The 57,671-nt window shown below is 63.4% G+C and carries 38 protein-coding genes and 2 pseudogenes (1 of these 40 running past the window's edge); 21 read left to right on the forward strand and 19 right to left on the reverse strand.

Annotated features, from left to right (window positions below; genetic code table 11):
• Positions 1–239: 239 nt before the first annotated feature.
• The gene (locus GX444_13710) at positions 240–2,252 is read right to left on the reverse strand and encodes a hypothetical protein (GenBank protein NLH49639.1); all 2,013 of its coding nucleotides are present in this window, start codon (positions 2,250–2,252) and stop codon (positions 240–242) included.
• 1,970 nt (positions 2,253–4,222) lie between these two features.
• Positions 4,223–4,315, reverse strand: a pseudogene (locus GX444_13715) (RNA polymerase subunit sigma).
• 287 nt (positions 4,316–4,602) lie between these two features.
• Between GX444_13715 and GX444_13720 the strand changes: the two are divergent.
• Positions 4,603–5,193, forward strand: a complete 591-nt coding sequence (locus GX444_13720; protein ID NLH49640.1) for a hypothetical protein — start codon at positions 4,603–4,605, stop codon at positions 5,191–5,193.
• A gap of 22 nt (positions 5,194–5,215) precedes the next feature.
• Here GX444_13720 and GX444_13725 read toward each other — a convergent pair whose 3' ends face one another.
• The 6 genes from GX444_13725 to GX444_13750 form a co-directional block, all read right to left on the reverse strand.
• Positions 5,216–6,733, reverse strand: coding sequence for a DUF2723 domain-containing protein (locus GX444_13725; GenBank protein ID NLH49641.1), 1,518 nt, complete (start codon positions 6,731–6,733; stop codon positions 5,216–5,218).
• 98 nt (positions 6,734–6,831) lie between these two features.
• A complete protein-coding gene (locus GX444_13730; protein ID NLH49642.1) occupies positions 6,832–9,492 on the reverse strand; it encodes a CehA/McbA family metallohydrolase in 2,661 nt (886 codons plus the stop codon).
• A 116-nt stretch (positions 9,493–9,608) separates the two neighbouring features.
• Complete coding sequence (locus tag GX444_13735) at positions 9,609–11,417, reverse strand: long-chain fatty acid--CoA ligase (protein NLH49643.1); 1,809 nt, start codon at positions 11,415–11,417, stop codon at positions 9,609–9,611.
• 160 nt (positions 11,418–11,577) lie between these two features.
• A complete protein-coding gene (locus GX444_13740; protein NLH49644.1) occupies positions 11,578–14,670 on the reverse strand; it encodes an efflux RND transporter permease subunit in 3,093 nt (1,030 codons plus the stop codon).
• On the reverse strand, positions 14,667–15,716 hold the full coding sequence (locus GX444_13745; GenBank protein NLH49645.1) for an efflux RND transporter periplasmic adaptor subunit: 1,050 nt from the start codon (positions 15,714–15,716) through the stop codon (positions 14,667–14,669). The genes GX444_13740 and GX444_13745 overlap by 4 nt, the downstream gene beginning before the upstream one ends.
• A gap of 77 nt (positions 15,717–15,793) precedes the next feature.
• The gene (locus GX444_13750) at positions 15,794–16,219 is read right to left on the reverse strand and encodes a MarR family transcriptional regulator (protein ID NLH49646.1); all 426 of its coding nucleotides are present in this window, start codon (positions 16,217–16,219) and stop codon (positions 15,794–15,796) included.
• A 328-nt stretch (positions 16,220–16,547) separates the two neighbouring features.
• Here GX444_13750 and GX444_13755 point away from each other — a divergent pair, with 328 nt between their 5' ends.
• The 3 genes from GX444_13755 (at position 16,548) to GX444_13765 (ending at position 19,203) form a co-directional block, all read left to right on the forward strand.
• On the forward strand, positions 16,548–17,627 hold the full coding sequence (locus tag GX444_13755) for a hypothetical protein (GenBank protein NLH49647.1): 1,080 nt from the start codon (positions 16,548–16,550) through the stop codon (positions 17,625–17,627).
• Positions 17,617–18,102 carry a YaiI/YqxD family protein gene (locus GX444_13760; protein ID NLH49648.1) on the forward strand — a complete coding sequence of 162 codons (486 nt, stop codon included), beginning with the start codon at positions 17,617–17,619 and terminating at the stop codon, positions 18,100–18,102. Before GX444_13755 ends, GX444_13760 begins: the two co-directional genes overlap by 11 nt.
• A gap of 87 nt (positions 18,103–18,189) precedes the next feature.
• Positions 18,190–19,203, forward strand: coding sequence for a Gfo/Idh/MocA family oxidoreductase (locus GX444_13765; protein NLH49649.1), 1,014 nt, complete (start codon positions 18,190–18,192; stop codon positions 19,201–19,203).
• A 10-nt stretch (positions 19,204–19,213) separates the two neighbouring features.
• Here GX444_13765 and GX444_13770 read toward each other — a convergent pair whose 3' ends face one another.
• Together GX444_13770 and GX444_13775 are read right to left on the reverse strand one after the other, a co-directional pair.
• On the reverse strand, positions 19,214–21,340 hold the full coding sequence (locus tag GX444_13770) for an acetate--CoA ligase family protein (protein NLH49650.1): 2,127 nt from the start codon (positions 21,338–21,340) through the stop codon (positions 19,214–19,216).
• A gap of 71 nt (positions 21,341–21,411) precedes the next feature.
• Positions 21,412–21,837, reverse strand: coding sequence for a DUF2177 family protein (locus GX444_13775; GenBank protein NLH49651.1), 426 nt, complete (start codon positions 21,835–21,837; stop codon positions 21,412–21,414).
• 175 nt (positions 21,838–22,012) lie between these two features.
• Here GX444_13775 and GX444_13780 point away from each other — a divergent pair, with 175 nt between their 5' ends.
• From GX444_13780 to GX444_13790, 3 genes are all read left to right on the forward strand, one after another.
• A complete protein-coding gene (locus tag GX444_13780) occupies positions 22,013–23,068 on the forward strand; it encodes a DUF2804 domain-containing protein (protein ID NLH49652.1) in 1,056 nt (351 codons plus the stop codon).
• A gap of 327 nt (positions 23,069–23,395) precedes the next feature.
• Positions 23,396–27,943, forward strand: a complete 4,548-nt coding sequence (gltB, locus tag GX444_13785) for a glutamate synthase large subunit (GenBank protein NLH49653.1) — start codon at positions 23,396–23,398, stop codon at positions 27,941–27,943.
• Positions 27,936–29,357 (forward strand): glutamate synthase subunit beta, encoded by a 1,422-nt coding sequence (locus tag GX444_13790; GenBank protein NLH49654.1) that lies wholly within the window; start codon positions 27,936–27,938, stop codon positions 29,355–29,357. The genes gltB and GX444_13790 overlap by 8 nt, the downstream gene beginning before the upstream one ends.
• Before the next feature lie 62 nt (positions 29,358–29,419).
• Here GX444_13790 and GX444_13795 read toward each other — a convergent pair whose 3' ends face one another.
• The gene (locus GX444_13795) at positions 29,420–29,812 is read right to left on the reverse strand and encodes a DUF4537 domain-containing protein (GenBank protein ID NLH49655.1); all 393 of its coding nucleotides are present in this window, start codon (positions 29,810–29,812) and stop codon (positions 29,420–29,422) included.
• Positions 29,813–30,030: 218 nt separating this feature from the next.
• Between GX444_13795 and GX444_13800 the strand changes: the two genes are divergently transcribed.
• The 5 genes and pseudogenes from GX444_13800 (at position 30,031) to GX444_13820 (ending at position 35,133) form a co-directional block, all read left to right on the forward strand.
• On the forward strand, positions 30,031–30,486 hold the full coding sequence (locus tag GX444_13800) for a MarR family transcriptional regulator (GenBank protein NLH49656.1): 456 nt from the start codon (positions 30,031–30,033) through the stop codon (positions 30,484–30,486).
• Complete coding sequence (locus tag GX444_13805) at positions 30,483–31,541, forward strand: 2-hydroxyacyl-CoA dehydratase (protein NLH49657.1); 1,059 nt, start codon at positions 30,483–30,485, stop codon at positions 31,539–31,541. Before GX444_13800 ends, GX444_13805 begins: the two co-directional genes overlap by 4 nt.
• 4 nt (positions 31,542–31,545) lie before the next feature.
• Positions 31,546–32,823, forward strand: coding sequence for a 2-hydroxyacyl-CoA dehydratase (locus GX444_13810; protein NLH49658.1), 1,278 nt, complete (start codon positions 31,546–31,548; stop codon positions 32,821–32,823).
• Positions 32,824–32,899: 76 nt separating this feature from the next.
• Positions 32,900–34,939: a hypothetical protein gene (locus GX444_13815; protein ID NLH49659.1), complete on the forward strand. Its 2,040-nt coding sequence runs from the start codon at positions 32,900–32,902 to the stop codon at positions 34,937–34,939.
• 29 nt (positions 34,940–34,968) lie between these two features.
• Positions 34,969–35,133, forward strand: a pseudogene (locus GX444_13820) (DNA primase).
• A 1,830-nt stretch (positions 35,134–36,963) separates the two neighbouring features.
• On the opposite strand, the gene GX444_13825 reads toward GX444_13820, so the two are convergent.
• The 8 genes from GX444_13825 to GX444_13860 form a co-directional block, all read right to left on the reverse strand.
• Entirely contained in the window at positions 36,964–37,620 is a 657-nt protein-coding gene (locus tag GX444_13825; protein NLH49660.1) for a SagB/ThcOx family dehydrogenase, read from the reverse strand.
• 52 nt (positions 37,621–37,672) lie between these two features.
• Positions 37,673–38,890, reverse strand: a complete 1,218-nt coding sequence (locus tag GX444_13830) for an amino acid deaminase/aldolase (GenBank protein NLH49661.1) — start codon at positions 38,888–38,890, stop codon at positions 37,673–37,675.
• Between the two features lie 23 nt (positions 38,891–38,913).
• Positions 38,914–39,516 carry a dual specificity protein phosphatase family protein gene (locus tag GX444_13835; protein ID NLH49662.1) on the reverse strand — a complete coding sequence of 201 codons (603 nt, stop codon included), beginning with the start codon at positions 39,514–39,516 and terminating at the stop codon, positions 38,914–38,916.
• Positions 39,517–39,534: 18 nt separating this feature from the next.
• Positions 39,535–43,599, reverse strand: coding sequence for a hypothetical protein (locus GX444_13840; protein ID NLH49663.1), 4,065 nt, complete (start codon positions 43,597–43,599; stop codon positions 39,535–39,537).
• Between the two features lie 117 nt (positions 43,600–43,716).
• A complete protein-coding gene (locus GX444_13845; protein ID NLH49664.1) occupies positions 43,717–45,522 on the reverse strand; it encodes a M3 family oligoendopeptidase in 1,806 nt (601 codons plus the stop codon).
• A gap of 98 nt (positions 45,523–45,620) precedes the next feature.
• Complete coding sequence (locus GX444_13850; protein ID NLH49665.1) at positions 45,621–47,303, reverse strand: lysophospholipase; 1,683 nt, start codon at positions 47,301–47,303, stop codon at positions 45,621–45,623.
• Between the two features lie 46 nt (positions 47,304–47,349).
• Positions 47,350–47,715, reverse strand: coding sequence for a GTP cyclohydrolase II RibA (gene ribA, locus GX444_13855; GenBank protein ID NLH49666.1), 366 nt, complete (start codon positions 47,713–47,715; stop codon positions 47,350–47,352).
• Between the two features lie 3 nt (positions 47,716–47,718).
• Positions 47,719–48,048 (reverse strand): hypothetical protein, encoded by a 330-nt coding sequence (locus GX444_13860; protein NLH49667.1) that lies wholly within the window; start codon positions 48,046–48,048, stop codon positions 47,719–47,721.
• A gap of 183 nt (positions 48,049–48,231) precedes the next feature.
• Between GX444_13860 and GX444_13865 the strand changes: the two genes are divergently transcribed.
• The 9 genes from GX444_13865 to GX444_13905 form a co-directional block, all read left to right on the forward strand.
• Entirely contained in the window at positions 48,232–49,296 is a 1,065-nt protein-coding gene (locus GX444_13865; GenBank protein ID NLH49668.1) for a hypothetical protein, read from the forward strand.
• Complete coding sequence (gene argC, locus GX444_13870; protein NLH49669.1) at positions 49,293–50,330, forward strand: N-acetyl-gamma-glutamyl-phosphate reductase; 1,038 nt, start codon at positions 49,293–49,295, stop codon at positions 50,328–50,330. The genes GX444_13865 and argC overlap by 4 nt, the downstream gene beginning before the upstream one ends.
• Complete coding sequence (locus GX444_13875) at positions 50,324–51,487, forward strand: aspartate aminotransferase family protein (GenBank protein NLH49670.1); 1,164 nt, start codon at positions 50,324–50,326, stop codon at positions 51,485–51,487. The genes argC and GX444_13875 overlap by 7 nt, the downstream gene beginning before the upstream one ends.
• Complete coding sequence (argB, locus tag GX444_13880; GenBank protein ID NLH49671.1) at positions 51,484–52,410, forward strand: acetylglutamate kinase; 927 nt, start codon at positions 51,484–51,486, stop codon at positions 52,408–52,410. Before GX444_13875 ends, argB begins: the two co-directional genes overlap by 4 nt.
• Entirely contained in the window at positions 52,403–53,497 is a 1,095-nt protein-coding gene (locus GX444_13885; protein ID NLH49672.1) for a M20 family metallo-hydrolase, read from the forward strand. Before argB ends, GX444_13885 begins: the two co-directional genes overlap by 8 nt.
• Positions 53,484–53,957 carry an arginine repressor gene (locus GX444_13890; protein NLH49673.1) on the forward strand — a complete coding sequence of 158 codons (474 nt, stop codon included), beginning with the start codon at positions 53,484–53,486 and terminating at the stop codon, positions 53,955–53,957. The genes GX444_13885 and GX444_13890 overlap by 14 nt, the downstream gene beginning before the upstream one ends.
• Complete coding sequence (locus GX444_13895) at positions 53,954–55,222, forward strand: argininosuccinate synthase (protein NLH49674.1); 1,269 nt, start codon at positions 53,954–53,956, stop codon at positions 55,220–55,222. The genes GX444_13890 and GX444_13895 overlap by 4 nt, the downstream gene beginning before the upstream one ends.
• Entirely contained in the window at positions 55,223–56,620 is a 1,398-nt protein-coding gene (gene argH, locus GX444_13900; GenBank protein NLH49675.1) for an argininosuccinate lyase, read from the forward strand.
• A gap of 210 nt (positions 56,621–56,830) precedes the next feature.
• Positions 56,831–57,671: the 5' portion of a hypothetical protein gene (locus GX444_13905; GenBank protein ID NLH49676.1), read on the forward strand. It continues 743 nt past the right edge of the window; the window shows 841 of its 1,584 coding nt (coding positions 1–841); its start codon is at positions 56,831–56,833; the stop codon falls past the right edge of the window.

The following is a 57,671-nucleotide window of genomic DNA, read 5'->3' on the forward strand; positions in this document are numbered from 1 at the left end:
AAAGCCCGATGCAAAACGGAAAATCGAAAGGGAACAACCAACTGGACGTGGGTCTATCAGGCCTCGGCTCCGAACTCTACGTAACCAAGGGGACATTTTTGCTGCACAGTTGAGGGGACATATTGCCTAAGTATAAACAGGTCAAGAGAGAAGCAACCCGGCGGCGGAATTTTCTTGCCGCGACGGCCGGGTGGACCCCGATCGGTCTTTCACCGGCGTTCCAAAGGATCGCCGACAGCTTATCTGGTCAACCTGGCAATCGCGGTTCCATCCGTCCCGATGGTGAAGTTGCGCGGCCCGATGATTCTTCCCGCGCGAGCATCGAAGGCGCGCAGCGTGACGACCTCACCCGGTTGCCCGGCCAGGGTAATCTCCAAAGCGTCGGGCTCGGTTTTAATTTCAGTGAAACGTTTGTCGGCCAGCGGCACGAATTTGTCGGTTTCGCCCAAGAGCGCCATTCCGTTCTCCAGGATGGGCGCAAGGAGAAAATGGTTGAAGTCATAGAGCCTTCGGATCGGCGGCATTTGGAACGGGCCGGACACGATTTCGGCCCGCCGGGTTTTCCAGTCGTAAAGCACCGCCGGACCGGCGATCGCCAGATCGCGCCGCGGATCGACCCGCCAGTCGTCCACCTCGTCGGGGAAATAAAAGAAAAGCGACGGATCGCTGAAGTCGTAGGAGACGTAAGGCCAGATCCGGTCGGCGGGCCGGCGGTCGGGGTGGTAACGCTCGATGAGGAATGCGCTGAGGTAGACCCAGCGGCCTTGCGCGCCGCGATCGGAATAGGTCGCGACCGTAAACGGCCGGCGATGCGGCAGAAACATCGCGTCGATGGGCGTCGCCGGTTTGTCGGGCTTGAGCAGCAGGCCGTCGGTCCGGCAGGTCCGCGCCAGAATATCGGTGTTGGTTTTACCCAGAAAATCGCTCGGGCCGACCGGGCCGCCGCTGAGGCTGCTGATCAGCGCCTCCGCCCAGCCGTGTTTTTCGGCGGTCTGGAAGGTGTCTTTGTAGGGCCAGATGCCGATCGCCCAGACGACCATGTTGTTGATGTGGAATTGCGGCCAGTACGATTCCTTCGAAATGCCGGGGAAATAGTCGATCGAGCTGCGGACGGTGGTGATGTTGGGGTGGTCGACCGCCGCCATGACGTGCGCCGTCCCCGACATGCAGATTTGCATCGTCAGCCCCCGGTCGGCCATCGCACCGGCCAGATTGGCCAGGTAGCGTTCGGCGTGATCCACCCCGTCGCGCAACCAGGCGTTGCCCCAGAACTGGTTGATCAGCCAATCCTGCTCGTAGGTCACGACACCCCACTTTTTCGCGTTGGCGGCGAATTCGTCGAACACGCAGCGGTCGGTCGGCAGCGCCATGCGCCGGTCATCGACGAAGGCGCATCGGTCACGGTAGGCGTTTTCCTTGGCGAACCAGCGGTTGTGGGTGATGAGCGGCAAGCCGGTCAGGCGATGCAGGCCGTCCAGCCCCCGCGGAAACACTTCCGGCCGCGGTTCCCAACGTTGCATGCCGCCGGGCAGCGGCCAACTGGCGGCCTTGTAATAAAACCACGAATCGATCTGAAGGTAGCCGTAGGGAATTTTCAAATCATCGGCTTCGCGCTTGACCGCCAGCAGCGTTTCCTCGGGCGTCATTCCCGGTTCGGTATTGTAGTAATAGGCGGCGCCGTTATCGGTCCAATAGCCGAGATGCGACAGGCTCAGATCGGCGTAACGGTCGCGGCGTGCGACGCCCCGGTCGCGGCGGATCGCCTCGCCCCAGGCTTCGATCGTCGCGTTGATCCCCTTGCCTTCCACCAGCAGAAAACGGTGGGTGAAGCCGGCGGGGATTGCCGCGATTTCGCCCTCGATGCCGTAACGGATCCGGCCGTTTTCGAACGAAACCAGGCTGATGAAAAAGTGATCGAGCGGCGAAAAAACCAGGCAGTCCAGGTCGTCGCTGTACAGAATGAGCGGGCCGAACGACGGGACGGCGACGCGCCGGGGCGGAAACATCGGGGTCATTTGAAAACTGAGCGCGTGTTTGTATTTCGGATCGACGGCGATTTCCGGATAGGCGACGGCCGGCCGGAAATAATCGCCGGTCGCGACCGCGGGGACCGCCGCGATGAAGCGGTGCCGAAACACGGTCTGGCCCACGCCAAGCGCGATTGTATCCGAAGAAACCGGCACGGCGGCGCCCGCCTGCCCGGCGATGGCAATCAACCCCAAGATGAAGAAAACGGCCCGCCAGACGCGCATCAGTCAACCTCCTCGCGTTGAATACACATTCAAATCTATCGGCTTCGACCGGCGGCGGTCAACCCGAAAGGATTTTCCGACGCGAGCGGACTGACGAACGCTCACTGCGCATACGGCAAATCGGTGGCGGTGAAATCCACCACGCCGTCGGCGAGCAGTTCCTGATAGCGGGCCTCCAGCGCGGCGCCCAGTTCGGCGCGATTGGCGGCGGCCGCCGTCATCGCCATCAACGGCAGACGCAGGTCTTCCACTTTGCATTGCGGCTCGACGTACACCAGCCCGTTTTCGTAATGCCAGGCGATCTGATCGAGCGTTGGCGGCTCGATCTCCTCGGCCAGCATCGCTTCGATGTCGGCCTGATAGACGTCGTTGCCGAACTGGCCGTACTTGTTGAAAAACAGCGCGATCACCCGCCGCCACATGGTTTCGCGCTCCGGATGTTCGACCAGCACCTCGGCCGGATAGATGAACTGCCATTGCTCGGGGGTGAGGTTCGACAGGTAGAGCGACACCATGTACTGGTTGAGCCCGGTCAGCCCGCTTTGCGCCGGCTCGAACAACGCCTGCGACAATTCCACCCCGCCCAACGCCGCCCCCAGATCGAGCAAGGCCTTGATCAGTTGGTTGCCGAGGCCGAACAGCGCCGAAAAATCATGGCCGGTCATTTCCTCGTATCCGGGGTAGGCCCAGAAATTCATGAACGTCAGATTGGGCGGGTTGGCCAGCGCGCCCTCGAACAGCGCGTACAGGTTGTAATCGAGCCCGTACTCGGGCTTGAGGCGGCCCGTGAACAGGTAATCGAGCATCAAGCTCATGTGCGCCACGACAGCGCAATAAAGCGCGGTTTCCTCGGCGGTGCGATCGGCCAGCGCGCCAAGATTTTTAAAAACGCCGTAATAGCCCAGAATGGTGCCGTAGTATTGGTCGCGCGAGACGTTCTTGCGTTCGCGGCCCGTCAGGTGATCCTCGAACGAACCGCGGTAGTCGTATTCGAACGGCCACCAGCTCGTGATGTCGAACATCACCGCCTCGTCCTCGGGGTAGAAATTCTTGGTCGTCGGCCCGCGCTGAATGCGGCCGTCGGCGGCCTCCTGATCGAGCGGGTGGTCGCCGTCGAGCCGGTAGCGATCGAAAAGCTGATACGCGCGATAAATGGCCTGCATCTGGCTCAGGGTGCGCGGTTCACGGGTGAACGGATATTCGAACGCCAGCGACGCCAGCAGGTTGCCGGTGAAGAGCGGCAAATCCTCGTCCTTCCACGCCGGTTGCAGCTTCCAGTAATCCGGCACCCATTCCTGATTGCTCCAATCCGGATCGTCGAACATGGTGAACTTGGACCACATCAGGCGTTGGTTTTCGGTCTTGTCCGGATCGGTCCAATCCGTTTCCAAGACGCGCCAGTAGTCCGGCAGCATCTGAATGCCGGTCTCGCCGATTTCCTCGGCGATGATGCTTTCCCGGTCGGCCCAGGCAAAGACATCGCGGTAGTCGGAATCGTCGTAATAGCTGCCCAGGATTTCCGTCCAATGATAGAAGCGCCAATACCGGTCCATGGTCGCCTCGGCGATCGTCATGACGTACTCGTCCTTCCCGGCGGGGCGGGTCACGACGCGCGCCGCGGGAAGGTAAGCAGTTCGCAGCCGCCACTCGAGCGTGGCGAGCAGGTAGTCGACGACCGCGCCGACGCCCGCCGGCAGTCCATTCCCATCCGCTTTGGCCGTCAGCGCCCGTAACGACCGGCGCAGCGCCGGGCCGCGTTCCGCGACGTTTTTTTTCATGGCGCGCAGCTTGTCCGCGTAGGCCGTCTCCGGCCGGCCCATCTCGCGACGCAAATCCGCGACGAACGGCGAGAGTAAAGCGGCGGCTTTTCGCTCGGCCGCGTTATCGGCGCGCGGCAGGGGTATTTTCGCGTCCGGCCAATCGGGGCAGACGGCGGAGACCGGCGGCCCGGGCAGGACCGGCGAGGAATCGTCGTCGGCCGCCGAGTCGTCATCCGCGGCGTCGTCATCCGGCGACGAATCGTCATCGGCGACGTCGTCATCGGCGGAGTCGTTGTCGTCGTCATCGTCAGCATTGTGAGCCTGTCCCGGATTGGATCCAGAGTCGTCGTCGGACCCGCAACCGGCCAGCGTGAGTACCGGCAGCGCCGCCAGCAGCGCGAAAAGGAAGAGCCGCCAAGAGGGCCGCGCGAGCGTGCGTTTGATGTCGCCAAACATTCGCGGGTGCTCCTTGAATAATTATTTTTTATGCTATGCTGTTCGCGCTTTTTTTCGCAAGGGCGGCCGAACTATTGAGCCGGCCGTCCATTCGGTTAAAATAAGCTGGCGTTAACGGCAAAAGGACAAAGCGAATGGCACTAAAGAGCGGTATTTTCTGCCTGGAGGGAAATTGGGATCGGGATCTGCGCGATCGGTCCTCGGTCGAACCTGGCCTGGAAATGATCCATCGCTGGAAACGCGTGCCGTTTATCCAGCGCCGCGTCGCTACGCTGCCCGAATTCAAATATTACCTGCAAAAATGGGTTTTGCCGAAATATCTCCGGTATCCGATCCTGTACCTCGCGTTCCACGGCGAAAAAGGCTGCATCGTCACCGAGGAGCGCGGCGAAAAAAAGCGCATCACCCTCGATAACCTGGGCCTTTTTCTCAAAGACAAATGCGAAGGCCGGATCGTCTATTTCGGATCGTGCAAAACGCTTGATATCGACCGGCGGCGAATCAATTTGTTCTTGAAACGGACCAAGGCGCTGGCCGTCTGCGGATTTAAAAGTTACGTGGATTGGCTGCCTTCGACGGTCTTCGATCTGATGGTTTTCGATTTGATGCAGGGCCGCGCCTTCGATCTGCGCGGTTTCAACAATTTCGATCGTCTCATCCGCGAGCGGGTCGGTTCCATTCACAAAAAGCTCGACTTCCGGCTGATCCTACGCGACCCGCACTGACGCGCCCGGCGGCCGGTCGGAATCAATACGGCTTATCCACCAAAAACACCGGCTCCACCTGATCGACCCGGCTGGCAAGACGCAGCACGTTTTCGCCCGCGTACAACTTGTGATAAGGCCAGAGCGCGATGTAGATCGGCGTCGCGTGGCCGAGTCCCTTCAATTGATCGTCCAGGTAGGGTTCTTCCGTGAAGCCCAGGAATTCGAGACGGATGCCTTTCCCCATGCCCCGGGTCATCTGGAAATACAACAGCACCTGATAGGACGCGTAATCGCCCATCACGATCGATCCCGGCGGCACCAGGGAAAAAACCCGCTCGGCGTAGGTGATCGAGTGCTGATAACCGTGCAGGCTCGGATTGAAGAAAATCTCGTTGTACTCCGCCGCATCGGCGACCCGGAACGGATTCATCTTCAGCCCGTTGAGCACCTTCGGCGTCACCCAATAAGTGAAGCAGGGGACCGCGATCACCAGGGCGATCAGCGCCGCCAGCACGGCGGCGCGCCGCGCGGCCAGGCGCTCCAGCAGCCAATCGGCGCCGATGCCGACCCAGACGGCGAAAGCCAGATACATCGGGATGAAGAAGATCCACTTCTCGCCGATGTTGTAGTCGAAGCTGAAGGCGAAGCCCATCGCCATGAATCCCGCGATCAGCCAGGCTTCCCGGCGCGCCTGGCGGAACGAGCGGACCGCGCCGACGACGCCCAGCAGGATCGCCAGGCCGATGAAGTTGTAACCGAAGAAGGCCAACAGGTAGAAAGCATCCTCGCCGAAGCGGCTCCAATCCACGCCGGTGATCGGCGCTTCCCAATCCTTGCCGCCGGAAAAGAGGTAGACGTGGATCAGTTCGCCCAGCGGGTGGCCGTCCGCCAGATAGGAAACCGACAAAATCAGAATCGGCAGCAGGCCGATGACGAACCAGAACAAACCCCACTGGATATTGCGTTTAGTGATTTCCGCCCGCCGCAGCAACAGGTAGAACAGAAACGGCGGAATCGTCAGGACATGAAACCGATGTTGGAAGAAGCCGAAGCCGAAGAGGAACAGCGCACCGTAAAAATAGCCCGGTTTCTCGGGCTTCCACAGCAGCACGCACAGCAACATCGCCAGAATCAACGCCGTGCTCAAGGAATATACTTCGGTGAACACGGTTTGTTGCCAGACGGTATGCGCCACCATGTAGGATAACGCGCCCACGGCGGCCGCGCCTCGCGAGGCCTTCAGCGTCAGCGCCACGCGATAGATCAACACGACCGTGACGCAGCCGAAAAAGGCGTTGAGTGCGTTCATCCAAAGCGCCAGGTCCGACAGCGGCGCAAACGGATGCACGAGAATTCGGGCGAGCACGGTGAACAGGGGATAGTGTCGGGCGTCCGGCGACATTTCCCATTCCATCAAGGAGCGGGTCTGCAATTGCGCCGGGTCGCTCCAGAAAGTGGTCGGCGCCAGGGTGAACCCGTACAAAACGGCGGTGGCCAGAAAGAGCAGCGTATCCGGCCGCAGTAGAAGGGAACGCGGCTGTGCGGACTGGTTTTCCACAGCGATTCCTCCCCGTTCGGGATGTTGGCGCTAACTGTACTTCAGGGAATGGACGCAATCCAGACGGGCGAGCTTTTTTTAACCGCCAAAACAACGGCTCAAGGCAAACCCGGCGGATCGAACTCGCCGTTGCCGTCGACATCCACCCAGATCGGGTTGGTAATCGCGAACACGGGCGCGCCCGGATTGAAAGGCCCGAGCCGCGCGCTGGTGTGGCCGGCTTTGACGACGTAATAAACGTCGCCGTCGGCTTCCAGATCGATGTCGCCGTCATAACGGACCACCTCGCCGGTCGGGGTCAACGCTTCCTCATACACCAGTTCGCCGTGGTTGGAATACACTTCGAGATAATCGACCGGAATCCATAACGGCGCCTGCACGCGGACACTCAACGTCACGGTGGAAGCCGCCTCACCCGTGACCAGACCGCCGATCGACTGATCGCCGATCGAGAAATCGATGAGCGGACCGCTGGATATCTGCGCGCGGTGCGCCCGATCGGCGGCCAGGAAATCGTCGATCTCCGCCGTGGCCGGCTCGTCGCCGCCCGCCGGCATGGCGATCAGATTGCGGGGATTGCCGATGACGCCGTCGTAATTGTGGCTGTCGGAATTGCCGTGCATCGTGTAGTTCAAACCCTGGTCCAAGAAACTGAACCAGAACTCGATCGTGCCGTTGGTCGGCCCGTTCCAGACTTCGATCGCCTCGAAGTCAGTGCCGAAGCGCTGCGGGTCCGCGCCGTCGACACCGACCGCCGGGTCGTAGCCCGCGTAAGCGTACCAGTCGCGCGGGTGATTGAGCTGGATGAACTGCGCGCCGTAATCGTCGCGCGCGAATTCCCACATTTCCGGAAATTCGTAATGGCGAATGATCTCGCGTTCGTCGTCGTACAACATGTACGGCAGGCCGTAGAACTCGGACCGCTCCGGATTGACGACGACCGGCCAGGCGTTGAAATGGCCGATGCCCGGGCTGACTTCCATGCCGGTGATCGGCTTGACCCACGACGCGACCCCGGCTTCGACGACAAAATCGTCCTGGGGAACGATCACGTCGTGTTCGGTGATCACCGGCATTTCCACCCCCTCCGCCGCGATCTGCCGCATCCGTTCGACCGGGTCGGTGAACGAATCGGTCGAGTAGGCCGAATGAATGTGAAAATCGGTGACGATCCAGCCGTCGCTGTCCACCGCATGCGCGATTTCACCGGCGAAAAGGTAGGCGTTTTCCTCTCCGGCCTCGATCGTTACGTTCTCGGCGTGAAGTTCATACTCGTAGCCGCGCGAGGCCGTGATGGTGTATTCACCGGGCGGCAAGCGGAAGGATTCGCTGCCGGACACCGAGAAGAACCGCTGGAAGACCGCACCGTTCGGGTCGGCGTCGAAGCTGCTTTGCACGGTGATTTTACACGGGACGGAATCGCCGTTTTCATCCTGAATCAGGATCTGCAGATAGCCGGGAGCCGCCAGCTCGGTGTCGACGGATACCGGTTCGCCCGGGTCGATCGTGAACGGCACCGGCGCGGCGTCGACTCGCCCGTCGCCCTGCGCCGCCAGTGTGTACTGGCCGGGGTCCAGTTCGATGGAGTAATTTCCGTCGGCATCGGGCACCAGCATGGCAACGTAGTTTTCGCCCGCGTCGCGGTCGTCCAGCACGAAGAGCCGGGTTCGCGTATAATCGTTCCCGTCCGCCAAGGTCAGGTGACCGCTCATCGTGCCGAAATCGGTATTGCCGTCGTACTCGTGGATCGCCGCCGAAATGAGCCGCGCATCGCCGTCGCCGACGATCAACAGGCGCTGATGGGAATTCTGGCCGTGGGCCTGGATCGGCAGCAAGGTTTCCACCGCCGGAATCACGTTGCCGTAAATGTAAGGGATATAGAGCCGGGTGTTTTCTCCCGTCGTCGCCAGGGCGTACGAAATCGGCCCATCGTATCGGTTCAAACCGCCGACCCAGCGCACCATCGCCTCCAGGTCCAGATCGCCGACGTCAAAGCCGGTCCGCGGCAGGAAGGTGTCGGTATCGAAACCCCAGAACGGCATGTCGGCGATCGCGATCATCCGGTCGTAGTCGGCGTCGTTGAACACCGTGGTGCGAACCGTGATGTACTGCTTGTCCGCCTCCAAAATGTAATCGTTGACGATGTGGACCTGATAATCCTGCTTGTAGATCGGAGTGTTCGCGCTGATCAACGAATCGGTAAACGGGATGCCGCCGTCCTGACCGGTAACCCGGATGACGCCGATGCCGTCATTGCCGTCCTTCACCACTTCGATGGTGTGAGGCCAGAAGCCGCGCACGATGCAGACCACGTGCTCGAGGCTTTGCAGATTGTCCTCGCCGGATACTCCCGGCGCCCGCGCCAGGTCGGCGTCGATGATGTTGCCGGAATACGTGGTGAATCCGACGGCCGGCTTCTCCGGCGAACGGACAATGAATTCCACCTGCGAATTGTAAATTTTATAATCGCCGATTTCGCCCTTGGCGCGCGGGCCGCCGATCAATTCGTTCGCGGCGGTGATTTGGCCCGCCCGGACCTCGCCCTCGCCCAGCGGATCGGACAGGTTGAAATCGTCGTCGTTGTCGTCGTCATTGTCGTTGTCGTCGTCGTTATCGTCGTCATCGTCGTCGGGTTGTCCGGAATCGTCGTCCGTCCCGCCGTTGTCATCATCGTCATCGTCGCCGGCGCAGGCGAAAAGAAAGGCGCTGACGAATGACAAAGCCAGCAAAAGAGACAGCAAGGATCGGATGGCAGCCATCGGGTCCTCCAGAGACTCTTGGGTTAGAGAGGCGTTACACCGGATCGGAATGAAAGAAGCTTTAATGGATTTCTAACAATCGTCAAGCGTCGGCGTGTTTTCGCCGTGTCGGCGGCCTAGCGGTCGCCGGACGAATACAGGCTGTCGATCAATTGATCGTAAGCGCTCATCACGTTTTTACGCTTCACCTTCATGGTCGGCGTCAGCAGGTTGTTTTCGACGGTAAAGGGTTCGAACAGCAACTCGAATTTCTTGATGGTTTCGTACTTCGCCAGTTTGGCGTTCGCCGCGTCGATCCGGCGTTGGAACTCCGCGCGGACTTCCGGGTGGTGCAAGTAGGCGATCGGCGCCCCCGGCAAGTTCTTCGCCCGGCCGAACTCGGTCAGCCATTCGCGGTTGGGAACGATCAACGCCACCAGGTAGTTGCGCCGGTCGCCGATGACCGCGACCTGCTCGATGGCCAGGTCGAGCTTCAGCAGGTTTTCGATGTTCTGCGGCGCGATGTTCTTGCCGCCGGCGGTGATGATCAGGTCTTTCTTGCGGTCGGTGATGTAGAGGTAGCCGTCCTCGTCGATCTTGCCGATGTCGCCCGTATGGAACCAACCGTTTTCCAGCGCTTCCGCCGTGGCGGCCGGATTGTTCCAATAGCCGAGCATGACCTGCGGGCCGTGCACCAGAATTTCGCCGTCCGCGGCGATGCGTACTTCCGTGTCGGCGACCGGTTTGCCGACCGAACCCAGCCGGAAATCGTTCATGCTGTTGCCGGTCAGGCCGGGCGAGGTTTCCGTCAGGCCGTAAGCCTCGAGGCAGAAAATGCCCATCGCCGCGAAGAAGTATTGGATTTCCAAGGCCAGGGGCGCCGCGGCATAGCCCAGCACGCGGATGCGGCCGCCGAGCGCTTCCTTTACCTTGGAAAAAACCAGCGCTTCGGCGATTTTGAATTGCAGGCGCAGCGAAAGCGGACTCGCTTTCTTCTCTACCTTGTTCTTCGTGATTTGTTTGCCGACCGCCATCGCCCAATGGAACAGCTTCGCCTTGGCTTTCGGCGCCGTTTCCAGCCCTTTGATGATTTTTTCGTGGATCTTCTCCAACAATCGCGGCACCGTCACGAAAATCAACGGCCGGATTTCGCGCAGATTGTCGGGGATTTTTTCCACCGATTCGGCGAAGTTGATGGTGCCGCGATGCATCATGAAGACGTAGACCTCCATGCGGCCGAAGGCGTGGCACATCGGCAAAAACTGCAAATCCGTGTCGCCGGGATTCATGGTCAGGAATTCCTGCACGGCGTAAACATTGGACGTCAGGTTGCGGTGGCACAACATGACGCCCTTGGGATTGCCGGTGGTCCCGGAGGTGTAGATCAGCGTGGCAACCTCTTCCGGATCGATGGCTTTCAGCCGCCGGTCGATCGCGGCGCGGTCCATTTTTTCGCGGCCGAGTTGCCAGACCGCGTCCAGGTCGGTCACCAGATCACCGTCCGCCGCGTGAGGCTCGATCACGATCAGCTTGCGCAAGGCCGGCAACCGATCGCGCACCGACAGCACCTTTTCGAGTTGTTTTTGGTTTTCGACGACCACGCATTCGGCGCCGGAATCCTGCAAAATAAACGCCACCTGCTCGGCGGTATTGGTCGGGTAAATCGGCACGTTGATGATGTCGACGGCCAGCGTGCCCAGATCGACGATCGCCCATTCCGGCCGGTTTTGCGACAAAATGGCGACCCGGGTGCGCGCCGCGATGCCCATGGCCAACATCCCCGAGGCGACGGCCAGCACCTTTTCCTCGACCTCGCGCCAGGTCAGATCCAGCCAGCGGCCTTCTTTTTTATGGCGAAAAACGACGTGGTCGGCCCACTTGCCGGAACGCTCGAAAAACAATTCGGGGATGGATCGGGAATACTTCGGCCACGGGCTACTTTTCATCGGTTGCCTCGTCTGGTTGTCTTACTACCGGTTGCGCGAACATCCGGCGTCGAAAGAATCGATCGCTAACAATGTATTGATTGACGGAGAAATGCGCAAGGAATCCGCCGGCCGCTCGGATTCGAATGTTATTCAATAAAGCGAAAACGCGCGGCGGCGATCACCCGTTCGGCGCGGTCTCGTGCGCGGCTTTTTCCTTGGTCTTGATGCCGGCGCGCGCCTTGACGCCCTCGAACAGCGAAAAGGCGACCGGAACGATGGCCAGGGTGATGACCAGCGACATGGCCTGCCCGCCGATGATGACCTTCGCCATCGAGGCGCGCGCCGCCGCGCCGGGCCCCTGCCCGAGCGCGATCGGCGTCATGCCGGCGATCAGGGTGATCGTCGTCATCAGGATCGGCCGCAAGCGGGCGTGGTTCGCTTCCATGATCGCCTCGCGCAGCGCCTTGCCGCGGGCCAGCAGCGTGTTGGTGTAGTCGATCTGCAAAATGCCGTTCTTCTTGACGATGCCGAAGAGCATGAACACACCCAGGAGGCTGTACATGTTGATCGACTCGCGCAGGAAGAACAGCGACAGCAGGGCGAACGGCACCGTCAGCGGCAGGGCGAGCAGGATCGTCACCGGGTGCAGGAAGCTTTCGAATTGGGCGGCGAGCACGATGTACATGAAGATGAACGCCAGCACGAAGGCGAGCATCATGTTGGTGATCGTTTCGCCCATCATCTTCGACTGCCCCGTGAAGGCGCCGGTATAGGCGACGGGCAATTTCAGCTCGGCGATCACTTTCTGCAATTCGTTCGAGGCCGAACCCAGGTCGAGATGATCCAGGTTGGAGTAGATCTGCACGACGCGCTGGCGGTTGTAGCGGTCGATCTCGGTGGGTCCGAGGCCTTCCGATAGATTGGCCACCTGACTGAGCGGCACGATGCCCGCCTTGCTCGAAGCCAGCGGCAGCCGCGCGATGATTTCCGCGTCGTTGCGATCCTTTTTGTCGAGGCGCAGCCAGACGTCGTACTGCTCGACGCCCTCGCGGAACTTGGTCACCTTGTCGCCGCCGACCATGGTCCGCATCGTGTTGGCGATGTCCGCGGCTGTCAGGCCCAGATCGGCCGCCTTCTGCCGATTCAATTCCAGCCGCACTTCCGGCTGGCGCGAGGCCAACGACGTGTCGACGTCGACGAAACCCTTGATGCCCCGCAGCCGGGCGGCGATCTGGTCGGAATATTTCATCAACGCGGCGAGATCCGGCCCCATGAGGTTGTAGGAAAACGTAAAGTTCCGGCCGCCGCCGAAGCCGCCGATGTAGCTGACGCTCGAACGGATTTCCGGGTATTGCGCCAGAATGGCCCGCACTTCCTTCATCTTGTCGAATTGCGTGTATTTGCGGTCGGCGATGTCGACGATGGAAACATAGATCGAGCCCTTGGTCACGTCCTCGGCGCCCGTGGTGCTGCCGATCTGCGTCATGGTCAACAGCACGCCGTCCACCCGCTGGATCCGTTCCTCGATCCGGCCAAAGATCTGGTCGACCGTGGACAGGCTCGAACCGGCGGGGACGATCAAATTGACCTGGAATTCGCTCCGGTCGTCCTGGGGCATGAAATCCTTGCCGAGGATTTTCGCCAGCAGACCGGTCGAAAGCACGATCAGCACGGCGATGGCGATGGTGATCCAGCGGTGATTCAACACCCAGACCAGCATGGCGTTGTAAGCGCGGCCGGCCCAGCCCAGCGTATCCTGGTGGGCCTTTTCCGGTTTGATTTTCAGGAAGCGCGACGACAGCATCGGCGTCAGGGTGAAGGAGATGATCAGGGAAACGCCGATCGCGAAGGCGACGGTCAGGCCGAATTCGTAGAAGAAGCGACCGGCCATGCCCTGCATGAAGGCCACGGGCAGAAAGATGACGATCAGGGAGGTGGTCGTCGCCATGACCGCCAGGCCGATTTCCAGGAGGCCGTCCATGGCCGCGCGGATCGGATTTTTACCCAATTCGTCCAGGTGGCGGAAAATATTCTCCAGCACGACGATCGAGTCGTCGATCACGATGCCGACCGCAAGCGTCAGGCCGAGGAGCGACATGTTGTTGAGCGTAAAACCCAAGGCGCGCATGAAGGTGAAAGTCGAAACCAGCGACGCCGGAATGGCTACCGCGGCGATGATCGTCGAGCGCAGGTTCCGCATGAAAAAAAGCACCGCCAACGACGCCAGAATGGCGCCGAGCACCAGGTGCAGATTCAATTCGTGGATCGACCGCAGAATGAAAACCGATTGATCCGAAACGATGTTGATCTGGATGTCGGGCGGCAGCGTCGCCTTGACCTGCTCCAACCGTTGCTTGACCTTCTTGATCACCTCGACCGTGTTGGTCCCCGACTGCCGCACGACGTTGAGCGTGACCGCCGGCTGGCCCTTGTTTTGATCGCCCTTGTGCCAGATGCGCGCCAGGGTGCGCGGCTCCTCGATCGAATCCTCGGCCCGGCCGATGTCGCCGATGGTGATCTGCCGGCCGTTGCGCGTCGCGACGACGATTTTCAGAAAGTCCTCGACCCGTTCGACGCGCGCCAGCGTCCGCAACACCTGCTCGCTGGAATCGCGGTCGATCCGGCCGGAAGGAATCTCCACGTTTTGCGCCGCGAGCGCCCCTTTGACCTGGGCGATCGGGATTCCGTAAGCCTGGAGCCGGTCGAGGTCGAGGAAGACGTTGATCGCCCGGTTCCAACTGCCGACCGGCGTGACCGAGCCGACGCCGTCGACGTTTTCAATGGCTTCCTTGACGCGCAGGCGGGTGATTTCCGACAGCTCTTTCATGTCGCGCGGGCCGGAAATCGCCAGGCTCATGACCGGCTGGGAATCGATGTCGAACTTGGAAACGACCGGCGGTTCGACTTCGGGCGGCAGGAGATATTGCGCGGCTGCCACCTTGTCGCGCACGTCCTGCACGGCGTCCGCCAACGGTCGTTCCAGCACGAATTTCACCACGACGGTCGAGAGGCCCTCGACGCTGTACGACGACAGCTCGTCGATGCCCGTCACCGTGTTGACGGCTTCCTCGATCGGCTTGGTCACCTGCGATTCGACTTCCTCGGGCGAGGCGCCGCGCAGCATGGTCCGGATGATGACGACGGGAATGTCGACCTTGGGCATCAGGTCGACGCCGAGCATCCGATAAGAAAATACGCCCAGCACCAGCAAGAGGATAGTGATCATCGAGGCGAGCACGGGCCGCCGAATGAAAATGGTCAATGCGTTCATTGGGCGTTATCCTCGCGAATCGCGATGGCGCGGCCGTCGGTGAGCAATTCAACGCCCGACGAAACCACCCGGTCGCCGGCGACGAGGCCTTTCGCCACCAGCACGCGGTCTTTGTATTTGCCCGCGGTTTCGATCGCCCGGTCGCGCGCCTTGTTCTGCTCCACGACGAAAACATGGGGGTTGCCGGCGAACGAAAACACCGCGCTTTCGGGAATCGTCAGCGCCTGGTCGATCTTTTGCGTCAGGATGGAGACGCGGGCGAAGGTGCCGGGTTTGACGGCTTCGTCCGGGTTGTCGATTTCCGCCTCGACGGAAAACGAGCGCGTGTCGGCGGCTACGGCCGGGGCGATGCGCACGATTTTACCCGTCAGCGGCGCGTCGGACGAGGATTCGAGATAGGCTTGCACATCGTCGCCGACGTGCAAATCGCCGGCATAGCGTTCCGGCACGTCGCCCTTGAACTTCAACGGAGTGATCCGCACGACTTGAAAAGCCTGGTTGCCGACGCGGACGTACTCCCCGGCGTTGATCATCCGTTTCGCGACGATGCCGTCGAACGGCGCGCGCAACATCGTGTCGTTCAATTTTTTCTGCGCTAGGTTGGCGGCCGCGCGGGCGACGTCCAGCATCCGTTTCTGATCGTCCACCTGTTGCTGCGAGGCCATCTCGTGCGCCGCCAGGTCGGCGATGCGCCGGTAATTGGCTTCGGCCGACACCAGGTCCGCCTTGGTCTGCGCCACTTTCAGGGCGTATTCCTCATCGGCCAGCACCGCCAGGGAAGCGCCTTTCTTGACGTGGTCGCCCAGGTCCGCCTTGATCGTCAGCGCCCGGCCGTCCACCTCGCTGGACACGACCGCCTCATCCCAGGCGGCCAGGGTGCCGGTGATCTCCACCCGCCGTTCGATGTTCTGGCTCGCCACCGTGGCGGCGGTCACCGCCAGCGGCGCGTCGGCGGCGGAAACCACGTTCCCGGAGGAACTGGACGAACAGCCGGCCAGAAAAACCAGACCCAAGCCCAACAAGACGATGATGGAACGAACTTTCACCGATGACATTTTTCCCCTCGCAAATCAAATCGGAAAAACCGGTCAGCGTCCGGCCTGCAGCGGCCGGCGCGATTGTTTTACTCCGCCAATGGGCGACCCTCCGGACGGTCGCCATTCAAATGAACGATCAGCCGATCCAACAGATCGACGAATTGATGCTGCAATTCCGGCGACAACACCGACACCAGCGAGGAAAGCCGCCGCAGCCGCGATTGGTCGAGCGCTTCCACAAGCGACATGCCGCGTTCGGTGAGCGTGACGAGCTTGTGGCGGCGGTCGTGAGTCGATTTTTCCCGGACGACGAACCGTTTCTTCACCAGCCGGTCCACCAGGTGACTGGTGGCGGCCCGGGATAGATTGATCCGGCCGGCGACCTCGCTGATCGACCGCGGCCCGTCGTTGCGCAGCATGAACAGGGTGACGATCTGCGGAAAAGTGAGCCAGTGCTTTTGCATCAGCGAGAGGCCCTCGCCGACGTACTGCGCATTCAACAGACGGGTCACTTGCCGGAATCTGTCCCGAACCAGCTCGGCGGCAGGTATTTCAGGTTTTTTTCCCGTCGATCCGCGCGCCGCCATCCGCCCTCCGAAATAGTATCAAGGTTGGAACTATATGAATTTTTTTAATGTTGTCAAAGGATTCCGCGATTTTTTCTTGCTAAACTGTAACCGATTGTTTCCATGGCATTATTTCAAATGCAATTAAGAGGTTTTCGGTGGCGGCGTTCCGGCGAGGCGATTTTTCACTTTTTTCTTCAAATGCCATGCGCCTTTCGCGGCCAGGTCTTATTATTGAACGATAGGGAAAAGGGGACTTAAAGGACCGTCTTTGATGCAAGCCGAACCAGAACGCCGACACCGCCTCGATTCCGCCGATTCCCGCCGGCGCGAGCGAATCCAACATTCGCCCAATTTTCGCGCCGGCATCTGCCAGAACCCCGTTCCGACCACGATGATGGTGCCCGGCAAAACCGCCGAGGTGGCGCGAGACTGGCTGGCCAACGGCAAGCTGCGGGTTCCCCCCGCCCCCCTGCCGGCCGTCTCGCTGACCGGCGAGTCATTCGCGGCGCCGGCGGCGGACGATCCGCGACTGGTCTGGTTCGGGCATTCGACCGTCTTACTGGAGATGGAAGGCCAGCGCCTGCTGTTCGACCCGATCTGGGCCAACCGCAGCTCGCCGGCCCAGTGGGTCGGCCCAGCGCGGTTTCAACCGCCGCCGTTGCCGTTGGAACAATTGCCCGAATTGACGGCCGTCGTGATCTCGCACGACCATTACGACCACCTCGACAAGGACACGATCCGCAATCTGGCCGAGATGCAGCCGCGGGTTCCTTTCCACCTGCCGCTCGGCGTCGGCGCGCATCTCGAAAAATGGGGCATCGACCCGGAACGCGTCCGGGAATCGGATTGGTGGGAAGAAACCGCGACGGCGGACGGCGCATTGCGTCTCATCGCCGCGCCGGCGCGCCATTTTTCGGGCCGGAGCCTGTTCGACCGCAACCGGACCCAATGGGCGTCCTGGATCGTCGCCGGCCGGTCGCATCGCGTCTATTTCGGCGGCGACGGCGGCTATCACCCGGGTTTCGCCGACATCGGCGACCGCTTCGGGCCGTTCGATCTGGCGATGTTGGAAATCGGCGCCCATCATCCCAACTGGGGGCAAATCCACCTGGGACCGGAAAAAGCGCTGCTTGCCCAGCGGGAGTTGCGCAGCCGCTACCTGCTGCCGATTCATTGGGGCACGTTCTGCCTGGCCCTGCATCCCTGGGACGAACCGATCACCCAACTGGTCGCTGGCGCCCGGCAAAACGGCGGCGAACTGCTGACGCCGCGCCTCGGCCAAATCATCGCCTTGAACGAACTGCCCGCGTTCGCCGATTGGTGGACGGAGGTCGACGGCCATGGCGAATGAACCCACCGGCGCGGCTTCGACCTCGCCGGCGATCTACGTCGACGCCGACGGTTGCCCCGTCAAGAATGAAATCTACCGCGCTACGGGCAAGTATCGTCTGACCGTTTACGTGGTCTGCAACTCCTATCTGAACGTGCCCGCCGAAGAGCGGATTCGGCGCGTGGTCGTCGGCCGCGGCGCGGACGTCGCCGACGACTGGATCGCCGAACGGGTCGCCGCCGGCGATATCGTGGTGACGACCGACATCCCGCTCGCCGATCGCTGCATTAAAAAAGGCGCACGGGTGCTCGACGCGCGCGGCCGCGAATTCACGCCCGACTCCATCGGCGCCGCGCTCGCCACTCGCGACCTGATGGAACACCTGCGCTGGATGGGTCTGACCTCGGGCGGGCCGCCGCCGGCCGGAAAAAAAGATCGTTCGCAATTTCTCGCCAAACTGCACGAGGTCATCCAGGCCCAATTGCGCCGGGCGTGATCCGTTTTCCGGACGGCATGATTTGACCGCGCCGGTCGCCCCGCCTATTCTGCCGCAATCCTTTCCATTCGAACCGGGGAGACGGAGATGACACAGGCGCCTGGAGTGAAAAAACCCGCCGGACGGTTCTGGCGTTGGGGGATTCTCGGCACCGCGCAGATTTCGACGGAGATCATCCGGGCGCTGCGCCGTTCCCGCAACGGTATCCTGCGCGCGGTCGCCAGCCGCAACGAATCCAAAGCGCGCGAATGGGCGCGGCGCTACGGCATCCCCCTGGCCTTCGCTTCCTACGACGAAATGCTGCAATCGGGCGAAGTGGATCTGATCTACAACCCGCTGCCCACCAGCCTGCACGCCGAATGGACGATGCGGGCGCTCGAGGCCGGCCTGCCCGTGCTGTGCGAAAAGCCGTTCGCCGCGAACGCCGTCGAAGCGCGCGCGGTCGCCGCCCGCGCCGCCGAGCGGGGTTTGCCGGTGGCCGAGGCATTCATGTACCGCCACCATCCGCAATGGGCGCGCGTCGCCGAACTGGTGGCGAGCGGCGTCATCGGCGAGGTGTCGGCGCTACACGGCCAGTTCACGTTTTTGCTCGACGACCGGACGCAAAACCCGGCCTCGGCCGAAATGGCCGGCGGCGCGTTGCGGGACGTCGGCTGCTACTGCGTGCATTTTTCGCGACTGATCGCGGGGTGCGAGCCGTCGTGGGTCAGCGCCTTCGAAAAACGTTCGTGCGTCGACGATCTGCTGCTGGGTTTGCTGGAGTTTCCGAACGGCGTGTTGTCGCACTTTGAAACCAGCATCGCCAATTTCGAACGGCACCGCGCGGAAATCGCCGGCACCGCGGGCGCCCTGCAACTGCTCAACCCCTGGGTTCCCGGCGATGCCCCGGCCGTGATCCGGCTGTTGCGGCCGGAAGCGAAATCCGAGGAGATCGTGGTGCCCCCGGCGGATTCCTACCGGCTGGAATTGGACGATTTCGCGGCGGTCTGCGCCGGCGAGATCGCGCCGCGCTGGCCGGCGGCCGACGCCGTGGCCAACATGGCGGTGCTCGACGCCCTGTTCGCGTCTGCCCGCGAGCGGCGGGCCGTTTCCCTTCCTTAACCGATTATTCCTATCCGGCGACGATCAGGGCGTCCACGGCGATGGGTCTGCCGTCGACGACGATCAGCGGATTGATGTCGATTTCGGCGATTTCCGGATGCTCGAGCGCCAACCGTCCGACGCCGAGCAGAATGTCGGCCAGAATTTCCCGGTCGACCGCCGGCCGGCCCCGCAACGCGCCGTAAACGTGCCGTAGCTTCAAATCGTCGAGCATGGCCACGGCTTCCGCCCGGTCGAACGGAGCGACGCGGAACGTCACGTCGCGGATCGCCTCGGTGAAAATTCCCCCGGCGCCGAGCATGACGCAGGGGCCGAACCCGGGGAACCGCGTCAGGCCGACGACCAATTCGCGGCCGCCGCACAGCATCTCGGAAACCAGCAGGGGCGCGGCGGGAAATTGCTCGCGGATTTTTTCGGCGGCGTTTTGCACCTCGGCCGCCGACCGCAGATCGAGCCACACCAGGCCCGCCTCGGTTTTGTGCGCGACACCGGGCGGCAATCCCTTGACGGCCACCGGGTAGCCCAACCGATCGGCGATCCGCACGGCGTCGGCAACCTCCGCCGCCAGTTCCTCGCGCGGCAGCGGCACCCCGTATTCCGCGAGCAAGCGCTTCGCCTCGTATTCATTACGCGGAGCGACGGATGCCCGCTCTGTGACCGCCGGCGTCTCGGTCGCGGCCCGGTCCGCGCGCCGCCGCGCGCGGATTTGCGCGGAATCGGCCAGGGCCGCCATCGCGGCGACGGCCCGTTCGGGCGAACTGAACAGCGGCACCCCGTGCTCGCGGAACGTTTCGGCCGCATGGTCGACGCGCAAAAAAGTGGAAGCGACCAGCGGCTTGCCCGTTTGCGCGGGCAAGACCAGCAGGCGATCAAGGTCGAACTCGAGCATCTTCAAAAATTCGGGCGGCGCGCCGCCGGCCAGCGATCCCATGTTGTCGATGATCATTTTCGCGAAGCCGGTGTCCATCATGCCGTGCACCAGAATGCCGTCGATTTCCTCGGCGCCGAAGAGGATTTCCGGCAGGTGTTTGACGAAGCTCTCGCTCTCGATGATGAACGTCAGGTCGACCGGATTCTTCACCGAGGCCGTCGCGACGACGTGCGGCCGCAGCTTCTCCTGCAATTCCGCGCTGAATTCCGTCACCGTCAACCCGGCCTTGTCGCAGGCATCGGCCATCGAGGCGGCGGGACCGCCGGAGTGCGTCAGGATCGCCATCCGCCGGCCGCGCGGCGGCGGCATGTTGGCCAGCGCATGGCCCCAGTCGAACATTTCCTGCACCGACCGCGCCCGCAGAACGCCGGCCTGCGCGAAAATGCCGTCGAACAGGGCGTCGGGGCCGCCGAGCGAGGCGGTGTGAGAGCGCACCGAACGCCGCCCGGCCTCGCTGCCGCCGGCGTAAAGCGCGACGATCGGCTTTTCGCGGGCCACGCGGCGCGCGGTTTCGACGAACTCCCGGCCGCGGTTGATGCCCTCGAGGTACAGCGCGATCGCCTTCGTGTGCGGATCGGCCCCGAGATGATCCAGGCCGTCCACCACGTCGATGTCCAGCGAGTTGCCGACGCTGATCGCCTGGCTGTAACGGATGCCGCGCTCGCGCAGGTAGGCCATCGTTTGCGCGACGTAGGTGCCGCTCTGGCTGATCAACCCCAGGTGACCCGGCTGGTCCAGGTAGGGCGCCACCGTCATGTTCATTTTGGCGTGCGTATTGAGGATGCCGATGCAATTCGGGCCGACGAACCGGATCCCGTGCCGCCGGGTGATTTCCAGCAGCTCTTTTTGCAGCGCCTCGCCGTCCGCGCCGACTTCCGCGAAACCGGCGGTGACGATGACCGCGTAACGCACGCCCCGCTCGCCCAAGGCGTCGAGCAAGGGCAGCGTGATCCGGGACGGCGTCACCAACAGCGCCACCTCCGGCGCCTCGGGCAGGGCTTCCGGACTCGGGTAGGTCGGCCGGCCGAGCACCTGTTTTTCGGTCGGATGCAACAGATAGACCGGTCCGGCGAAGCCGGAGTTGAGCAGACTGAGGGCTTGAATGGCGCCCATCTTGACGATGCTGTTGCTGGCGCCCGCGACGACGACCGACTGCGGATTCATGATCGTCGTCAACGGATTGATTCGCTGTTCCGTCTGATGCACGTTGTACTCCCGCGTTGTCCAACCGCTAAATCATTAATCGCTCGGCATTAACGCAGCAACTGGAACGAGATTCAAGCAGGTTTCCGGGCCAGGTGATTTTGCACCTTCAGGCCGACGAAGGCGGTCAACAGGCAAACCGTCCCGCCCAGCAGCGTATCGATCGGCACCAACCGCCAGGGCCAGAAGCGCAGGAGGGAATAATTGGTCAGGTCATAGGCCCCGTAAACGATCACCCCGTAGAGAATCGCTTTGGCGAGGATTGGTCGGGGTTCGGCCTTTTCGCCGAATCGCGGCAGGACGAAAACCTGAATCCCCAAAGGGATCAGCGCGGCAACCAGGAAAAACGTCCAGCCGATCAAGGCCACCCCATAGGCGTCGCGGCGCGTCAACGTACCGAGCGCCTCGAGGTAAAAATCGCGCATGAACAAGACGAGCCAGAGTATCTCGATCGACAAATAGGTGAGCACGAGAAACAGATACAATTTGATCGCGCGCACGGCATTCCTCCCACGGCTTGATCGATTCGCTGTCTCCCGCGCCTACTATATACTCGGAAAGCGCCTCGCGTCATCCGCCCTCCCCAACCATCCCTCCGATTGCAGGGACCAGGTGCTTCCGCCGTATCGCCGTGTTATGCTTGGGTGTTCATTGCATCCATTGCGAGGAGAAACGATGTCTCGTCCCATGAAAGATACCCCGGCGCGGATGGTGGAAAACGGACGGATGGTCGAGTTCGGACATTTCCGGACGCCGTTTCGGACCCTCAATATCCTGGAAGCCGACATTTTCGGCATCGGCGGGCTGGCCTCCAAGCTGGTCAACCCGTTCCGTCTGAAGGAATGGCAGCATTTCGCCGTGTTCGGCCCCGACCTGCTGCTGACGTTCGTCGTGCTCAACACCCACTACCTGAGCAATTCGTTCTGCTATTTCGTCGACCGGCCTAGCGGCCAAATGACCGAATACCATCGCGACGCGCCGCCCTTCACCGCGCGACTGGCGCGCGAACTGTGGAACGACGAATGCCGTTTTAAGCAGTCGGGATACCGGATCGACGTCCGCAACCGGCTCGAACAGGGACGGCACGAGGCGTCGATCGACATCCGGGGCGCGGGCGGCAAGCCGGGCCTTCAAGCCGACCTCGAAATGCTCGCCGACCTGAACCGTTACCAACCTCTGATCGTCGCGCTGAAACTGGCGCCGAACCGGCCCGCCTATTCGCACAAGATGGCCTGCCCCGTGCGCGGCCGCGTCCGCGTCGGCGATCGCGAGATCACGCTGGACGAAAAGCGCCACCTCGTGCTGATCGACGTGCACAAGGCCTACTATCCCTACCAAATGGCCTGGACCTGGGCGTCGGGCGCGGGTTTCGACGAGCAAGGCCGCGTGGTGGGCTTCAACCTGACCCACAACGTGATCAAGGACGACGAGGAAAACAACGAAAACGGCCTCTGGGTCGGCGACCGGCTGTCGATGTACGCGGCGGCCCGCTTCACTTTCGACCAAGCCAAGGTGACCGCACCCTGGCGGATCGAGACAACCGACGGGCGCTGCAAACTCGACTTTCATCCGGAGGGCGAACGGGCCGGGAAAATCAACCTGGGCGTCGTTTATTCCGATTATCACCAGCCTTTCGGGGTTTTTCGCGGCCAGGCGACCGACGACGAGGGCCGGGTGCACGAAATCCGCGACTACTTCGGCGTCACCGAATTTCATCGCGCGCGGTTCTAGCCGGGTGTTGAAAAACACTCGGCGTGCGATCCAGGGATGGATCGCCATTTTCGGCGACTTCCGTAGTTGCCGAAAATGAAGCGAAATCAAAACCACGCTTCTTATTGAGCGCGGTTGAAAAAGACCAGGACGGCCTTTTTCAGCCGCCTGCCAGATTCGCCGCTCCGTCGCGCTTTTTGCTTGTCATCGACCGCCGGATGTTTAATACTCGACCGGTGCAGCCGTAAGTCCGGTGCGGACCCCCTTCATTTGACTGTCTGATCGTTCGGGCGACCTCTGACGAGGATCAGCCGGGGGGTCTTTTTCTATTATGGAACCAAAAGCGCAATGAACAACCAAGAAAACAAGGGCCTCGCCCGCCCTGACGTGGAGCGCGGCGCTTGCGGCGTCGGCTTCGTGGCGCGGCTGGACGCCTCGCCCCGCCACGAGGTCGTCACCGCCGCCGTCCAAGCCCTGATCAACCTCGAGCACCGCGGCGCGGTCGGCGGCGACAAGTCCACCGGCGACGGCGCCGGCATCCTCCTGCGCCTTCCCGACGCGCTTTATCGCGAGGAATGCGCCCGGACCGGCTTCGCTTTGCCGCCGCGCGGCGATTACGCCACCGGCCTGGTTTTTCTGCCGGTCGATCCGGACGCGGCGGCCCGCGCCGCCGGCAATTATGAGGAAACGGCGCGGCGCGAGGGCTGCGAGGTGCTGGGGTGGCGCGAGGTGCCGGTCGATCCTCGTTCGCTGGGCGATTACGCGCGGCGTACCCAACCGGCGATCCGCCAGATTTTTCTGGCTCGCAACGGCGTGCCGCGCGACGCGTTCGAGCGCAAATTGCTCGTCGTCCGCCGGCTGACGGAAAAGGCCTTTGGGGAGTGGTCGCGCGACGATACGTCCCAGTTCTACGCGCCCAGCCTTTCCAGCCGCTCGATCGTGTACAAAGGCCTGATGACCGGCTCGCAACTGCCGCGCTTTTACCCCGACCTGGTCGATCCGCGGATGGCCAGCCCCTACGCGCTGGTACACCAGCGCTACAGCACCAACACCCTGCCCACCTGGACGCTGGCGCAGCCCTTCCGCTACCTGGCGCACAACGGCGAAATCAATACCCTGCACGGCAACCTAAACCAGATGAAAGCCCGCGAGGCCGACCTTCGTTCGCCCCTTTTCGGCGCGGACCTCGAGCGCCTTCGTCCCGTGCTCGTGCGCGAGGGCAGCGACTCGGCGATTTTCGACAACATGCTGGAACTGCTCGTGCTCGCCGGCCGTTCGCTGCCGCACGCGATCATGATGATGGTTCCCGAGGCCTGGCAGAACGTCGCGCAGATGAGCGCCGACAAACGAGCCTTCTACGAATATCATTCGGCGCTCATGGAACCCTGGGACGGGCCCGCCGCCCTAATGTTCTGCGACGACCGTTACATCGGCGCGACGCTCGACCGCAACGGTCTGCGCCCGGCGCGCTACACCGTGACCACCGACGGGCTCGTGGTCATGGCCTCCGAAACCGGCGTCCTCGAAATCGAACCGGAGCGCATCCTCAGCCGCGGCCAACTGCAGCCCGGCCGGATGTTTTTGGTCGACCTCGAACAAAAGCGGATCGTCCCCGACCAGGAAGTCAAAGCCAAGATCTCCCGCGCCCGGCCCTATCGCCTGTGGCTGAAGCAAAACCGCATCGAGTTGGATGAATTGCCGCGCGCCGCGCTCGAACCGGAACCCGCCGCCGAGCACCTGCGGCGCCTGCACCTCGCCTTCGGTTACTCCGACGAGGAAATCGAAATGATCCTCGCGCCGATGGCCGCGCAAGGGCAGGAACCGATCGGCTCGATGGGCAACGACGCGGCGCTGGCCGTGCTGTCCGAGCGGCCGCAATTGCTGTATGCGTACTTCAAACAGCTCTTCGCCCAGGTCACCAATCCGCCGATCGACCCGCTACGCGAGGAATTCGTCATGTCCCTGATGGGTTGGTTGGGCACGGCCGGCAACCTCCTCGCGGAAGTGCCGGAACACTGCCAGCGTCTGCGGCTGACGCAGCCGATCCTCACGCCCGAGAACGCGACGCGGTTGCGCCAGTGCGATTGGCCGGAGGTGCGGGTTGGCGAGGCGGACATGTTGTTCACCCCCGAAGCCGGTAAGGAGGGGCTGGTCGCCGGGCTGGAGAACCTGTGCCGCCAGGCGGAGGAAGCCATCGCCGGCGGCGCCCGGCTGTTGCTGGTGACCGACCGCCGCCTGAACGCCCTGCGCGCCGCCATTCCCGCGCTGTTGGCGACCTCCAACCTGCACCACCACCTGATCTGGAAAGGCCTGCGCAACCGCGTCGGCCTGATCGTCGAAACCGCCGAGGCTCGCGAGGTGGCCCACCACGCCCTGCTGATCGGCTACGGCGCCAACGCGGTGTGCCCCTACGGCGCGATGGCGACGGTCGCCCGCCTGGCGCGCGAAGGCCTGCTGGAAAACGTCCGCGATCCCGACCGCGCCGTCGAACATTACATCACGGCGCTGAAAAAAGGCCTGCTGAAGACCTTCAGCCGCATGGGCATCTCGACCTTGCGCAGCTATTGCGGCTCGCAATTGTTCGAGGCGGTCGGGCTGGCCGGCGATTTCGTCGATCGGTATTTCCACGGCACCGCGTCGCGCGTCGGCGGCATCCGGCTGGAACACGTCGCGGCCGAAGCGGCGGTCCTGCACCGGCGCGCGTTTCCGCTGAAGGGCGAACCGCCGAAACTGCTGGATGTCGGCGGCCGGGTTCGGCTGCGCGTCGGCGGCGAACGGCATCTCTGGACTCCCGAGGCGATCTGCCACCTGCAACACGCGGTGCGCCACGACGACTACGGCTCGTTCAAAAAATATTCGGCGCTGATTCACGACCGTTCGCTGGGCCTGGCGACCCTGCGCGGACTGTTCCGTTTCAAACCCGGCGCGCCGATCCCCCTCGCCGCAGTCGAACCGGAAACGGAAATCGTCAAGCGGTTCGTCAGCGCCGCCATGTCCTACGGTTCGATCAGCAAGGAGGCGCACGAGAGCATCGCGCTGGCCATGAACCGGTTGGGCGGCAAAAGCAATTCGGGCGAAGGCGGCGAGGACGCCGCGCGCTTCGCGCCGCTGCCCAACGGCGACTCGCTGTGCTCGGCGGTCAAGCAGGTGGCCTCGGGCCGCTTTGGCGTGACCACCGAATACCTGCTGAGCGCCAAGGAACTGCAAATCAAGATCGCCCAGGGCGCCAAGCCGGGCGAAGGCGGGCAATTGCCCGGCCACAAAGTCAGCGTCGAAATCGCGCGGGTGCGACATACGACGCCCGGCGTCACCCTGATTTCGCCGCCGCCGCACCACGACATCTACTCGATCGAGGATCTGGCGCAGCTCATTTACGACCTCAAGTGCGTCAATCCGCTCGCGCGCGTTTCGGTGAAACTGGTTTCCGAGGTCGGCGTCGGCACGGTGGCCACCGGCGTCGCCAAGGCCCGCGCGGACGTCGTGCTGATCGCCGGCCACGACGGCGGCACCGGCGCCTCGCCCCTCACCTCGATCCTGCATGCCGGCACTCCATGGGAGTTGGGGCTCGCCGAAACGCAGCAGGCGCTGCTCGGCAGCGATCTGCGCGACCGCATTCGCATCCAGGTCGACGGCCAACTGAAGACCGGCCGCGATCTCGCGATCGCCGCCTTGATGGGCGCGGAGGAGTTCGGTTTCGGCACCACACTGCTAGTCAGCCTGGGTTGCGTCATGATGCGCAAATGCCATACCGATACCTGCCCGGTCGGCGTGGCGACGCAAAACGAAACGTTGCGATCCCGCTTCGCCGGCAAGCCGGAACACGTGGAGCGGTTTCTGATCTTCATCGCCCGGGAGCTGCGCGAGTACATGGCCGAACTCGGGTTCCGCACCGTGGACGACATGGTGGGCCGCGTCGAATGCCTCGAAACGGCCGACGCGCTCGATCACTGGAAGGTGCGCGGCCTGGATTTCTCGGCCCTGCTGGCCGCGCCCGCAAGCTCGAGCGATCAAGCCCGGCGCTTCCTTCGGGCCGGCGAACGGAGCGGCGACCCGCCGCTGGATGACGAACTGATCGCCCTGGCCGCGCCGGCCCTCGAACAAGGCCGGCCGGTGCGACACGAACTGCCGATCCGCAATGTCCACCGCACCGTCGGCGCGCGGCTCAGCGGCGCCATCGTCAGTCGTTACGGCGCGGCCGGCTTGCCGGAAGAGACGATCCGCGTCCGGTTCACCGGATCGGCGGGCCAGAGCTTCGGCGCGTTCCTGGCGCCGGGTGTCTCGTTCCACCTTTCCGGCGACGCCAACGATTACGTCGGCAAGGGGATGAGCGGCGGCCGGATCGCGATCGCACCCCATCCGGATTCGTCGTTTCCGGCCCACGAAAGCGCCATCGTCGGCAATACCGTGTTGTACGGCGCGACGGGCGGCGAACTGTATCTGGCGGGCGCGGCGGGGACGCGCTTCGCGGTGCGCAACAGCGGCGCGCGAGCGGTGGTGGAAGGCGTGGGCGACCACGCCTGCGAATACATGACCGGCGGCGTGGTCGTCGTGCTGGGCCTGACCGGCTTGAATTTCGCGGCCGGCATGAGCGGCGGCATCGCCTACGTTTTCGACGAAACGCAGCTTTTCGACACCCGTTGCAACCTGGACATGGTCGAGCTGGAAACGGTCTGGCAGCCGCCGGATCAGAAGCTGCTGCGGACCATGCTGGAAAACCACGTCCGCCACACCGGCAGCGTCCGGGCGCAGCGGATGCTCGCCGAGTGGGAGTCGCACCTGCCGCTGTTCGTCAAGGTCATGCCCGTCGATTACCGCCAGGCGCTGGCCCGCATCCGGCTCGAAGAGGAAATCCGCGAGGACGCCGTGTCGGCCACCGAAGAGGTGTTCAATGTCTAAAGCCGATGGTTTTCTGCACTACTCCCGCCAGGATCCGAGCAAAAAGCCGGTCCGCGAACGCCTCGGCTCGTTCGCCGAGTTCGAAGTGCCCCTCGCGCCCGAACGCCTGCACGAGCAAGCGAACCGTTGCATGGATTGCGGCATTCCGTTTTGCCACAATTTCGGCTGCCCCGTCGGCAACCGCATCCCGGAGTGGATCGACGCCGTTTATCGCGGGCGCTGGCGGCGGGCCGCCGACCTGCTGCATTCGACGATCAACTTCCCCGAGATCACCGGCCGGATTTGCCCGGCGCCCTGCGAGGCGGCCTGCACGCTGGCGATCAACCAGCCCGCGGTGACGATCCGCCACCTCGAAATGCAGATCGCCGAACGCGCCTTCCGCGAAGGCTGGCTCGACCCCGAACCCGCCGCCGAGCGCACCGGCGCGAAGGTCGCGGTGATCGGTTCCGGCCCCGCCGGCCTGACGGCGGCCCAGCAATTGGCGCGGGCCGGGCACGATGTCACCCTGTTCGAAAAGAGCGACCGCCTGGGCGGACTGCTGCGTTACGGCGTCCCCGATTTCAAGCTCGACAAAGCGGTGCTCGATCGCCGGCTCGCCCAACTGGCGGGCGAAGGCGTCGTCTTCGAAACCGGCGTCAACGTCGGCGTCGATCTTTCCGCCCACTATCTGCGGCGCGGTTTCCAGGCCATCGTGCTCACCGTCGGCAGCGGGCAACCGCGCGACCTGGCCGTGCCGGGCCGCGATCTGCAGGGCATTTGTTTCGCCCTGCCGTATCTCACCCAGCAGAATCGTCGGAACACCGGCGACGATCTCGCCCCCGAAAGCGTCGTCACCGCCACCGGCAGGCACGTTGTCGTAATCGGCGGCGGCGATACCGGCGCGGATTGCATCGGCACCGCCAACCGGCAGGGCGCCGCCTCGGTTACGCAACTGGAAATTCTGCCCGAACCGCCCGCCGAGCGCCCCGCCGACAATCCCTGGCCGACCTGGCCGCGGATCAAACGCGAATCGTCGTCGCACGAGGAAGGCTGCCGGCGGTTGTGGGGCGTTCAGACCAAGGCGTTTTTCGGCTTCGACGGGTCGCTCGAGGGGCTGCGCGTCGCCCGGGTGGAATGGTCTCCCGATCGGCGTTCCTGCCAGGAGATCCCCGACAGCGAATTCGAGATCCGCGCCGATCTGGTGCTGCTCGCGATGGGCTTTTTGCACGTCGCGCACGAACGGCTCGTCGCCGATCTGTCGCTGGAACTCGACGCGCGCGGCAACCTGCGGGTGGATCGGAACAACCGGACATCCCAACCCGGGGTCTACGCCGCCGGCGATGCCGTGCTGGGCCCCTCCTTGGTCGTCCGGGCGTTCCACGACGGCCGTTTGACCGCCGCCGCGGTCGACCGTTACCTGCGCGGCGAGGATTGACCACCAACGAAAAAAGGCTCGTCCGCCCGAAGGCCAACGAGCCCTGGCCGTCGTAAAACAAATTACCGCAAGCGAATCTGCGCCAATTTCACTTTGCCGTTGTCACCGTCATCGAAATGAATGGAATAGTCGCCGCCGGCGATCGCCGACACCGTTCCCGGATAATATTTCTGGTCGCTCCATTGGGCCAGCACCTTGGTTCCGACCTTCACCTGGGCCGCGGGCGGCACGACATCCTTGGCGATCTGCGCGGGTGTGCAGCATTTCTGATCGCCGTCGTCGAACGCGATATGCCAGCCGCCCTGGCAGGACTTGTCGATTTTACCGTGATACCAGCCGTTGGCGCTCCATTCCGCGTAAACCACATCGCCGACTTTCAACGCCCCCGCCGCGACCGCGTAGCCGGCCGCCAACCCCAACAAGACCACCAAGGAAACGAAGACCATTTTTCTCATTTTCCGCCCCCTTTCGATTAGTGGATGGACGTCTCGGAAAAAAGCAACCGCGCTTTTCTCTTTAAAAAGATACTGACGGATACGGACCGAATTGACCGTACCATGGAAATACTCCTGCCGCCAATCATTAAGCGAGGACATTTTACCGGTGTTGAATAATTCGCTTGCTTATATTTTGTATGCGTATATTATGGATTCATACTTTTATGGACGTTCCCATGAACCAGAACATCATACCAACAGAATGCCCCTATTACTTGATTTCGCGCGTGTCGCTGACCGTCGCCGCCGCTCTGAAAACCGATTTGACGGCCGCCGATCTTGAGCACGTCAAACCGGCCTATCTTGGCGTTTTAATGGCCCTTTGGCTCGAGGAAGGGCTGAAAACCAACGAGTTGGGCCGCCGCTCCGGCCTGGAACCGTCGACCATGACGGGCCTGTTGGACCGGATGGAACGCGACGGTTTTCTGATCCGCCGGGCGGACCCGGAGGATCGGCGGGCTCAGCTCATCGAACTGACCGATCTGGGACGCGGCATCCGCCGGGAGGTCACCGAGGTGGTGACGAAAACCATCGCGCGGATGTTCGCCGGCATTCCGGAAACGGATCTGGCTCATTTGAAAGAAACCCTCCGGGCCGTTTTGGCCAATCAACCGGCGAAAGGAGAATCATGAACACCTGCGCCGCATCGGCCATCGGTTATGCCTGCGCGTACACACCCCTGCCGCTGCTGGACGCCTTCGGCTTCGCCGCGCATCGTTTGCTGCCCATCGGCGACTGGCCGGATCAGGCGGGCCAGCTATTGCACGAAAATCTTTGCCCGCACGTCAAGCGCCTGCTCGATCGCGGACTGGCCGGCGACCTGCCGCCCCTGGCCGGAATGGTTTTCATGGCCAGTTGCGACGCCATGCGCCGCCTGGCGGACGCCTGGAAAAAAGCGCGGCCCGACGATCGGATCGTGCTGGTCGATCTGCCGGTGGCCGCCGACGAGCACTCGATCGCGTTTCTGGCCGCCGAGTTGCGGCGATTGGCGGAAACGTTGGCCGAATGGAGCGGCCGGAGCTTCGATCCGGCGGAACTGAAACGCGGCATCGCGAGCTATAACGAGTTGGCGGCGCTGGCCGAAACGTTGCGCGCCGGATTGCGCGCCGGCACGCTCGCCGGCGGCGCCGCGCGGAATCAGGCCTTGCTTCGTTTGGCGATGACGCGGCCGCGTGATGAAGCCCTGACCGCCTTTCGCCAGGCCGCGGCCGAGGCGCCCGCCCAGGAAACGGCCGCCGGCGCGGTGCCGGTATTGCTGTTCGGCAACGTCCTGCCGGACCCCGAAGCCCTGACCCTGTTCGAATCGTGCGGCGCCCGGGTGATCGCCGACGACGTTTGCACCGGCGGGCGCGCTTTTCACCGGATCGAACCCGGCGACTTCGCCGACGATCTGCATTGGCTGGCCCGCGCACTGCTGACGCGGCCGGCCTGCGCGCGCACGATGGACCCCGCGCGGCCCGGGAAAATCGCCCCCGACCTCGTGCGGGCCGCTCGCGAATGCGGCGCTCGCGGTGTCATCGGGCACGTTCTCAAGTTCTGCGACCCTTACCTGGCGCGCCTGCCCGCGATTCGGGAGGCGCTGCGCGAAGCCGGCCTGCCGCTGCTCCTTCTGGAAGGCGATTGCACGCTGGGCGCCATCGGGCAGCAACGGACCCGGATCGAGGCTTTCGTCGAAATGTTGGGGTGAACTCATGATGCAGGCTTATTTTCAAAATCTCGTCGATGAAATCGAAGCCGCCAGGCAAACCGCGCCGGAGCGCGTCGCGGCGCGAAAAATCTTCGCGCTCGAGGTGGCGCGCCTGGGAACGCGACTGTATTCCGGCGCCGGGCAAGTCGCTTGGTGCGGCGTGACGGCGCCCTTCGACTTACTGAATGCCATGGGCGTGACGTCCTGCTTCGTCGAATTCGTCGGCGCGATGCTTGCCTCGACGGGCCTGATCGGCGAGCAGCTGCAGGCCGCCGAGCAGGCCGGCTATGCCGCCGACACCTGCGGCTATCACCGCGCGGTGATCGGCGCCGCGCTGCAGGGCTTCATGCCGGTGCCCGATTTTCTGATCGCGACCACCAGCCCGTGCAGCGGCGGCCTGGCGACGATCGAAAACCTCGCGCGCCTGTTCAAGAAGGATTTGTTCGTGCTGCAAATCCCGCAGGAAGACACGCCGGCCGCCGTGAATTATCTCGCCGGGCAGCTCCGCCGAATGGTCGAATTCGTGGCGCGGCACACCGGCCGCGCCCTGGACGATGAAAAACTGGAACAATCGTTGGCCGCCACCAACCGGACGCGGGAATCGCTGCTGGAGGTCTACCGCCTGGCGCGGTCCGTCCCTTCGCCGGCATCGTCGAACGACTTGCGCAACTTCGGCATCGTACTACCGCTGTTTCTCGGTACGGCGGGCGGCGAGGCCGCGGCGCGGGCCTATCGGGATGAATTCACCGCTCGCTGCCAAGCGGGAAACGGCGGCGGCCGCGCGGAAAAAATCCGCCTGCTTTGGATCCAGAACCGCGTACAATTCCACAATCCGCTCGAGGCATTGCTCGCCAAGGAATACGGCGCGACCGTCGTCATCGACGAACTCAACAACCTTTACTGGGAGCCGATCGATCCGCGCGATCCGTACCCGGGACTGGCTCGGCGCGCCATCCACATGCCGCTGAACGGGACGGTCGATCACCGGGCCGCTTTGTTGACGGAACTGGCGCTCGAATACCGCGTCGACGGCGCCATCAATCCCTGTCACTGGGGTTGCCGCCAGGGCACCGGGGCGCGCGGCCTGATCGCCGACCGCCTGCGGGAAAGCGGCGTGCCGGTCCTCAATCTCGAGGTGGATTGCGTCGATCCGCGCAATTTCCCGGAAGGCCAGTTGCGAACCCGGCTGGAGGCTTTTCTGGAATTGATCGCCAATCGCCGGCCGGCCGAAACGGCAACCGACACCCGGTGCCGCAAAATCATCGCCGATTCTCCAAAATAATAGCCGTTGTCACCCGCCGGTATTGCTGTTAAATAAAGTCGGTTCGATTGTGTTTCACTAGCTTAAGGTGAGTCCCATGCGTAACACCATCCTCCTGCTGCTCGCTCTCCTCGGCCTGATCCTGATGATTTCCGCCTGCCAATCTGACGACGACGATGCCGCCGCGGACGACGACGTCGCCGCGGACGACGACGACAACGATGACAATGACGACAGCGTCGACGACGATGATGACGATGACGATGACGACAACGATAATGACAACGACGACGACGACAACGACGACAACGACATCGATCCGTGCGATTCGTCCCACGAATGGCTTTACGACCTGACGCCCGGCCAACGGAACATTCCGTTTCCCAACAATTTGTTCACCGTGGCCGATTCCAGTTCGGCGACCGGCCGCCGCGTCGATCTGAGCGGCCAGACCTCGCTGTTTCTCGACGAAATCCTGAAAATTTTCTTTTTCGTCCGTCCGGCTCTGAATCAGATGGAAGGCTTCGGCGTGACCAGCGCGATGCTCGTCCCGACCAACGCCGAACCGGACATGGAAACCTTGCCCGACACGGCCGACCCCGGCGCGGCGGACAGCGTTTTCCTGGTGCGCTACGACGGTGACAAAACGACACCAGAATTCATGCCGCTGGAATTCGAATGGCGACCCGATCAGCAGGTGCTGGCCGCGCTGCCCTATCGGCCGCTGCTGCAGAACTCGACCTATCTCCTGGTCGTCACCGACTCCCTGCTGCCGAGCGACAGCACCTGTTACGCCGCCTCCGACCACTTCCGCTATCTCCGGCGGCTCGAAGCCAATCCGGCGAATCCCGATTACGATTTGCTGGAGCCCACTCGCCAGGAATTCGCGCCGCTCTTCGCCTTTCTGGAGGAACAGGTCGGCGTCTCGCGCGATCGCGTGGTGGACGCGACGCTGTTTTCCACGCAGTGGGTGACGCCCGACCTGGAATCGATCCGCGATCAACTGAAGGTCATCGCCGCGGAAGATCCGCCGACGATCAGCGGGTGGGAACTGCTCGAGGACGGCGCGACCACCGACGGCATCTGGGACGCCACCTACGATACCGTCAATTGGTTCTGGGACGGCCAACTGAAATTCGACGACGACCACGCGCCGCTGCCCAACGGCTACGAAACGATCAAGGCGCGCGTCATCCTGCCCGACCCGACGATCTACCCACAGCCGTGGCCGGCGATCGTTTTCATGCACGGCATCTTTTCCAGCCGCCACGAAACCGACGAAGTCGGCCGGCAATTGGCCTCCTACGGATTCGCCGTATTCGGTTTCGATGCGGTGTACCAGGGCGACCGCGGCCCCGACAGCGTCATCGAGCAGGGACTGAGATTTTTCAACTTCCTTCAACCGCTGAAGTGGCGGGCGAATTTCCAGCAGGATGTTTCCGATGAGATGTGGCTCGGCCACCTGATCCAAAACCTCGCCGACCTGGACCTGGCGCCCCACGCGTCGGGCGGCGACGGCATTCCCGACCTGGATACGACGCGCATCGCCTTCATGGGCCATTCCATGGGAGCCATCCACGGCGGCATCGCGGCGGCCATCGACGATGAAAAGGACGTCTACGTCTTCAATGCCGGCGCGGCCGACTACCGCGACCTCGCGCTGTATTCGCCGAACGGCGAAATGGTGATCAACATCATCGAAACCCTGAGCAATCTTTTCCATTGGGAGCTTTATTCCCAGCTCCTGATGGCCGTCGACCTGCTGCTCATTCCGGTGGAACTGGGCGATCCGATGGCTTATGCCCCCTACGTTTTCGATCACCCACTGGACGGCCTCGAGGACAAACCGCGCCGCATCCTGCACCAGATGGCCGCCTACGACGCGACCTTGGGGTCGGTTTCCAGCGGCCGGTTGTGCACCTTGTTCAACCTGACGCAACTCGAACCCGTGGTCTGGCGCCTCCCCGACGTGCCCCTCGGACAAACGCCGTTTTTCGGTCCGGCCGTTTACCAGTACGACACCGACATCCACGAGCTTTGGTACGACGTGCCCGAGACGCATCTCCAGGCCGGGCATTACCTGTCCACCTGGCGCGATAACGACGAACCGGAGATCATCGACCCCTACAGCCGATAGTCGACCGAACGCGCGATAAGGCAGCCGACATGCGAATTCCACTGCGGCGTTTGCTTCTCTGCTTCTGTCTGGCGACGATTCTTCTCGCCTGTCAGCCGGCTGACGATTCCGACGATGGGAAAAATGACGCCGCGACCGGCGACGATGACGACAACGACGACAATGATGATAACGACGACAATGACGACAACGACAGCTGCGAATCGACGCACGCCTTCGCTTTCGATTTGACGCCGGCGCGGTTCAACATCCCCTTCCCCTCCGATGTATTCACCAAGACCGACTCGACCTCGACGACCGGCCGGCGAGTCGTGCTGGGCGAAGACTCCAACCAATTCCTGAGCGAGCTGTTGGGGATTCTGCCGTGGGTTCGGACCGCGCTGAACCGAATGGAAGGCTTCGGCGTCACCGCCGCGGTGATGCTGCCGGTCGACGCGCCGCCCCAACCGGGCCTCTTGCCCGACACCGCCGAGCCGGGATCGTCGGATAGCGTTTTTCTCGTCAAATACGACCCGAGCGGCGGCACTCCGGAGTATGCGCCCCTGCTCTTCGACTGGCGCGACCACCCGGTGTCCCTGGCGGCGCGGCCTTATTTGGCGCTGTTGCAAAACACCACGTATCTCCTGGTGGTCACCGACGCACTACGGCCGCGGGACGGCGCCTGTTATCGACCGACCGATCATTTTCGCTATGTGCGCCGCGCCGACGCCGATCCGACAAATCCGGAATACGATCTGCTGGAGCCCTATCGCCAACGGTTCGCGCCGTACTTTGATTTTCTCGAGAATCAAGTCGGCGTCGCCCGGAATCGCCTCGTGGCCGCGACGTTTTTCACGACCCAGAACCTGACGCCCGATCTGGAATCGATGCGCGATCAGTTGAAGGAACTGGCCGCCGCCGATCCCCCCGAAATCACCCAATGGGAATACCTGAGCGGCGGCACGAACCTCGACTCGCGCTGGGACGGAACCTACGACACCGTCAATTGGCGCTGGGACGGCGTGATCAAGCACGACGCCGACCGCCGACCCCTGCCCAACGGGTACGAAGCCATCAAGCTGCGCGTCCTGCTGCCCGATCCGGCGCGGTTCCCGCAGCCGTGGTCCGTCGCCGTGATGATGCACGGCATGCTCGCCTGCCGCGACGACGCCGACGCCTACGGCGAGGCGCTGGCGGAATATGGGTATGCGGTGGTCGGTTTCGACCTGGTCTTCCACGGCGTGCGGGGGCCGGAGAGCGACGTGCTGCGCCTGCTCGAATTCTTCAACTTCATGGAGCCGCTGAAGTGGCGGGCCAATTTCCTGCAGGACGTCGCCGACATCATGTGGGCCGGCCATCTGGTGGAAAACCTGGCCGACCTGGATCTCGCGCCGTACGCCACCGGCGGCGACGGCATCCCCGATTTCGACACCTCGCGCGTCGTTTTCATCGGCCATTCGCTCGGCAGCATTCACGGTGCGATCGACGCCGCCGTCGACGACCGGAAACAAGCCTACCTGTTCGACGCCGGGGCGGCCGATTACCGCGCGCTCGCGGAGAAATCGCCGATCGGCCAGGTGGTGTTGCAGATCGTCGACCTGCTCGGACAGTTGCAGCAAAACGATTTGTCCTCGCAGGTGCAGACCGGCATCGATCTGTATCTGCCGGTGATCGAAGCCGGCGATTCCATGGCCTACGCGCCGTACGTTTTCGAGCATCCGCTGGCGGGCCTGGCCGAAAAACCGCGGCAGATCTTCCAGCAGATGTCGTCCTACGACCTGGGCTTGGGCGGCACGGCCAACGGCCGGCTGAGCACCGTACTGGGGTTGACGGAGTTGGCGCCGTACGTCTGGCGCATTCCCGACACTCCGCTCGGGCAGATGCCCTTTTACGGCTCGGCCGTCTATCAATTCGACAGCCTCATTCACGGCATGTGGTGGGGGCTTCCCGAGACGCACGCGCAGGCCGGCCACTTTCTGGCCACCTGGCGCGATACCGGCGTCGGTGAGATCGTTCCGCCGGAAGAATAATGACCCGGCGCGCGCCTACTTTTTCGGATAGCCGATCGTCTGGGCCAGGATGATTTTCTGGCCGGGGCGCAGCTTCATCGCCTTGGCCAGCGCCTCGCGGTCGATCGCGCCGCGCACCACGACGGCCAGGCCTTGCGAGGCGCTGAACAGATACGCGTTTTCGGCGATGAACCCGGCGTCGGCGGCGGAGTAAAGGATTTTATCCCCATCGTCGCCGCTCATTTTCGCGAAATCCGCGACGTAAATCAGGTTGACCGGCGCGTCCTTCACGAACGGCTGCATCCCGGTGGCCGCGCGCAGGTCGTTCGCCAGCACCAGTTTCAACTGATTGGCCCCGGCGTCGTACAGGTAGAGCCCGTCGGCCCGCGCCACATAGAGGCCGATTTCCTGGCCATTGCGCGCCGAGGGTGCCGTGCGACCGCCGGTGTCGGGACGATTGATGCCGTCGGCCGCCCACAAAAGATTCGACAGGATTTGATCGTCGAGCGGCGTTGCCGCGAATTCCCGCGTCGTATGCCGTTCTTTCAGCACCTGCATCAGCGGCCGGCCGCCGTCGGTTTGAGGCGCCGGAAGTTGAATCGTCTTTCCGGCCTCGCCCGCGGACACCGTCAACGGGCAAACCAAGAGTAAGGACAAAATCGCCGGTAAAATGACCAGCCACCCTTGATTCATCGCGCACCTCCATAGGCCAATGGATTGTTTTGCCGTCGGCGGCAGGATCGGATTAGAGGAATACCCGACCCTCGCCGCGGTAGGTCTTGGCCGTATCCACGATTTCCGTCCCGCGAACCAGAAAAAATTCGTTGAAGCGCTCGGCCAATTCGCCGGCCTTCGCATGTTGAAAAAATACCGGGTCGCCCAATTCCAACCGCGGCGCTTCCGCCGGCACAACCAGCGGCGTCTGCACTTCGCCCGCGCCCTCCAGCGACAGGTAGCGCAAGCCTTCCGGATAAACCGGCCGCGGCAGGCGATCCTCGCCCGCCGGCCCCGACGCCACATAGCCGCCGCCCTGACAGGTGACCAAATCCGACGCCGGCCGGCGGACGACCTGGAGCGCGAAAAACGCCGCCGGTGCGAACGAAACCCGCCGGTAATGGTGGAACAGCGCCGGCGCGTAAAACGCCGAACCCACCGTCGCCTCGGTGAGGCACGGATCGGCCAGCGTCTCGGGCAGGCTGCCGCTGCCCCCGCCGTTCACGATGACCGGGTTCAAACCGGCCTCCCGCAAAGCGGCGACGATTCGCGCCCGCCGCTGTTCCAGTTCGCGGAGCGAGGCCGTCTTGAAAAGCCGCGTCGCGAGGTTCTTCGCGGGCTGCCCGGGCACCGCGTCATTGGGCCCGGCGATGTGCGCCTCGTAACCCATGACCGCGTCGATGACGACGTGCGAAAGAATTTTCGCGGCCGCCGCGACGGCCAGCGCCTGTTCGGGAGTGCGAATCGGGCTGCGGCGCGGGCCGATGTGCCAGACCGAGCCCAGCGGACGATACGACACATCAATTTCCAGACAGGCCGGCAATTGCACGCGGGCGCGGCGACCGGCCGTTTCCAGTATTTCGAGGTGTTCGAGGCAGTCGATCATAACCCGCGCCTGTCCGCCGCGACGGGTCAGCGCGACCAGCGCCTCGAGATCGGCCGGCTGCACGGTCGGATAGGCGATGATGAAATCGTCGAAGCCCTGTTCCGCCAGCCAGGCGGTCTCCCGAGCCGAATAGGTCATCACGCCGCGGTAGGCGGGGCCGCCCGTTTCCAGAATTTTCCGCATCAGCGCCGGACAACGCAGGGATTTCGAATGAACGCGGATCGTCTTCCGATGCCGGTTCGCCAATTCGGCGACGTAGGCGACGTTGCGTTCGAAAGCGTCCAGATCGACGAATGCCGCCGGCAATGTCCGGCCGCGCAGCGCTTCGCGGTAGCGCGCAAATTGATCGGAGACGGACAACATATTAAGTCCCTAAATTGTCGAATCTACGACGCCGAAATGGCCGCCAGTCCGGCTTCCCGGCGAAGCCGTTCGACGTCGAGTTCCTTGATCCAAACGATCAAATTCGCCCAGACGGCGTGAAATCCGTAGCCACCGTCGGTCATTTCCCGGATCGCTTCCTCCTTGGTCCAACCTTGAACCGCCAGCCGATAGACGGCAACCAGAGCGCCCGTGCGATCCGCCCCATGTTGGCAATGCACTAGGATTGGGGTTTTCGCGGTATCGACGGCGATCTTGAGAAACCGCACCGCGTCGGCCTCGGTCAGGCCCCAGGCCGTCGTGGGAATGGCTTCGACCGCCAACCCGGTGTCGGCCAGTATGTCGGCGTCGGAGTGGAACGAACGTAAATTGACGACGGTTTTGATGCCGAGTTTCTTCAACTCCCGCATACCCGCGGCGCCGGGTTGGGCGCTGCGATAGAGAGTCGGCGAAACCTGAAAGAGGTTCGGCACATCCGGGGTTACGACCGGTTGCGCCCAGTTCGTCGGACGGGAAGCCGACGCCGCACCGATGCCCAGTGCCGCGCTGAGCAGCACCAGAAAAAGGAAAAACCATCGCCCTCGGTGTCGATCGAACGTGTTTCTCATTTATTATTCAAACCGGCCTCAGCAGCCGCAGCCTCCTACCTCGCCATAGTCATCGTCGTCGCCGTGATGATGCGGCGAAGCGTCGTCGTCATTGTCGTCATCGTCGTCGTCATCCGCGCCACCGCCGGCCGCGGCCGGTTGGCCGATCAACGACAGGTTGCCGGCGTCATCGACACTCCGCACCGCGAACCACAAGCCCGTGCCGGTGAGCGGCACCGTCACTTCCACTTCCTCGCCGCCCGCCGCCGGTTCCGGCAGCATCCCCGCCGCGATCGAGTCGGCTTGCGCGAAATTCGCGGCCCCTTGCAGATCCGCCGCCGCGCCGGCGTAACGAATCTCATAGCCCGCCGGGGTGCCGCACCGCCAGTCATCGCCCGGCGAGGTGAAGGTCAGTTTATACCCGTCGGCCGTCTTTTCCACCGTCAAATCCGTGACCGGCGAAGGCGGCTGCGTATCGATGCCGTAGGTGCCGGTGTTGCGTTCGTCGTGGCTGGTCGTCCACCAATCGCTGGCGTTGCCGTCCGCCGTGCAGGCCTCGCCGACGGAACGCCAGCCGAACAGCGAGCCTTCGAGGGTGGTCTGATAGACCTCGAACAAGCCGTCACCGTCCGCATCGCCCACCGTCGGCCCGGAAGCCGCCCATTGGTTGGTGAACTTCGGCCAGGTCGGCGGCTGCACGCCCGTCGCGTCCACCGCGTCGACCGTGAAGCCGCCCGTGCCGCTGATCGCCTCGGGCAGACCGTCGCCCGACAGGTCGGCCGTCGCCGGATTGATGTACCAGTTGCAATCGTGCTGTTTGTAGACGAAAAGCGGGTGCTGCCAATCGGTCACCGCCCAGGCGACGAGCGTCGGCTGAAGCAGCGAAATCCAATTGTCGATCATGTCCAGGATGCTGGACACCGGGAGGATGTAATCGAGCCGGCCGTCGGCGGTCAGGCTGGAAAACGCGCCGTGCGCCAAGGCGTTGAAGCCGCCCGCGCTGATCAGCGTCTTGACGGTGGGCTGTCCGTCCGCGACTTCGATCATCTGCGGGAACCAGATCGAGGAGCCGATGCCGATGTAGGTTTTGCCGTCCTGGTGCGCCAGCGCCGGCGTGGAGGTGATGCCGATAGTGAGCGGCGGCAGCGGCAGGGCGTCGCTGATCGGACCGAACATCTTGACCGGGAAACCGGGAATGAATGGCGAGCCGGAAACGTTGTTGTTGCCGTCGTGGTAGACCGCGTAAAAGCGCGTCCCCTTCAGGTTGAGCAAGCCGTCCTCGCAAACCTCGGAAGTGCCGATGAGGATGGCGGGGTATCCGGCGATGTCCGGATCGTCCGATTGCGGATCGAGAATGCCGACCGCGGGGGTGGTGATCACCTGAGGCGCGTAGCTCTCGTCCTCGCGCTGGCAGACCTTGTCGGCCGGCACGGCCCCTGCTTCCGCCTTGCAAAAGACCGGGAATCCGGGCTGCGGATCGGCCAGACCGTCTTGGTCGGCGTCGACCGGTTTCCAGACGTAGACCCGGCCGTCGTAATTTCCCGCGATGATTTCCTTCAAGCCGTCGCCGTCGAGATCGGCCAGCACGGGCGAACCGAGAAAGCCGCGGCCGTGGCCGAACGTCTCGGAACTGGTGTTGTCCGGCATCGCGGCGGCCACCGGAAACCCGGCGAGCAGCGGCGCCGGTTCGTTCAAATCGTTCAGGTGCTTCATCCCTTGCCGGTAAATCGCCAGCACCGCGCCGCCGTTGGTCGTGACGACGATGTACGGCTCGCCGTCGCCGAACAGATCGGCCACCGCCGGATGGCTGAGCGTGGTGTCGGCCGCCCGCTCCAGGCCGTTGTAGGACTCGACATCCACCGGGAACCCGTCCATGACCTGGTAGGCTTCGGTGGCCTGGTCGTACTTCAGCACCAGGACGCCGTCGGAGCTCGAAGCGGTGATGATCTCCAGCCGGCCGTCCGTGTCGCCGTCGAGGTCGTACAAGGTGACCGCCGACCGGCCCGACGCGCCGAGCGGCAGCGGGAAGCCGGGCAGCAGGCCCAGGTCGGCGTTCCGATCGCGATGCAGCGCGATGGTGCGGCGATCCTCGCCGGAGACGACGCCCTTGCCCGCCAGGTTGTAACCGGCGACCAGGCGCATGGTTACGGTGAAGTCGAAAGATTCCTGCGGCGGCTGGGTGATCGCTTCAGGCGGCAGCAGGCCGGTGACGTCCAGTTGCGTCAGCACGCCGTCGATCGGCGCCTGGCCGTTGCCGTCGGCGACGGTCACGAATTCCTCGTCCAACGGCTCCTTGCCGGGAGCGACCTGCAATTGCCATTGGAACGAGCGGTCGCGCGCGTAGAGGTAACCCGCCACGTCGATTTGCGGCCTGGCGACGGGATCGACCAGCGAGAACCAGGCCGGCTGCCGGAATTTCACCTCGGGCGGAATGCGTGCCGGATCGCCGGTTGCCGGATCGCCGAGCATGGCCACCGCCTTGAGCGCGTTGGGACGGCCGTAGCCGAAGTGCGCGTCCCAGCCGGGTTGGCAACCGCCGCCGGTCCAGGTCAGGCAATACTCCTTGATGTCGTCGGCGCTCATCGTGATGATCTGCTTCACCTCATTGGCCGAAAGCTCGATGCCCAGGTCCAGCGCCCGCGAGTAAATCAGGCCGACCAGTCCGGCGGTGTTGCCGGCGGCTTCCGAGGAACAGGCGCCCGACGAGGCGGCGAGGTGAACGTGCTCGCCCCACATCGTGCAATAGGTTTCGGTGAAGCCGAAGATCTGCATCGGCAGGAAATCCAGGAACTCGATCGGCGGAATGGGGAAGATCGCCTTGATGTTCAGGACATCATCGAAGGCGCCGGGATAGGCGTGGTAGTAGCTGTCCTCGTCGCTGGCCACGCCGACGAGCGTCATCCCGCCCTCCGAAATTTCGGTCAATTGCCGGTTGATTTCGTCGGACTGATTGAGTGATTCGGAGGCGAACACCGCCACGCGGGCGCCCAGGTCGAATGAGTACTGGATGCCGGCGGCGAGCAGGTTCGCTTCGGTCAACACCGAATCGGAGACGCGGATCGGCAGGATCGTGCAAAAGGGGCAAAAGCCCGGTTTGTCGTCGTTGCCGTTGTTGCCGATGCCCGCCGCGTCGCGCGCGCGAGCCTCGCCGTGAGTGCCTTCGGGAAAATCGTCGACGCCGAAAGGACGATTGACGTTGCGCAAAAAGTCCCAGCCGCAGATATCGTCGATCAGGCCGTTGCCGTCGCCGTCGATCTGGTCCTCGAACTCGGCGAACAGGTCCTCGATCGTCACCAGGCGGCCCAGGTCCGCGAACCGCGCGTCGGCGTCGTAGTCGCGCACGCTGAATTTGCCGTCACCGTTGCAGTCCCAGGCGTCCGGCGTACAGGGTAGATTGCCGTTTTTCGGCTCGTTCAGTTCGCCGCGATTGAGGAAATAGTTCTCTTCCAGTTCCGCGTAATTGTATTGTCGGATGCCGTCGTCCACCACCGCGATGATCACGTCCGGCCGCCCGCCGGTGATCTTCCAGGCCTCGGTGGCGCTCATGCCGGGAATGGTTTCCGGTTTGTTGACGTCGGTTCCTTCCGGATCGACGACGTTGTAGCCGGGCAGTACATTGGCGTTGACGAAGGCGTCGACGAAATCGAACGGATCGGTCGGATCCCAGTTCAGCAGAATGTCCATGTCGTTGGGAATGTTGAGCACGAACACCTCGCCCCACGGGAATTCGCCGTCGAACGGCGAACCGCCCGTGCTTTCCAGCGCCGTGGTGAGATGCAGTACGAGCCGCCGGGCGAAGGGCCAGAGCTGATTGTTTTCGCTCGGCGTCAGGATCAGCGTGTCGTCGGCCAGGGTCGTGGTTTCAAACGAGAAGTCGACCGCCACTTGCCTGGTTTCATCCGCTTCGTAGGTGACGTAGACGGAAGACTCGGTGACCGTCGCCGGATCGAGGCTCAGGTCGAAAACCAGCCGCATCGGGTTGACCGTCAGGTTCTGAAACAGATCGAGGCGGGGCGCCTGATCGATCAACGACAACGCCAACGCCTCGCCGCCGAAAACCGCGACGAATACCGCGGCCACCAGAAGTACGCCGATTTTGCGCATGGGTCTCTCCCGTTTGTCGTGAAAGAACGAACCGAGATGGATTGGCTAAAGGTGTGTCGGATTGTAACGGGTTTTGAAGGCGCAATCAAATGTCGGCCGGGAAAAGGTCGCGACGGCTCAACTCCCGGCGACTTTTTCCAATTCGGCGATGGTCCGTTCGAGCAAGGCGACCGCTTCGGCCAGCGTGGTTTCGTCCAGCGAGAACTTCACGCCTGCCGTGGCAAACAACTGCGGCAACGAAACCGTGCCGCCCAGCGAAAGCGCCTTGAGGTAATCGGTCAACGCCTGTTGCGGATTTTGCAACGCGCGGCCGAAAACCTGCACGGCGCCGAGTTCCGCAATGCCGTACTCGATGTAATAGAACGGCACGGTATGGATGTGCAGCTTCCGCTGCCAGCCGGTTTCCCGAGCCGCCTCCAGGCCGCTCCAATCCACGCCGCGCATGTATTGGTCCCACAGTTCCGCCCAGGCGCGGTCGCAATTTTTCGGCTCGGCGGCCTCGTCCGGATGCTCGTAAACCCAATGCTGGAAGGAGTCCACCACCGACATGTAGGGCCAGAACAACAGGATGCCTTCCAGCGCAACGATCCGCGCGCGGGCCGCGTCCTTGGGCGAATAGAAGCCGCCGGGCTGTTCGTCCAGGTGCATCCCGGCCAGCAGTTCCATCGACATCGAGGCCACCTCGTCGAATTCCATCGGCACCCAGCGCTGTTGGAACCAGGGCAGCCGGTAAGTCTCGAAATAGTGGAAGGCGTGCCCGCCCTCGTGAAGGATCGTCTGCACGTCGTCGTGGACGCCAACCGCGTTCATGAAAATGTACGGCAGGCGCCGCAGGTCCAACCCGGTGCAAAAGCCGCCCGGCGACTTGCCCTTGCGATTGTCCAGGTCGAGCGTCTTTTCGCGCCGCATCGTCGCGAAATACGCGCCCAGGCGCGGGTCGACCGCGGTGAACGTCGCTTGCGTCTTGTTTTCGAACTCGGTCGCCGTCGCGAAGGGTTTGAGCGGCGCGCGGCCGAGCGGATCGACGTCCAAATCCCAGGGACGCAGCCGGTCGACGCCCAATCGCTGCCGCCGTTTTTCATAGATGCGCTGGGCGGCCGGGACGACGACCCGGCGAATATTTTCGTGAAAGCGTTTGACGTCCGCGGGCGTGTAGTCGAACCGCATCATGTCCTGCCAGCGATAAGCGCGGTAATCGGCGAACCCGGCGTTGCTCGCCAGTTGGCGGCGCAATTGGAGAAACTGTCCCCACAGGTTGCCGATGGCCGCGCGATCCTGCTGCCAGCGCTGCATGGCCAAGCGCCACGCCTGTTCGCGGCGGTCGCGGTCGGTCTGCTGGTAAACCGGGTCCAATTCGGAAATGGTCGTTTCCTTCCCTTCCCACTGGACCGTCTGTGCGCCGAGGATCTTGTTGTATTCGTTGTTGAGTTTTTCCTGATCGACCAGCAGCGGCAGGTTGGCCGACCGGAACAACTCGGCCTGGGCGCGCATTTTTCTCAGGGGCAGTTCGAAGCCGGCGGGGCACAAACCGCTCGCCAGCAGGCGGGCGCGCAGATTCTGCTGGCGCTGTTCGGCCGGCGTGCGGACCTGTTCGTAAAAGTCGGTATAGCGCTTCTCCGCCGCCGCGTCGGCCGTGTCGGCCGACATGTCCAGGTACAGCCGGTTTTCAATTTCGCTCAGCAGCGCGGCGACGCTGGTCCAGTCGGTCAGCCACTTGGCAACCGTCTCGGCGGTGAGCGGCGCCCGGTCCAGGGCGTCGAAATAGACCGCGATTTTTTCCCACGGCCAGGTCAGCGCCGCGTCGGAATTCGCGGGAAACGCGGCGAAGGGATCGGCGTCCGGCGCGGCGGCGGACAACGTCCACGCGGCCGAGCCGGCCAGCAACGAAACCAGGAACGCCAGGACCAGGAATCTGCGCTTCATGACGACCCCTTATTGTTTGGGAGGCCTAATCTATCGCTTTGTCACCGCCCGCACAACTTCCCGCCGCGCCGCGACAATCGGAACGGCGACTCGGCGGATCAGTAGCGCCACGGCAGACGGCGCGCGTCGAGACGAACCGGAAGCTGTCGTGGCAGCGGCGCCCGCGCAGCGTCGTTTTCCCAAAGATCATCGGTGCCGAAAATGTACTGCGCCCAATCGGGCGTGCCGGCAAAATCGATGGGCAGCGTATCGGCGATGCAGGAGGTGTCGGGAGCCGTCAGCGGATCGCGCAGGAAATTGGCCATGATCGTCATGCCGCAGGTGGAAACATTGTCGTCCGCGGATACCCAGGAATCGTCAATGACCCCGTGCGCCGAATAGGGGAATTTCAGGTAAAGCTGATGCGGGCCGGCGAGCGCTTCGCCGAGCGGGGCGGCCGTTTCGCGGGGGGTCGCGCCGTCCACGTCGCCCTGCAACATGAGCACGGGGATGCTCGTTTGCGGCAGTTCGCGCGCTAGCGGCTCGTCGTAACGCGGCCACTTTTGGTAAAGTTCGTATTCGTCCAGGCTCGGCATCACTCCAAAGAGCATTTCGTTGTCCAGGTCCGTAATGTATTGCTCAATATCGACGTCCGCGAACTCCGGGCCCCAAAATTGATCGGACATCCCGATATTCATGTTGAGCACTTGCGAAAACCATCCGCCCGTCATGCCGAGCAGATCGCCGTTGCCGCTGAACGGGTTGTAAAACAGGTAGACGATCGCCGCCATGTCGGCCGGCTCGCAGCGGTCCAGCCGGTAGATCAGCGCCGGCGCGGCGGCATTGAGCGGGCTGTACCAGGCCAGCCAGCCCAGCAAATAGGACAAGGTGTAGCGATCCATGCCCAGTTCGGCGCAATGGCCGCCTTCCAGCTTCGCATAGAGCTGTTCCAGCATTCCCCAAGGGTACGCTCCCATCTTCCCGGAGCAAAATTTGTCCGCGGCGCAGAGTTGCAAGAGGCGTTTGCCGTTTTCGTTGTACGCCGGATAAAACTTCAACGCCGGCTCGCTGAGCGCGTGAATGCTGTCGACGATCGCGCCATCGGCCTGATCGGGATGCAACAGCAGATAGCGTTGCGTCAGGTAGGTGCCGTAGGAGGCGCCCCAGACCAGAACCTTTTTCCCCTCTTCCCGCGTGGCGTCGATGAATGCCGCCAGATCGTGCGCCGCGTTGCGCGTCGAGTAGCCTTGCAGCGCGTCGCCGAGATTTTCGTTCAACCAGGCGACGCAGTCGTCGTATTCGTCGAGGTAAATGTAAGCGCCGCCTTCGCTGTCCGCGGCTTCCTGTTCCGGGCAGGTCAACGGGCTGGAATAACCCACGCCGCGGTGATCGATCGTGTAGAGGTCGAATTCCGGAACGAGCGCGCGGAGATCTTTCATCAGCGGGGCAAAGGTCATCATTCCCGAAGCGCCCGGACCGCCCTGCAGCAACCAAAGCTGCCCCTGGCTTTCGCCTGCCGCCGGCCAGCGTTTGGCGGCGACCGTGATCGTCCGGCCGTCGGGATTTTCCCAGAAAAGCGGCACCTGGGCCTCGCCGCATTGCGCCAGACCGTCGTCGGCGCCCTCCTCCAGCGAGCAGGCCGACCAGGCGATGGTCAACGGCGCTTCGCCGGTATCGTCATCGGCGTCGTCATCGTTCGAACCGGCGGCGTCATCATCGTCGTCGTCACTTTGACAGGTTGCGCCGATCATCAGGATTGCCGTCAGAAAAAGGATGAATCGACAAAGGAAGATCCGTGGCATCGAACGACTCCTGGTGCTTGATCGAGAAGCGGACGAAGGCGCCGGGTCAGTTGTCCAAATCCAACAGATGCCCGAAACGATTCTTCTTGGTCCGCAAATACCGCTCATTATCCGGCAACACGGGTTCTTCGATCGGCACGCGTTCGCTTACCCGGATGCCGAAGCGCTGCATCTGCTCCACTTTTTCCGGGTTGTTCGTCAACAGACGCACGCTTTTCACCCCGAGCTTTTTCAGCATTGCCGCCGGCACTTCGTAATCGCGTTCGTCGGGCTTGAATCCCAGGGCCGTGTTGGCGTCGAGGGTATCGAGGCCCTGATCCTGCAGCACGTAAGCGCGCAGTTTGTTGACCAATCCGATGCCGCGGCCCTCGGCCTGATGGTAGAGGACGATGCCGCGCCCTTGCCGTTCGATGCGCTACAGGGCCTCGTGCAATTGCGGGCCGCAATCGCAGCGCCGGCTACCGAGCGAATCGCCGGTCAGGCAAGCCGAGTGAACGCGCACCAGCATTTCCTCGCCGTCGCCGATTTCCCCTTTGAGCACGACGATATGGTCCTTGCCATCCTTGTTGTTGACAAAACCGATGATCCGAAAATCGCCGAACCGCGAAGGGAACTCGGCAACCGCCGCCACCTTGACGCAGAGGCGTTCCAGGCATTGCTCGCAAGCCATGCCCAGCGGACAACGGCGCAACGAATCCAGATCGTCGGCAATCACGCTTTCAATGGGATCTTGTCGGGTTTGCATGTTCCACCCGTCGTCGTTTCATTGTTTTCAACGTTGCGGTCACCTGGCCGGATTTTACGGTGCCCCCCGGGAAGAATCAAGCAGGCCGCAACACCCAGAATTTCCCCTTGACAAGCGCGGTGTGGGCTTGTATTTATATGCACCTTTTATGTATAATTATTCAGAAGGGACCACCGGACAAAAATGAACACCAAACGGCTCCGCCTGGACCGCATCGCCTCGGCGACCCGCAACGCCGGGTTGGCCTGGGAAATCACCGTCGGCGACGAGCTCGTCGCCCGGGAGGGGCATGTCGTCGCCGTGCGCATCCTGAACAACAAATACACCTACAACACAGTGGAAGACGTGACGGGCCGGATGCTGCCGCTGCGGCAGGGCGACTTGCTAGCCGGCGTGCTGGGTTCGCGCCGGGCCTTGCGCGGGTACGCCGGCGTCGTGCCGTCGCAAATCCGGGTGGGCGACGTGCTGCACGTGCTCAACCTCGGCGGCGTGCTGGGCACCTGCACCGCCGCCAATCCCGAGCTGGGGCCACCTTTCGACGCCGAGGTGCTGGGCGCGGTCCTGGCGTTTCCGCGCTACGGCGACCGCGTCGGGGTGCCGGCCCATATCATGCACAAGGCGATTCAGCACAGCCCGACTCTGACCGCCCGCCGGCCGGTCGTTTACATTTCCGGCACCTGCATGAACAGCGGCAAGACCCTCGCGGCCTCGGAGATCATCCGCCGCCTGACGCATCGCGGCCTCAAGGTCGCGGGATGCAAAATGACCGGCGTCAGCCTGATGCGCGACACCCTCGGCATGCAGGACGCCGGCGCGTTCGCGGTGGCCAGTTTCAACGAAGCCGGCCTGGCCAGCACGCGCGACGCCGAGGTCGTCCCGGTGGCCAAAGGCCTTTTGAATCATCTGGCCGCCCTCGCCCCCGACGTGATCGTCGCGGAATTGGGCGACGGGATCCTCGGCGAGTACGGCGTGGCCGACCTGCTGCGCGACGCCGAACTGATGTCCCTCGCCTGCTGCCACGTGCTGTGCGCGCCCGATCCCGTGGCGGCGTTCGGCGCCCACCATTTGTTCGCCAACGAATTCCGGCTGCCGCTGCACGTGATCGCCGGCCCGGTAACCGACAATGCCGTCGGCCGCGATTACATCGAAAAGGCGCTCGGCCTGCCGGCGCACAACGCCCGCTACGACATCGACGGTCTGGCCGGCGTGGTGATCGACCGCTTGGATGCATGGGAGGATCGCGGATGAGTAATTCGCCGTTGCGGGTGGCGGTGATCGGCGCGGCCGGGCTGGTCGGCGGCGAACTGCTGCGGCTGCTCGCGCAACATCCGCGCGTCGGCGAGATCATCGCCGTTTCCACCAGTCATGCCGGCAAAATGGCCGCCGATGTTCATCCGGCCCTGCTGCACCTTCCCCCGATCCGCCTTGAGAAGCAGGCAGCCGAAGAGACGGCCGCCCTCGCCGACGTAATTTTCTGCGCCATGGCGCACGGCGACAGCCAGCGAGTGATGCCGGTCCTGATGAACGGCCGCGCCCGCTGCATCGTCGACCTCGGGGCCGATTTCCGCCTGCGCGACCCGGACGTCTACCGCCGCTATTACGGCGAACACCAGTGTCCCGAGCGGCAAGCCGAGTTCGTCTACGGTTTGCCGGAAACCGATTCGGCGGCGATCCGGTCGGCGCGCTGCATCGCCAATCCCGGTTGTTTCGCCACGGCGGCGCAATTGCTTCTTATGCCCCTGGCCAAGGCCGGTCTCGCCGCGTCACCGCTCGCCGTCTTCGCCGTGACCGGCTCCTCGGGCGGCGGCGCGACGCCGAAGCGTTCCACCCACCATCCGTTTCGCTCCGACAATCTGTTCGCCTACAAAATGCTGGCCCATCAGCACGAGGCCGAAATCGACCAGACGCTATCCGCGATCGCCGGCCGACCGCAACGAGTCCGGCTGCTGGCGCATTCCGGGCCCTTCGTCCGCGGCATTCACGCCACCGCGTACCTGGCCGACGAGGCGCTGGCGGCCGTCGATCTGTCGGCCCTTTACCGCGAGTTCTACCGCTCCTGTCCCTTCGTGTCGGTGTACGACCGCGCACCGGAAGTGGCCGAGGTGGCGGCGACCAACTTTACTCATTTGCACGTGGCGCAGCGCGGCCCCGAGGTCGAATTGCTGCTGGTCCTTGACAATCTGGTCAAAGGCGCGGCGGGACAGGCGGTGCAAAACATGAATCTGGCGCTGGGCTTTCCGGAAACCGAGGGCCTGATGCAGCCGGGAGCGTATCCATGCTGAACCGCCGGCCGGAATTGCCCGTCTACCACGTGCAGCCGCTCACCGTGGTCAAAGGCCGCGGCGTTACCGTCTACGACGAAGCCGGCGTCGAATACCTCGATCTGTACGGCGGTCACGCAGTGGCGGCCAGCGGCCATTGCCACCAGCGCGTCGTGCGGGCGATCGTCGCGCAGGCGGAACAACTTTTGTTTTATTCGAACGCGGTCCAGATGCCCGTCCGGCGCGAGTTGTGCGGCAAATTGCTCGACTTCGCCGGCGGTCGATTCACGGCTGTCTTTTTAACCAACAGCGGCGCGGAGGCCAATGAGGCGGCGTTGACGATCGCCCGCCTGGCGACCGGCCGCCGCAAAATCGCCTCGGTGACCGGCGGTTTTCACGGCCGCAGCCTGTTGACGCTTTCGCTCTCCGGCCTCGAACGCTACCGGGCCCTGACGAGCGTCGCCGGCGAACCGCTTTTTGCCCATGGCGTCGTGCTTCCGTTCGGCGACGTTCGCGCGGCGCGCGAAACCATCGACGATTCCTTCGCCGCGATCATCGTCGAGCCGGTCCAGGGCCTGGCCGGTTGTCTGCCGCTTCCCGCCGACTATCTGGCCGCCTTGCGCGAAATCGCCGACCGTACCGGCGCCCGCTTGATTTTCGACGAGGTGCAATGCGGCATCGGACGGACCGGCGCCTTTTTCGCGGCCGAGCACACCGGCGTTTGGCCCGACCTGATCTCGCTGGCCAAGGGACTGGCCGCCGGGTTCCCCATCGGCGCGACGCTCGTCGCCGAACACTTGCTGCCGGCGCTCAACGCCGGCGACCTGGGCACGACCTTCGGCGGCGGCCCGCTGGCCTGCGCGGCCGCGCTGGCCAATCTCGCGGCGATCGAAGAAGAACAAATGATCGCCAACGCGCGGGAGGTCGGCGCCTACCTGATCGCCCGCCTGACGGAAATTCGCGGCGTCGCGCGCGTGCAAGGCCGCGGCCTGATGATCGGCGCGGTACTCGACCGGCCGGCGTCCGCCGTCGCATCACGCCTGCTGCAGGAACATCGCATCCTCGCGGGGACAAGTGCGGTCCCCGAGGTGCTTCGCCTTTTACCGCCGCTCAATTTGCGGCGCGAGCACGCGGACCGCTTTTGCGCGGCTCTGTCCGCCGTTTTGGAGAAGCCATGAAGACCAACGGTTCGATTCAGACCATCAAACGGATCGCATCCTATCAGCGTTATTACCGAAACAAGACGTTCGTGTTGAAGATCGGCGGCGCGGTGCTGGCCGATGCCAAGTCGCTGGACGGCGTGGCCGGGCAATGCCAAGTGCTCGCCGATCTCGGCTTCCGGATGGTGCTGGTGCACGGCGGCGGCCCGCAGCTCAGCGCATGGACACGTCGCCTGGGGGTCGAGCCGGTGATCATCGACGGGCGCCGCGTCACCGACGACACCTCGTTGGAAGCCCTGAAAATGGTGCTGGCGGGCCAACTGAACACGGATCTGGTCTCCGCCCTGCGCCGGGTCGGCCTGTCGCCGGTGGGCCTGACCGGCCTGGACGGCGCCACCGTGCTGGCGCATCGCCGCCCGCCGGTGAATATCCCGACGGCCGACGGCGCCGATCGGCTGGTCGACTTCGGCCACGTCGGCGATATCGAGGCCGTGAACGGCGCGCTCCTGGAAACACTGCTGGAAGCGGGGTTCATCCCCGTGATCGGCTGCCTGGCCGCCGATGAAAAAGGCCGGCCGCTGAACGTCAACGCCGACCGTTTCGCCGAGGCCGTCGCCGTCGCGCTGCAGGCGAAAAAGCTGATCTTCCTCACCGATCAACCGGGTATTTTGCGCGATCCCCGCGACCCGTCCACCCTGGTGCCGTTCGCCGACGCCGCCGACATTCAGACGCTGCAAAGCGAGGGCGTGTTGTCGGGCGGCATGCGGCTGAAAGCGGAAGCGTGCCTTCGCGCGGCGGCGGGTGGCGTCAAGCGGACGCACATCATCGACGGCGGGCTCGCCGATTCCCTGCTGCTGGAACTGTTCACCGGCGAGGGTTGCGGCACGATGATCGTCAGCGAAAAAGAAAAACAGGTCTATCAGGAGACGGAACTTGTCTGATCCCTTGTCCTACCTGGCCCGGCTGTTGGCCGTTTCCGGCGTCACCGGCCAGGAATCGGTCATTCTGGAGACGACCGCCGCGCTCTGCCGCGAGCTGGGCTTGTCGCCCGAGACGCACCCGGACGGTCTCATTCTGCGCGTTGCCGGCGCGCCGGGTGAACCCACCCTGGCCTTTTGCTCGCACCTGGACACCGTACCGGCGGGCGACGACTGGACCGTGCCGTCGCAGGCGGGCCTGATTCAAAACGACACCGCCTACGGACGCGGAGCGGTCGACGCCCGCGCCTCGTGTTTGGCGATCCTGCTGGCCCTCGCCCGGGCCGCCGCGAACCCCCACCGTCGCGGCAATCTTCTGGGGCTGCTTTCGATCGGCGAGGAAGGCTTCGATCCCTCGCTGCCGCGCCTATTGAAATTTGCCGGCGGCATCGACGCCGCGGTCGTCGGCGAGCCGACGCGCATGAACATCGCCAACGCCCAGCGTGGCTTGCTGGTCCTCGAACTGCATTCCACCGGCGTGCAGGGGCACGCGGCGCGGGTAGAGGGGAAAAACGCCATCCTGGCGCTGGCCGCCGATCTGCTGGCGGTGCGGCAACTGGCGTTCCCGAAGCACCGCAACCGTTTGGGTCCGGTCCGGATCACCCCGACGCGGATCGCCGGCGGCATCGCCGACAACGCCGCGCCGCCGACGGCGACCGTGCTGCTGGACGTGCGCACGACACCGCCCTATTCGCCCGAGGATATCGTGGCGATCGTGCAAAACGCTGTGCAATCCGAGGTGCGCGTGCTATCCGATCAATGGATCCCCTGCGAAACGCCCGACGATCACCCCCTGGTGCTCGGCGCGTTGCGGGCCCTGCCGCAGGCGTCGATTTTCGCTTCCGACGCCACCAGCGATTGGGTCTTTCTGGCACAGCGGGGTATTCCGGCGATCAAGCTCGGCCCGGGCAATCCGGCGTTTTCCCACGCACCCGACGAGCGGATCACGCGGATCGAACTGGAAGAAGGAATCGCCGGTTACCTCCGCTTGGCGGAGCAGTGGCCGGCGGCGCACGAAACCACGTGGGAGGTGGACCATGCCGGAACATGAACGCCGACGCCAGCAAATCATGGCCTTGATCGCGACGGAACCCGTCGCCACGCAGGGTCAACTCGTGCAACTTTTGCGCCGCCAGGGCATCGTCTGCACCCAGGCCTCGGTGTCGCGCGACATCAAGGAATTGGGCTTGATCAAGCAAGGCGGCCGTTACGCCAAGGCGTCTGCCGTGGCCGCGCCGCGCGAACTATCCGCCGAGGTTCTGCCGCGGGTTCGCGCCGTGCTCCCGGCCGGCGACGCCCTGGTCGTCATCAAAACCAATCCCGGCGAGGCGAGCCTGGTGGCGATCGCCGTCGACGCGGCGAATTGGCCTTCGGTCGTCGGCACCGTCGCCGGCGACGACACCGTTTTCGTGGCCTGCCCCGGCCATCCTGGACAAAAGAAAACCATCCGCCGCTTGCAGGCCGCTCTGGCCGCCAATGCCGGCGGCGAGCGGAAAGGAACCCGGCAATGAAAGACACCAGCATTAAAAAGGTCGTGCTCGCCTATTCGGGCGGCCTCGACACCTCGATCATCCTGCATTGGCTGAAGGAACATTACGACTGTCGGATCATCGCCTACACGGCCGATGTCGGTCAGGGCGACGGCGAACTGGCCGGACTGCGCGAACGGGCGCTGGCCGCGGGCGCGGACGGCTTCGTTTGCGATGACCTGCGTGAGGAATTGTGCGCCGACTACCTGTTTCCGATGATGCAAGCCGGCGCGCTGTACGAAGAACGCTACCTGCTCGGCACCAGCATCGCCCGGCCGCTCATCGCCAAGCACATGATGGAGACGGTCGAACGCGAGGGCGCGGACGCGGTCGCACACGGCTGCACCGGCAAGGGCAACGACCAGGTGCGCTTCGAGCTGACCTTCAAGGCCTTCAACCCGAAAATCAAGATTATCGCGCCGTGGCGACTGTGGGACATCCGCAGCCGCGAGGACGCCATCGCCTATGCCCGCCGGCATGGCATCGAATTAACGATCGACGAAAACAAGATCTACAGCCACGACCGCAACCTCTGGCACCTGTCCAGCGAAGGCGGCGAGCTCGAAGACCCCTGGCAGGCGCCGTCGGCGAAGGTTTTTGAAATGACCAAATCGCCGCTGGAAGCGCCGGATCAAGGGCGAGAGATCATCCTCGGCTTTGAAAGCGGCGTTCCGAAATCGGTCGACGGCGAGCGGTTGTCGCCGGCCACGCTGCTGGCGCGGCTCAACGAAATCGCCGCCGAGCACGGCATCGGCCGGGTGGACATCGTCGAAAACCGCCTGGTCGGCATGAAATCGCGCGGCGTTTACGAAACGCCCGGCGGCACGGTGCTCTACGCCGCGCACCACGAGTTGGAGAGCCTGGTGCTCGACGCCGAAACCATGCACTTCAAGGAACAGCTCGCGCCGAAATACGCCGAACTGGTTTACAACGGCCGTTACTTTACCCCGCTGCGCGAGGCGTTGGACGCCTTCGTGCGCGAAACGCAGCACAACGTCACCGGCGAGGTGCGGCTGCTGCTGTACAAGGGCGGCGTCCACGTGCTGGGCCGCCGTTCGCCCTACTCGCTCTACCGCGAGGATTTTGCTACCTTCGGGCATGACGACGTGTACGATCAGAGCGACGCGGAAGGTTTCATCAATCTGTTCGGACTCTCGATCATGGTCCGCACGATGATCGAGATGGAAGGCAGCGACCGGTTGGCCGGTTACCGGGCGCCCAATTATTCCAAATTCAAGAGGGACTGAATGACGCTCTACCGCGGCCGGGTGAACGGCGAATACGGCGGGCTGATGAACGCGATCAACCGCTCCTTGCCGGTGGACATCCGGCTGCTCCCGTACGACGTGCTGACCAACCGCGCCTGGGCGGCCGAATTGCAGCGCCTGGGCGTTCTCACCGCGGACGAATTCACCGCCCTCGCGGCGGCGCTGAACCGGATTCTGGTCATGTACCAGGAAGGAGCTTTCGCCGACCTGCCCGCCGACGAGGACGTGCACACCCTCGTGGAACGCCTTTTGACCGAACAACTCGGCCCGACCGGGGCGAAAATCCATACCGGTCGAAGCCGCAACGATCAGGTGGTCACGGACGTGCGGTTGATGGCCGTCGATTGCCTGACGGAATTGCTGAACGAACTGCGCGAGCTGATCGCCCTGACCGCTCACCTGGCCACGACGCACGCCGAGACGTTATTCGCGGGGACGACGCATCTGCAACCCGCGCAACCGATCACTCTCGGCTTCTATTTTCTGTCGCTCGCCTTCGCGCTGCGCCGCGACCACGAACGGCTGGCGGACGCCCGGACGCGGACCGATCGCTGTCCCCTGGGCTCCGGCGCCTTGGCTGGATCGGCCTTCGCGGTCGACCGCGCGGCCCTGGCCGAGGCCCTGGGCTTCGCCGGCGTTTCTCCCAACGCCCTGGACGCGATCTCCGACCGCGATTTCGTCCAGGAGATCGCCGGCGCGATCGCCATCCTGGGTTCGCACCTGTCGCGCTATGCCGAACAATTCGTCCTCTGGGCGCAACCCGATTTCGGCTTCATCCGCTTTGCCGACGACTGGTCCACCGGCTCGTCGATGATGCCGCAGAAACGCAACCCCGACGCCATGGAACTGGTGCGGGCCAAGGCCGCCCGCTGCCTCGGCAATACCGTCACCCTCCTGACCCTGACCAAAGGCCTGGCACCTTCCTACTCGAAGGATTTGCAGGAAGACAAAGCAGCGCTGTTTGATTCGCTGGATACCGCGCTCCTGACGGTCCAGGTTTTCCGGCAAGCGCTACAAACCGCCATCTTCAACGAGGACCGCTTACGTGGCTCGCTGACATTCGATTTGCTGGCGACCGAAATCGCCGATGCCCTGACCCGCGCGGGCCTCCCGTTCAGGCAAGCGCACGAACGCGTCGGCGAATTTTTCCGGCGGCTCGACGCCGAAAACCGCACCGCGTCGAGTCTGACCGACACGGAATGGCACGCCACCTTCCCCGAATTGCCCGATTCGTCCGTCGCGCGCGATTTCGCGGCCGCGGTCGAACGGCGACAGGTGCTCGGCGGCGCGGCGCCGGCGGAGGTGCGGCGGCAATGCCGCGAATTGCAGCGGTGGTTGGAAGATTTTAAAAAGTCCTCCCCGATCGGCAGGGAATGAAAACCGTCGACCCAGCGCCGCACTGCGGTCCGGTCGGTCGGTTCGGACTTCTTGCGACGGCCGCTCGGATCGGCGTATAATTCCTTCCAGTCAGATCCACCATTTTTCCCGATTCATCCGATGATTTACTGGGAAATTTTCTCTCATCCGTTACGGTGGGCCGGCTAACAAAACGATGATTCGGCCGGATACGCGATCAGGAGCCAAAGCGTGTTTTATTCTGTCACATCGCCGCCGGCCGACTCGACCTTCCCGGGAAATCCCCGGTCCCGGCGACATCGTTGGCGCCAACTCCCCTCCTGGAAAAAAGGGGTTCTCCTGCTCCTGGATTCCGCCCTCGTCCTCGGCGGGTTGGTTCAGTACGGTGTCGATAATCCGCTGTTGACCGTCCCGGCGTTGGCGACGGTCTATCTTTACAATCGCGGCGGTTTGTCCGGGCGGGGAATTTTTTCGGCAATTTTTTATTGGCTGTTGTTGCTCAATGCTTTCGATGAAACGATTTTCATCCTGCCTTTCGTCCTTCGCGAGGCGCCGTTCTGGGGAACCGTCGCGACCCTCGCCGGGCCGCTTTTTCTTGCCGGATTGGTCATCCGCTATTTTTCGTTCATCAAGCCGTACCGGATCGCTTTGACGACTTCGCTGGTCGCCACCGCCCTGCTCAGCATGCACCTCGGATCCTCCCACGACGCCGACACGACGAAACCCGCCCTGGCCAACCGGGCGATCCGCGTTTTGGCGCAATGGCCCGACGATCGGACGCAAGGCCCGCGCAAGATTCTGGTCGATTCGAAACGCAACATCCTTTATCTCAGCAATCGATTCGGGCTCGGCACACCGTCGATCCGCATCGCCACGCCCGTCACCTTGTACCGCTACGACCTAGCAGCCGGGACAACGACTCCGTATTCCATGACCGGCGGCGAGGCGATCGGCATGGCGCTCGATGACGCCTCGGGCGATCTGGTCGTTTCCCTCGCGCGAACAAAAGCAAATCAGGCCCATGGCAAGTTTCCCGTCCGCGAATTGGCGGTGATCGACGAAACGGGCGGGA

It is taken from the genome of Myxococcales bacterium (assembly GCA_012517325.1).
Taxonomy (GTDB): Bacteria; Lernaellota; Lernaellaia; order Lernaellales; family Lernaellaceae; genus JAAYVF01.

What these genes read in the sequence shown, in the direction of transcription:
- GX444_13710 (NLH49639.1), bottom strand. Translation starts at nt 2,252, where the DNA reads ATGCGCGTCTGGCGGGCCGTTTTCTTCATCTTGGGGTTGATTGCCATC.
- GX444_13720 (NLH49640.1), top strand. Translation starts at nt 4,603, where the DNA reads ATGGCACTAAAGAGCGGTATTTTCTGCCTGGAGGGAAATTGGGATCGG.
- GX444_13730 (NLH49642.1), bottom strand. Translation starts at nt 9,492, where the DNA reads ATGGCTGCCATCCGATCCTTGCTGTCTCTTTTGCTGGCTTTGTCATTC.
- GX444_13735 (NLH49643.1), bottom strand. Translation starts at nt 11,417, where the DNA reads ATGAAAAGTAGCCCGTGGCCGAAGTATTCCCGATCCATCCCCGAATTG.
- GX444_13740 (NLH49644.1), bottom strand. Translation starts at nt 14,670, where the DNA reads ATGAACGCATTGACCATTTTCATTCGGCGGCCCGTGCTCGCCTCGATG.
- GX444_13755 (NLH49647.1), top strand. Translation starts at nt 16,548, where the DNA reads ATGCAAGCCGAACCAGAACGCCGACACCGCCTCGATTCCGCCGATTCC.
- GX444_13760 (NLH49648.1), top strand. Translation starts at nt 17,617, where the DNA reads ATGGCGAATGAACCCACCGGCGCGGCTTCGACCTCGCCGGCGATCTAC.
- GX444_13765 (NLH49649.1), top strand. Translation starts at nt 18,190, where the DNA reads ATGACACAGGCGCCTGGAGTGAAAAAACCCGCCGGACGGTTCTGGCGT.
- GX444_13780 (NLH49652.1), top strand. Translation starts at nt 22,013, where the DNA reads ATGTCTCGTCCCATGAAAGATACCCCGGCGCGGATGGTGGAAAACGGA.
- gltB (NLH49653.1), top strand. Translation starts at nt 23,396, where the DNA reads ATGAACAACCAAGAAAACAAGGGCCTCGCCCGCCCTGACGTGGAGCGC.
- GX444_13790 (NLH49654.1), top strand. Translation starts at nt 27,936, where the DNA reads ATGTCTAAAGCCGATGGTTTTCTGCACTACTCCCGCCAGGATCCGAGC.
- GX444_13795 (NLH49655.1), bottom strand. Translation starts at nt 29,812, where the DNA reads ATGAGAAAAATGGTCTTCGTTTCCTTGGTGGTCTTGTTGGGGTTGGCG.
- GX444_13800 (NLH49656.1), top strand. Translation starts at nt 30,031, where the DNA reads ATGAACCAGAACATCATACCAACAGAATGCCCCTATTACTTGATTTCG.
- GX444_13805 (NLH49657.1), top strand. Translation starts at nt 30,483, where the DNA reads ATGAACACCTGCGCCGCATCGGCCATCGGTTATGCCTGCGCGTACACA.
- GX444_13810 (NLH49658.1), top strand. Translation starts at nt 31,546, where the DNA reads ATGATGCAGGCTTATTTTCAAAATCTCGTCGATGAAATCGAAGCCGCC.
- GX444_13815 (NLH49659.1), top strand. Translation starts at nt 32,900, where the DNA reads ATGCGTAACACCATCCTCCTGCTGCTCGCTCTCCTCGGCCTGATCCTG.
- GX444_13825 (NLH49660.1), bottom strand. Translation starts at nt 37,620, where the DNA reads ATGAATCAAGGGTGGCTGGTCATTTTACCGGCGATTTTGTCCTTACTC.
- GX444_13830 (NLH49661.1), bottom strand. Translation starts at nt 38,890, where the DNA reads ATGTTGTCCGTCTCCGATCAATTTGCGCGCTACCGCGAAGCGCTGCGC.
- GX444_13835 (NLH49662.1), bottom strand. Translation starts at nt 39,516, where the DNA reads ATGAGAAACACGTTCGATCGACACCGAGGGCGATGGTTTTTCCTTTTT.
- GX444_13840 (NLH49663.1), bottom strand. Translation starts at nt 43,599, where the DNA reads ATGCGCAAAATCGGCGTACTTCTGGTGGCCGCGGTATTCGTCGCGGTT.
- GX444_13845 (NLH49664.1), bottom strand. Translation starts at nt 45,522, where the DNA reads ATGAAGCGCAGATTCCTGGTCCTGGCGTTCCTGGTTTCGTTGCTGGCC.
- GX444_13850 (NLH49665.1), bottom strand. Translation starts at nt 47,303, where the DNA reads ATGCCACGGATCTTCCTTTGTCGATTCATCCTTTTTCTGACGGCAATC.
- GX444_13860 (NLH49667.1), bottom strand. Translation starts at nt 48,048, where the DNA reads ATGCAAACCCGACAAGATCCCATTGAAAGCGTGATTGCCGACGATCTG.
- GX444_13865 (NLH49668.1), top strand. Translation starts at nt 48,232, where the DNA reads ATGAACACCAAACGGCTCCGCCTGGACCGCATCGCCTCGGCGACCCGC.
- argC (NLH49669.1), top strand. Translation starts at nt 49,293, where the DNA reads ATGAGTAATTCGCCGTTGCGGGTGGCGGTGATCGGCGCGGCCGGGCTG.
- GX444_13875 (NLH49670.1), top strand. Translation starts at nt 50,324, where the DNA reads ATGCTGAACCGCCGGCCGGAATTGCCCGTCTACCACGTGCAGCCGCTC.
- argB (NLH49671.1), top strand. Translation starts at nt 51,484, where the DNA reads ATGAAGACCAACGGTTCGATTCAGACCATCAAACGGATCGCATCCTAT.
- GX444_13890 (NLH49673.1), top strand. Translation starts at nt 53,484, where the DNA reads ATGCCGGAACATGAACGCCGACGCCAGCAAATCATGGCCTTGATCGCG.
- GX444_13895 (NLH49674.1), top strand. Translation starts at nt 53,954, where the DNA reads ATGAAAGACACCAGCATTAAAAAGGTCGTGCTCGCCTATTCGGGCGGC.
- argH (NLH49675.1), top strand. Translation starts at nt 55,223, where the DNA reads ATGACGCTCTACCGCGGCCGGGTGAACGGCGAATACGGCGGGCTGATG.